We start from the raw sequence: 46,455 nt of genomic DNA, 5'->3' as shown, positions 1-46,455 counted from the left end.
CAAGTCGTCGTGGCGATGAACGATCGCGTCGAGGATCGCTTACCAAGCGGCGTTTACTAAGTTCCGCTGGTGCAGCCCTGCGCGATCACACCATAACCATGTGATGACAAATCAGCCATGTGTGTGGTGCGGCGGGCTTGTTCCGCTTGTGGCCGGCGCCTACCCACCCGGGTTCCCCAACCATGGCGTCGGCCATTTTCGTTCTCTCAGCGATTATAGGCCTTTGCTATCGGCCTATGTGTTGGCCTTGGATGGCGAGATCGCGGTTAGATCGCCTCGTTCGTTTGGATGTTTCGCTGGCGTTGGCAGGAGGCGCATATGTTCGCCAGCCGGCGGATACCACACCGCCCCACCGGTCAGGCCCAGCGCGTCCGCTGCAAAGTCCCGCAGACGGCTGCTGGGCCNGGCGCATATGTTCGCCAGCCGGCGGATACCACACCGCCCCACCGGTCAGGCCCAGCGCGTCCGCTGCAAAGTCCCCGCAGACCGCTGCTGGGCCGCTGGCGGGCAGCGGCTACTTGCTGACGATCCAATCCACCAAGCCAGTTTCGATCAGCTCGCACCCAGTGAAATCGCGCACCAGGGCCTTGGCTAAATCGCGCCATTGACACTCAGGCGTACCCGTTTCCCCTACTAGGGCTCGGAATGCAGAGCGGAGAACGTCGGCTTGAAATGCGGAGACGGCAACAGTAGACGGGTCGCCATCTTCCCAGCCTAGCGCCACGTCGTGACGACGTTGACCAAGGCGCTTCAGAAGCTCGCGTGAGGCTCGGATGGCCCTGCGCGATTGATCCATGTCCCGGCGAAATGTGGCGGGTTCCGCCATGGACTTCTGGCGCATCAGCAAGGTGGCCGTAGTGGCCGCTCGAGCGATATCTATGGACGTTGCAACCATCGCAGCCTCCCAGAAAAGGCAATGGCAAACGACACATTAATAAGCTCGCCGAAACTCTCTCCGCAATGAAAAGAGTTGTACGAATTTTACCAACCCGCACCCTTTCAGTGATGCCGGGCCGCTGCTGTCCTCGCTCTTGTTCTGTCATCGTAATGAAGGACGACATCTCCGAGCACCCGTAGCACACCTGTTGCATGGAAAAAGCTGTAGGCGTTTATAGGTGCCCGGGCACTCCGCCATTTGTTTGCGTTGTGGAGCGGGACAAAGCAGGCTTCCTCACTCAGGCCGCCTACCGTGAAGCGGGGCAAAAGCCCGACTTCGACGCATTGCCTTGGGAAGCTGAATACAGGGCCGCCAACTCAACCAAGCCGGCCGTATCCTAGCTGGCAACCAGGGGCACCGTGACGGTCGTGGCGTAATTTATCGGATACTGGTCGNCAAGCCGGCCGTATCCTAGCTGGCAACCAGGGGCACCGTGACGGTCGTGGCGTAATTTATCGGATACTGGTCGAAATACGGGAAAGCGATGACGAAGGCATAGCTCGCGGTCAGATGCGCCATCTTGAACCCGCCGCTGGCAGGGTCGGTCGCGATCGTCACAATGACGTTCTTCAGACCCAGGTTCACCAATTTCTGCGTGGCGATGGCCTGGATGTCGCTCTGCGAAAGCGTGTTGTTCAGCTGCAGCGCCCGAGAAGAGGTTTCCAGTGTATAGCGGACGGTCGACACGGCATTCATGGCCCAGCCGAAGGCGAAGATTCCGAACAAAAGCATCACCAGGAAAGGCGCGATCAAGGCGAATTCCAGCCCGGCTGCGCCGGAGCAGTCACGGCGCCACCTGGATCCGATCCTTTCAGCGGACACGGATCACCTGCTGATGACTGATCGCGCGCGGGTCCGGGAAGACACCGAAGTTAAACGGGGGCACCCAGGTGCCCGTCGCCGTTATCTGGACGAAGACGGTCGGCAGCTTCGTTCCGCCGCAAATGGTGGTCGCATCCACGACCGTGGCGCCGCACAAATAGGAGCGGACCAGTACGACCGCGGCGTCCTCGGGCTTGTCGTTCCAGCTCGAAAGCGCGACCGCCTGCGTTCCGGTGTCATTGGACGCGCCGGCCATTACGAGATTGGCCGCGGTTTTAACGCCCGCGCGCATCTGCAGGTAACTCGTTACGTAGGACCAGCCGTCGGCGATGCCGAGGCAGACGAGGCACAGGATGGGCAGCAACATGGAAAACTCGACGGCAGCTATCCCGGATTTGTCCAGGACAATGCGCAAGGTCCGCCCACCCATCCCGCTACTCGACGAGCTGAACGGATTGCGTCGCCGGAATGTTCTTCATCCCGAGGCTGGTGCAGTCCTGCTTGATGGTCGTACTGCCGGACCACTGGATGGTGTCGGCGACGACCTGAGTGCAGCCACCGTTCCCCGAGAAGTTGCCAAGGTAGTTGACCTGCTGCCTGGGAAAATAGATGGCGCCGGTCAAAAGCGAGTCCGCTGTGCCATTGAAGGTGCTCTGCGCCGCAGTCCCGGTCCTGTCGCCATAGAACAGCACGCCGGAATAGGCTCCGGAGGTAGGCGCGCTCAGCGTCACCTTGGCGTTGCCGTTCATGCTGACAGTGTTGCTGCCTGCCATGAAGATGGTTACCCCGCTGCCCGCGACGACCGCGTTGGCGTTGACCTTCATACCGCCCTGCACGACGTAGACGCCGGGCTGCAGGGTGACGTTGCCGCTGAGGCTCATGCCGCTACAGTAGGTGCCAGGCTGGAGTGTTTGCGACGTCTTGTTGCCGTTGACAGACTTGCACGGGTTCCCGGCCGTCGGCGCCGCCAAGCTGGAGAAAGGATCGGCTGCCGGCAAGGCTTGGGTGATGTTGGACTTGCAGACCGTGGTCGCCGGATTGTTCAGCACCATGCCGCCGACCGTGATCAGGCAGTCGGCCTTGAGCACCGCCGAGCCCTGCGTCTTTATGGCGTCNATTGTTCGAGGTCGCGGACTGCGTGGCGGCGGCGATGATGGTCGGGTTATCGGAACCCGCGACTTTCTCGAGCGCGCCGGCATAGGCCGCGGCATCGGCAACGGCCTGCAGCTTAAGGCTGCTGTAATACCAAAAGGATGTCTCCACACCGAGGCCGGCGCCGCCAACCACGACCGGCAAGGTGAAGGCAACGATGACGGCAACGTTACCGTTCGTGGCGCGCCTTAGGCGGCTCAAAGCAAACCAAATCCGGGTGAACGCGTTGGATGCCATATGTATTAGAAACCACGAATAGATAAACGAATGTCTAAAAACTCCATTCCGATTCGACGTAGTCGAACGGGCTAGCTAGGCGCAAGTTGCAGCGACCGCGCAACATCCTGTCGGAGGTTCCGCCCCAATCGACGAATGCGAAATATGCCGCTATCCCGAACTTTGTTGTCGACCAAGTGACATTTAAATGCCCCCTCTGCGAAGAAGCTATCGAGAAGACAGGGGACACCGCGCTGCCGGTAAGGGGAAAGATCGGCTCACGCCGCCTCAGGAACTTTGTGCAATCCGTCCGGGGCTGGCTCTGAGGGCCACACACGCCCGAAACCAACCACTCCAGCCACGATCAGTCCGTGAGGCGCCCACGAAACAACGTGGTGCCGTCGGTCAGCTGCGACCTGGAGATATCCCGGAACCCAGCCCCGGCCATCCACCCGCGATACTGACCTTCCGTGTACGATTCGCCCGCGCGGTAAAGGTTCAGGAAGGTGAGATTGAGAAAGACACCCTCAGGCGGGCCGAGACGGTCGTCATCGACGACACCCCACCCCGCAATTGCGATCTCGCCTCCTTGGGTGAGGCAACGCGCCGCGTTCAGGATCGAACTGCGCGCCTGGTCCGGCGGCAGGACCTGGACGACGGCCTTCAGGATTGCCAAGTCATGCCGGCCGGTCGATGGCGCGACCGTTATGTCGCCTTCTTCGACAACCACATCGCCGGCACCGTATTCCGACAGGATCGCTGGTGCGACCGCTGCGACCGTCGGGAGTTCCATCAAAGTCGCCGCAATATGCGGCCATCGCTCGCGAAGTCCGACCAGAATGGTCCCGGCGCCGCCGCCGATGTCGATCACCGAACGGACCGCCGAGAGGTCCAGCTCACGGGCCAGATTCCGGCCGAAAATCACCCCTCCCGGTGCGAGCATGCGGCTGAAGGCCGCTGCGGATTCTGGCCCCGCTTCAGAAAAGTCATGCAGCGCGGCCGGCCGGTTCTGCCGCAGCGACTCTGCGGTCAAAAGGTCGGCTCCCCAGAGTTCGCGCAGCAGCACATGATCGCCGCCGCGATAGGTCGGCTTGGACGTGTCGAGAAACTCCGACGATTCGGCTCCGTTGCGAAACTGACCATCCTCGACCTCGAGGAGACCGATGCTGGCGAGCGCGTAGAGGAGCCGCGACAGACGAGCGGGCTCGACTTTGAGCGCTGCCCCAAGGCTGTCGGCAGTCGCAGCATCGCCGCCGAGCCGGGTGAAGATGCCAAGGTCCAGCCCGGCACGAAGCGCCAAGGCAGGGGGCACCCCTGCGATCAGCTTGTCGATCCGATCGGAATCCACCATGTCATATCCCGTTGTGCGATCCAGGATCGACTTTGAACAGCTCGGCCAACCTCGTCAAATCAGTTCGCCAGCGCGCCGCTCTCCGCGTCGAGCAGGTTCAGCTTGGCGGTATCGGGTTCGACGTAAAGCGTATCTCCGGGGCCAGCGCTGATCCTACCAGCGCCCGCGACCGTTGTGCGCCGGCCCGGCATACCTCAAAAATCCGGCTGTGATAATGGCTGGTCGCGCCTTCGGACGCTACGCAGGTAAGGCCAGCAGCGCCAGTCCGGCCAGCGCCGAGCCGGCCAATGTCGGCAGCATGCCGATCCTCAGTTTCAGCATGGCGACCATGGCGGCCGCCGCCAGCAGCGCGGCGCGCCAATCCAGCGACGACAGCACCGGTAGCTCCATCCCAAGACCAAAACGGTGCACCGCGCCGAAGACGACATGCAGTGCGAACCACAGCGCAAGGTTCATCACCACGCCGACCACAGCCGCCGTGATCGCACTCAGCGCCGCCGACAGCGCCTTGTTGCCGCGCAGCGCCTCGATGTAGGGGGCACCCAGAAAGATCCAGAAGAAGCACGGCACGAACGTCACCCAGAGCGTCAGCAATGCGCCGAGCGATCCGGCCACAAGCGGTCCCATCGCACCGGCGTGACGATAGGCGGCGACGAAGCCGACGAACTGCAGCACCAGGATCAATGGTCCCGGCGTCGTCTCGGCCAGACCAAGCCCATCGACCATTTCACCCGGCGCCAGCCAGCCGAACGAGGTCACCGCTGCCTGCGCGACATAGGAGAGCGCAGCGTAGGCGCCGCCGAATGTGACCACCGCCATCAGGCTGAAGAAGCCGCCAAGCTGTGCCCAAACACTGGCAGGGCCGGTCAGCGCCAGGATCAGTACGACCGGCCCGAGCCAGATCGGCAGCCAGATCGCGATGGTGCGCGGCGCGTGCCATTTCGTCGGCTTGGTGTGAGCGAGGTCGCCGCGTTCGAACATGACGTCGACGGCGCCCCTGACATCGGGCAAATTGTCCTTGCCGCGTGCGGCTCCGGAAAAACGCGCCGGTGCCAAGCGGTTGCCGATCCAGCCGGTCAGCCCTGCAACCAGGATGATCAGCGGAAACGGCAGCCTGATGACATAAATGGCAAGGAACGCGGCCACCGCGATCGCCACCATCACCCGGTTCTTGAGCGCCCGTTTGCCGATGCGGAGGACCGCCTCGACGACGACGGCCAGCACCGCCGCCTTGATGCCGAAAAACAGCGCCTCGATGACAGGCGCATCATTGTAAAGCACGTAGAAGATGCTGAGGCCCAGCATGACAAACGCACCGGGCAGCACGAACAGGATGCCGGCGACGAGGCCGCCGGCGGTCCGGTGCAGCAGCCAGCCGATATAGATGGCGAGCTGCTGTGCCTCGGGGCCTGGCAGAAGCATGCAGTAGTTGAGCGCATGCAGGAACCGCTGCTCGCCGATCCAGCGGCGATCCTCGACCAATTCCTTGTGCATCAGCGCGATCTGTCCGGCCGGCCCGCCGAAGGAGAGCAGGCCGATCCTTGCCCACAGTTTCGCGGCTTGGCGGAAGGTCGGGACGACCGGAGCCTCGGTAGCCTGTGCATCGTCGTCCGCGGCGAGGGCGCTCATGGCGCTTTGCCCGCGCTGGGCCAATTGTGGGTTTCGTCAGTGGCATCGCGGCACCATCTGAAGAACGCATCGTAGAGCAGCATGCCGGCATCAAGCTGTTCGAGATCGTCGCGGAACATGCGCGACAGCCCGAGCGATGCAGCGAGGAACCCGGCCGCCTGCGGTACGAGATCGAGGCGCGCCGTATCGGCTGCACGCACGATCAGCGCAAGGCGATCGAGCGCTTCGGACCGCAACCCGAACTCTTCGATCATCGTGTCGAAGGTGCAGCGCTCGCCGCGATGGCTCCAGAACACGTCGTCGATGTCGAAGGCAACCGCCCCAAACCGATCGGCGGCCGCCAGCACTTCAGACGGCTCGACAAACAGGAACACCGCCGAGGGATCGACGAAGCGGCGGATCAGCCAGGGACAGGCGATGCGGTCGACCTTGGGGCGGGCACGCGTCACCCAGACCGTGCGGCCCTTGTCGTCGCGGGGCGGTATCTTGTCGGCCTTGACCAGAAGTCCCTTGGCCGCCTGCCACGCCTCGAAGCCGCCTTCAAGGGATTCGGCAGCAATGCCCTCATGGCGCAGCCATGCGGCAACGCCTTGCGAGAGCTTCAGCCCCTTCTGGCAGATGACGACAGCATGAGCCCCCGTGAACTCGGCCGCCCAGCTCGAAACAGACTTGAAGTCGCGCCGGCACGAGGCCGGAAGCAGCCGCGGATCGGCGTCGTAGTCTTCGTCGATGCGGACATCGACAAGAACAGGCGCGTCGGACAGACCGACAAGGCGGGAAAGCTGCGCTACGGTGATTGCGGTTGTTGACGGCATGGCGTCCACCTCCAGAGTGAGAGTTTGGACGCGATCATTGGGCTGACGCCTCACGGGGTCGTCGCGAAGGAACCCCTTGCCACAATGCTGGATTGATCCTTCGTCTTTGTCAAGGAAAGAGCGGCGCCGGGGGACCGCGCCTACTGCGCCGTCCAGCCGCCATCCATCGGCAAAGTCGTGCCGGTAATCTGCCTGGCCGAGTCCGAGCACAGAAACAGCGTCAGCGCGGCGAGCTCCTCGACGGTGACGAATTGCTTCGTCGGCTGTGCCGCCAGGAGCACGTCGCGCTTGACCTGTTCCTCGGTCATGCCGCGCGCCTTCATCGTGTCGGGGATCTGCTTTTCGACCAGTGACGTCCAGACATAGCCGGGCGCGATGGCGTTTACGGTGATGCCGTCCTGCGCGACTTCCAGCGCTACCGTCTTGGTCAGACCCGCTATGCCGTGCTTGGCCGAGACGTAAGCCGACTTGAACGGCGAGGCGACCAGTGCATGCGCCGACGCGGTGTTGATGATGCGGCCCCATTTGCGCGCCTTCATGCCGGGCACCACGGCCTTGATCGCGTAAAAGGCGGCAAGCAGATTGATGCGGATGATGGCTTCCCACTTGTCGTCGGGAAACTCCTCGATTGGCGCGACATGCTGTATCCCGGCATTGTTGACCAGAATGTCGAGGCTGCCCAAGGCCTGCTCGGCTTCGCGCACCATGGCGGTCACCGCTGCGCCGTCCATCATGTTGGCGCCGGAGTAGCGGCACTGGACGCCAAAATCCTTCTCGATGCCGGCGCGCTCCTGTTCGATCGCCGCGGCTTCGCCAAGGCCGTTGATCGTGACGTTGGCGCCCTCGGCGGCAAGGGCGCGGGCAATGGCCAGGCCAATGCCGCTGGTCGATCCGGTGACGAGCGCATTCTTCGAAGAAAGGGAACCCATGGAGATCTCGCGACTGTTAGGAGGACTACAAAGGCACATAGTTTGTGCGCCGCAACATGACAATGCCATAACCATATGTCGGCGCCATCACAGCCCTAAAACGCGCTTTGCCGGCCTCGCCGAGCGCCGTCTCAAGGCTGACACGTCAAGGCTGGCACGGCAGTGTTATGGTGCGGCGCAACATAGTCGGCCGCGCATTCGCGCAGTCATTCCTGAACCATCGATCCAACGAATCAGGGGGCTGTAGCTTGAAATCGCCGATGTCGTGATGCGTGCCTATGCCATGCCGCTCACCAACCGTCCTTTCCGCCCGGCCCGTATCGCTTCTTCGATCCGACGCCCTGAGCTATCCTGCAATCTCCAGCAGGGCCGATACCAGCAAGTGGCGTTCGTCGGCGGACAGCACGTCGGAATCGAAGAGGTTCATGCTGCGCAGCCCTTCGATGGCCAGAAAGCAGACCAGCAGCGTCTTGAGGTCCGGCGTCTCGCTCTTCAGCCGCTGCAGCAGCTGCGACTTGAAGGCTTTTATCGGCGTCAGGAAATCCGGATCCTCGGCGATCGCCGAGAATATCCACGAAGCCGTCGGCTTCGGCTCCTCGCAATCATCCGCCGAGAGCCGGATATAGGTGGCGAGCAGGCTCTCGCCGCTGGCGCCGGCGACACGGCCCGATTCCAGCGCCAGCTCGAACGCGCGCAGGTAATTCTCCACCAGGCCCTGCATCAGTTTGGCCTTGGTCGGAAAGTTATATAACAGGCCGCCTTTCGACACGCCGGCGCGGCTGGCGACGGCGTCAAGCGACAGGCTGCCGGGACCGGTCTCGCGTGCGACATCGGCGGCGGCGGCGAGTATCTTGTCGCGCGAATTTGCCCTTTGGGTCTTCATCGATCCCTTCCCCCGCACCAGCCTAGGCGGAATTGACAAGACCGTCCAGACGGTACAGTAAGTTCGCCGTCATTTGTAATCGGGACCTGGCGTCGATAAGTGTCCCGCTATTCGGCTATTTTGCCGGACACCGGCCGAGGGGACAGTTCGTGAAGCGCTTCATCTCTATCACCGCAATTCTGCTTCTGCTCGCTCTGGTGTGCGTCGGCGTTGTCGGCTTCAACCTGTTCCGCGACAACGCTATCAAACAGTATTTCGCCACCATGAAGCCGCCGGCGACGACCGTATCGACGGTTGTCGTCAAGCCTTCCGACTGGACGCCGGGGGTCGAGGCGATCGGCACGGTACGCGCCGTGCGCGGTGTCGACCTTACCGTCGAGACCAGCGGCATCGTCAAGGACATCCTTTTCCATGCCAACCAGAAGGTGCCGGTCGATTCGGTCCTGCTGCAGCTCGACGATGCCGTCGAACGCGCGGATCTGGTCGCGGCCAAGGCGCAGTCCGTGTCCGACAAGACGGCGCTCGAACGCGCGCTGGAGCTGCAGCGGCGCGGCGTCGGAACGGATGCCACGCTCGACACCGCTCAAGCCGCTGCATCGGCCTCCGCCGCGCAGGTCAACAAGCTGCAGGCCGTGCTCGATCAGAAGCAGCTGACGGCGCCGTTCGCCGGCACCGTGGGCATCCCCAAGATCGACCTCGGCCAATATCTCTCGCCCGGCAACGCAGTGGTGACCTTGCAGGATCTGGACACCATGCGGGTCGATTTCTCGGTACCCGAACAGCAGCTGCCGCTGCTCAAGATAGGCCAGGCGGTGCGGCTCGGCCTCGGCGGCACCGGCGGCGGCGCCGACATGCCGTTTGCCGGCTCCATTCGCGGCATCGATCCCAAGATCGACGCTTCAAGCCGCCTGGTGTCCGTCCGCGGCGAGGTCGCCAACCCTGACGGCAAGCTGACGCCCGGCCAGTTCGTCCAGGTTCGCGTCGAGCTGCCGCAGGAGAAAAACATTCTGTCCTTGCCGCAGACGGCATTGACGTCGAGCCTCTATGGCGACTTCGTCTTCGTCGTCGTTCCGGCGAAGCCGGCGGAAGGCGCCCCAGCCGCGAAACCCGAGGAAAAGCCTGCCGCGGGGGCCGACGCAGCAAAGCCGGCGGCAGATGCAAAGCCGGCAGACGCGAAACCGGCTGCCGAAGACGCCGCGGCGAAGCCCGCGGACAAGCCGGCTGTCGACCCCGCGAAGCCCGCGGCAGAACCGGAAAAGCCGGCGCTCGTGCTGTCGCAGGTGTTCGTGAAGCCCGGCCGCCGCAACGACGGCATGGTCGAGATCATCGAGGGCATCAAGGCCGGTGACGAGGTCGTCACCGCCGGTCAGAACCGTCTCTTCAACGGCATGTCCGTCGCTGTCGACAACACCATTGACCCCAGCAAGTCGGCTAACCAGCAGGCTCAGCAATGAACTTTTCCGACATCTTCATTCGCCGGCCGGTCCTCTCCACCGTCCTCGCCTGCATGATCCTGCTCCTGGGTTTCCAGGGCATCTTCAACCTGTCGATCCGGCAGTATCCCAAGGTTGACGAGACGGCGATCACCATCACCACCGCCTATCCCGGCGCCAGCGCCGACCTGATCCAGGGCTTCATCTCCGCCCCGATCGCGCGGGCCGTCGCCTCGACCGAGAACATCGACTACGTCACCTCGTCCAGCCGGCCGTCTTCGAGCACCGTGGTCGTCCAGATGAAGCTCGGCTCCAATCCGGATGTCGCGCTGACCGAGGTCCTGTCGAAGGTGCAGGGCGTACGCGGCACCTTGCCGGATGCATCCAAGGACCCGGTCATCGTCAAGGGTACCGGCCAAGAGTTCGCGATGATGTACATCTCGATGCAGAATCCGAACATGAGCAAGGAGCAGCTCACCGAATATATCGAGCGGGTGGTGCGGCCGCGCATGTCGACGGTCGAAGGTGTCGCCGACGTGCAGATCTTCGGCGCCGAGGAATATTCGATGCGGGTCTGGATCGACCCGGTCAAGCTTGCTGCGCGTGGCGTCACCGCCGCCGAAGTGCTGGCGGCGATCAACAACTCCAACTTCCTGTCGGCGCCCGGCAACACCGAGAACGAATATGTCGTCTCCTCGATCACGGTTCGCTCGACGCTGCAGACGCCTGAGGCCTTTGCCGAGCTTCCGCTGCGCTCGACGGACGGCCAGGTGGTGCGCTTGCGCGACGTGGCGCGAGTCGAGCTTGCCGCCGAGAGCACCGACACGAGGGTGAGCTTCAATGGCAAGCCCGGCACCTTCCTCGCCATCTTCCCGACGCCGGCCGCCAACCCGCTGACAACGGCGGAGGCGATCCACAAGATCGTGCCTTTGATTCAAGAGACGCTGCCGAAAGGCATGACCATCGAAATCGTCTACGATTCCACCGAACAGATCAGCGCCTCGATCGATGAAGTGTTCAAGACCATCGCCGAAGCCGTCGCCATCGTCGTCGTGGTCATCCTGTTGTTCCTCGGCTCATTCCGCTCGGTGATGATGCCGATCGTGACCATCCCGCTGTCGCTGGTTGGCGTCTGCTTCCTTTTGTTTGCGGTCGGCTATTCGATCAACCTTCTGTCGCTGCTGGCCATGGTGCTGGCCATCGGCCTTGTCGTCGACGACGCTATCGTGGTGGTGGAGAACATCCATCGCCACATGGAGGAGGACCACATGTCGCCGATGCAGGCGGCCTTCAACGGCATGCGCGAGATTTTCTCCGCCATCGTGGCCATGACCATCACGCTCGCCGCCGTGTTCGCGCCGCTGGCCTTCACCGGCGGCCTGACCGGTGCGCTGTTCCGCGAGTTCGCGGTGACGCTCGCCGGTTCGGTGGTGCTGTCCGGCCTCATAGCCGTCACCATCACGCCGATGATGGCGGCGCGTCTGCTCAAGGCGGGATCGCACAGTCGCTTCCAGCGCGTCGTCGACGGAACCTTCAGCCGTGTCGAGCATGTCTATGAGCGGGCGGTAACCGCCTCCTTGAGAAATCGACCGGTGACGCTGCTGATGGTCGTGGCGCTGGTTGCGCTCACCGGCTTCATGTTCACCAAGACCTCGAGCGAACTGGCGCCGGAAGAGGACCAGGGCTTCCTGTTGTCGATCGTGACGGCACCGCGCTACGCGACCTCGGACTACACCGAGACCTACGTCAACCAGATCCTCGGCCTGGTGAAGGACATTCCCGAAACCAGGGCGCAATTCTCCGCCGTTGCCTTTGGCGGCGCCACCAACGGCGCCTTTGTCGGCTTCGCCTTCAAGGATTGGGCCGAGCGCCAGCGCAACTCAAAGGAGCTTCAAGCCGATATCCAGGGACGCCTCGGCAAGGTGGCCGGCGTCGAGGCCTTCGTCTTCGCGCCGCCGACGCTGCCGGGCTCCGGCGGCGGCCTGCCGATCTCCATGGTGGTGCGCTCGACCGGTGGTTCCGCCGAGGTCTACGAGGCGGCCGAGCAGATTAAGAACAAGGCGCAGGCCTCCGGCCGCTTCATCGTCGTGCAAAACTCGATGTCCTTTGACGCTCCGCAGGTGACGGTGACCATCGACCGCGACCGCGCGGCGGCTCTCAACCTGCCGATCGCCGACATCGGCCAGACGCTGACGCTGCTGGTCGGCGGCGCCGAAGTGGCTCAGTTCGACCGCGATTCCAACAGCTACGACATCATCCCGCAGGTGCCGAAGGAATTCCGCGACAATCCCGAGAAGCTCGGCGAATATTTCGTGCGTAGCGTGACCGGCGAAATGGTGCCGCTTTCAGCGGTAGTGAAGATTTCGACCAACGCCGCGCCGGCCGCGATCGAGCAGTTCAACCAGCTGAACTCGGCGACGATATCAGCGCTGCCGCTTCCCGGCGTCACCACGGGCGACGGGCTGCAGACCCTGGAGAACCTTGCCAAGGAGAGCCTGCCCGATACCTTCTTCATCGATTATTCCGGCCAGTCCCGGCAGGAGAAGGAGCAGGGCAACACGATCCTTATCGCGTTCGCAGCCGCCGTAATCGTCATCTATCTGGTGCTGGCGGCGCAGTTCGAAAGCTTCCGCGACCCGCTGATCATCATGATGGCGGTGCCACTGTCGATCTTTGGCGCCATCGTGCCGCTCAATCTGGGGCTTGGAACGCTCAATATCTACACGCAGGTCGGCCTGATCACACTGATAGGTCTGATCACCAAGCACGGCATTCTTCTGGTCGAGTTCGCCAACCAGCAGCGCGAGTTGCATGGCATGAGGCGGCGCGATGCGATCGTCGCCTCGGCCAAGGTGCGCTTGCGGCCGATCCTGATGACGACAGCGGCGATGGCGCTCGGCGTCGTGCCGCTGATCGTGTCCAGTGGTGCTGGTGCGGCGGCGCGCTATTCGATGGGCCTCGTGATCTTCACCGGCATCCTGGTCGGAACCATGTTCACCCTGTTCGTGGTGCCGATGTTCTACACCTTCATCGCCAGCAAGGACCTGCCGCACCACGCCGAAAAGCCAGACCCGAAGCTGATGCCGGTGCACGCGGACTGAGCTGCGAACGGCGTTAGCGAACAAACGAAAAGAGGCCGGAAATTTCCGGCCTCTTTTTTGACTGGATTGATTTACCGCGAAGCTCTGATGGAGCTTCAGGCGGGAACTTGCGGTGCGGCATGACCTGGCCGGCTGCGCTGCACCATCGCTCCAAACGCAGTCTGCTACTTGACGATGACGATGCTGGTGTTGGTCGGGCCGAAGGTTTCGACCAACTGGTAGAAGTCGGCGGCATTGTCGGGATGCAGCCGCACGCAGCCATGCGACGCCGGCCGTCCCAGCCGCTTGATGGCGTTGGTCGCATGCACGGCGTAGCCGCCGCTGAAGAAGACCGAATGCGGCATCGGCGCGTTGTCGTATTTCTTCGAATGCCACATCTCGTGCATGCGGGTCGGCTTGAACGAGCCGGTCGGCGTGACATGCGCACTGTCGCCGGTCGAGACCTTCCAGGCGAAAGTCGGCCGGCCATCGACCAGCACTTCCATGGTCTGCTGCGACAGCGAAACACGCGCCACGATCTGGTTTGCCGCGGCATGGGCGGTGCTGTTGGCGGTGCCAAGCAGAAGCGCGGCGCCGCCGGCTGCGGCGGTGACGTTGATGAGTTTGGCGGAAATGGCTTTGTACATGATGGCTCCTCTTTGCCGGTCCTGCCGGCGTCAATTCGGTGGCCGCCTTATCCCCGCGCCATGTTTCAGACTGACTTCGCTGAGGCTCGTTTGTGTTTCGAATCTGTTTCCTCTGGTTAACAAGCAAGGTGGACAAGGGAAGCGTGCTCCGCCTTCGCTGCGCACTCCCGATCACGCACCGCGCCCCCAAACGAAAGTGCTGATGTCCTTATATGAAAGAAGATTGGCTTCGCTCGAAACCGACTTGCAACAAAGCGCGGCCTGGGCGGCATGATCTGGTTACAGGCTCGCGGCACAGTCATCCCAACGAGAACAGCCGGCGCCAACGAAAATGAGCATCAAATCGACCACCCTGTCCTGGCTCTTCAGGATAAGCATCGCCGCATTTGTCGTCGGCGGCATCGGCACAGTAGCCGGCACCCCGATGACGAAACTGGCGGTGATGAATTCGGGTGAGATTTCGACGCTGCATGCCGCGCTGTTCATAGCCTTGGTCTGGATTGTCTCCAGTCTGCGCATCAACCGTCTCAGGGCCCTCTGGCGGGTCGGCCTCGGGTTGAAGTGGATGCGCGGCCCCTCCGGCAACTTGCTGCCGAGAGGACCGAAGGCCCGCGTCGCAACGGGGGGCTCCGTGGGCGACGCGGGCACTTCGGGTTTATCCTGAAGCACCCGCGGTTCTGATTTTTGGGGACAACCGATGAAGACGAAATCTGCAGCCTCCGTGCTTTCGGTACTGCTCTATGCACAAGGCCTGCTCGGCTTTGCCGGTCTCGCCACGGTTCTCCTGAAGGACCGCGCGCATGCCGCCAGCGAAATCGTAGTCGCCAGCGAATTGCCGTCGGGACCATCGCTTCTGGTGGTGCGCTGACGCCTATGCATGGCGCCCGAGATTGCGCAGCTTTTTTGGGCGAGCCGAGGAACAATCCAGCCTCCCGACCCTCAGTCGGCGCGCTGCGTCGGCGGGTCGAACCGGTAGCCTGCGCCGCGTATAGTTGTGATGGTTTCGGTGTCGAGCTTGCGGCGCAGCCGCACGATGCGCGAATCGATCGAGCGGTCGAAGGCATCGGCATTTTCGGCGGGCGCCGCCGCAATGATGTCGTCGCGCGTCAGCACCTTGCGCGGGCTGGCCAGAAACAGCCTGAGCAGCGCCACCTGGCCCGGCGACAGCTGTTCTTCCGTACCCGAACGGTGCATGACGATGGCCGACCGCAAATCGACGGTGGCATTTTCCAGCACGATCAGTTCCTGGGCGGACCTGCCGCGCCGCGTCAGCAGGCCGCCGATGCGCGCGGCAAGCTCCCTGACATTGAGCGGACTTTCGACGACATCTGCGGCGCCAAGCTCGAGCGCCAGCACCTTGTCGACCAGATCGGCCGGCCGGCAGATCAGGATGAAATCCGGCCCCGCCTTCCCGTCCGCGCTCTGGCCGCCGCCATAACGCCTGAGCAGGTCCCGCCCTTCCGCCTGGCTGAGGCTGTCGCCGACGATGACGATATCGATGCCTCCGGCCGAAAGCAGGGATTCAGCTTCCCAGGGCTGCCGCGCCTCGCGCACGTCATGGCCGCGCCGGTCGAGATGATCGGCAAGATCGCCGGCCACCACATCGGCGACGGAAACCAGCGCGATGACGGATCGTGCAGCCATGTTTTTCTTCCCGTTCCCCCGCAACCGGATATGAGTGCTGGACATCATGTTTATACCCAATCTACTTTCCGCTGAAAGCGGGAGCGAGGCCATAGTGCGGGCACGGATTGTCATCGTCGAGGACGAGCCCGATCTCCGGGACGCGGTAGCCGAGTATCTCGGCGCCAACGGCTACGATGTGACCCAGGCCGGAAGCGCGGCCGAGGCGCGCGCCTTGCTGGAGACGGAATCGTTTCATTTGGCCATTCTCGACATCGCCATGCCGGGCGAGGACGGACTGTCGCTCGGCCGCTGGCTGCGCTCGAAAATACCGGTCGGCATCATCTATGCCACGGCTGCCGGCACCGCACTCGACCGCATTGTCGGGCTGGAGCTTGGCGCCGACGACTACATCGTCAAGCCCTACGAGTTGCGTGAGGTGCTGGCTCGTGTGCGCAGCGTGCTGCGCCGCGTTCCGCAGCCGAGCCCGCCCCAGGCGGCGAAGACACAAGCCGATGGCGGCCGCCGCCTGACCTTCGGCCCGTTCCAGGCCGACCTCGACGGCAGGCTTGTCACCGGCGCCAACGGCGCCGTCATCGACATGGCCAAGAGCGAGTTCGATGTGCTGGAGGTTTTCCTGACCCGCGCCAACCGGCTGTTGACGCGATCGGCGATCTCCGAGGCGATTGGTTTTGTTGAGGATCCTGAATCGTCGCGCGCCGTCGACATTCGCATCATGCGGCTGCGCAAGAAGATCGAAACCGATCCGGCCAATCCGAAATTTTTGCGCACAGTGCGCGGCGAAGGCTATATCTTCTCGCTGCCGACCGGTGACGGGCACTAGAGCAATTACAGGAAAAGTGTACGCGGTTTTCCGCCCGGAATTGCGTAAAAACAAAGAGATAGAGGCTTCTCCGTTTCCGTGAAACGGTGAAACGGTGAAACGCTCTAGCAATTCCAGGAACAGTGCGTAGCGATTTCCGTTCGGGATTGCATTGAAACATGGAGCGTTTCACCTTTTTCGTGAAATGCTCCATAGCTGCCTAATTCGACGGCCCTTTACTGATGGCTGACATGACCGCTGAACCAGCACCACGTATGGACCCGCAAGGCGCTCGCCAGAGCGCCGCGATGGCGGCTGTGCGCGTCGTCCGCCGGTTGCGCGATGCCGGCGACTGGCAGCGCGAGATGGAAACCATCCTCGAAACGCTCTGCAGCGCCATGAATTGCCAGCGCGGCATCCTGTTCAGGCTGCGCGAATTGCCCGGCCAGGGCTTCGCCCAATCGGTCGCCGCCTACTGGATCGATCCTCGCTTCGGCGGCGAACTGGCTTCGCCGACGGTGATCATGCAGTCGATCGTCGATACCGATCCGCTGCTGGAGCGGATTGGAGAGGACGAGCGGCAAGGCAAGATCTTCGCCGGCCATACGCGCGATCTCGACGGGTTCCTCAGGGCCGATTTCGAAAAGCAGCACATCAAGTCGTTCCTGTCGGTATCGGTGTTCGCGCACGGTCATCTGTGGGGCACGTTCGCGGTCAATGACTGCCTAAACGAGCGCGAATGGACCGAAGAGGAAGAGGCGACGATGCACATCATCGCGCTCGCCATCGGCGACGCCATCGAGCACTCGCCGTCCGACGCCCATGCCAGCGAAGTCATCCGCCGCACCATGCTGCAGGCGTCGCTCGACGCCATCATCGTCATCGACGAGACCGGCTCGATCATCGAATTCAATCCGGCCGCCGAAAAGATGTTCGGCTATCAGCGCAGCGACATCCTCGGCAAGGACCTGCTCGATACCGTGGTGCCGGAATATTACCGCAAGGGCTATGTCTCGGGCGCCGAATACATGTCTGGCCGCGGCGCGCCGATGGTTGGCCAACGGCTTGAGACCGTGACACAGAATGCGGCCGGCGAGGTGTTTCCCATCGAATTGACGGCGACCGAGATGCGGGTGGCTGACCGTCAGCTCATCTTCGGTTCGATCCGCGATCTGCGCGATAAGCTGCGCGCCGAAGAAGAGATCAACCGCCAGCGCGAAAAACTGCACCAGAACGAGAAGATGGCGGCGATGGGTTCATTGCTGGCCGGTGTTTCGCACGAGCTCAACAACCCGCTCGCCGTGGTCGTTGCGCAGTCGACGCTGCTGCATGAATTCGCCACCGACCCGCAGACCAAGGTTCGCGCCGAGAAAGTGCGCGCCGCTGCCGAGCGCTGCGGCCGCATCGTCAAAAGCTTCCTGTCGATGGTGCGCCTGCATCCGGCGGCGCAGGCCGAGACCGATCTCAACCAGGTGATCCGCGCCGCACTCGAAGTAACCGCCTATGGCGCACGCTCGAGCGGCATCATCATCGACACCGATTTCGCGCCCGGCCCGCTGCTGGCGATGGCCGATGCCGACCACGTCACGCAGGTGGCCGCCAATTTCCTGATCAACAGCCAACACGCTCTGGCCGGTATCGGCGGCGACCGCCTGATCAAGGTGCGGACATTCCGCAGCGATCGCGGCAACCCCGGGTTTTCGGTCGAGGACAACGGACCGGGCATTCCCGAGGCGATCCGCAGCCGCATCTTCGAATCCTATTTCACCACCAAGCCGGTCGGCGTCGGCACCGGCATCGGCCTGTCGATCTCGAAATCGATCGTCGAGCGCCACAACGGCAATATCTGGTTCGAGGAGGTGCTGCCGCGTGGCGCGCGCTTCGTCGTCCAGCTGCCGGTAATCACCGGCGGCGCGGCAGCAGCCGGCGACAGCCCGGCTCGTTCCAGCGGCTTGCGCCATGCGCTGATCATCGACGACGAACCCGACGTCGCCGGCTCCCTCTCCGACATCCTGGAACTGATGGGTATCAAGTCGCGGGTCGTGCCGGCCTGGACGTCGGCGGCGGCGACCTTGACCGGCCACATGCCGCCAGACATCGTCTTTTCCGACTTGCGCATGCCCGGCACCAGCGGCATTGCCATCTACCGCGAATTGCTCGCCGACAACCTGGCGCTGGCCAAACGCTTCGTGCTGGTCACCGGCGACCTGATCGGCGCCAAGGCCGAGATCGAAGCCTTGCCGGCGCCGCAGCGCCCGCAAATCCTGGAAAAGCCGTTCTCGACGCTGGACGTCCGCGGCGTACTCTCGGCAATAGCCGACCAGGTCGCCGCCGCCGGCTAAGTTTTCGGAAGCACCCATGTAGGGTCTATCGAGATTCGGGTCAGGCCGAGTCGAGAATGGTGGTTCCCGAGAACCGGAGCGGAGCGTACTTGAAGTACGCGAGCACCGGAAGCGCAGGGAACCTCCATGCGCAGGCCGGCCTCACCCGAATATCGATAGGCCCTAAAAAAGAGGCTCCCGACCGAGGGAAGCGGCGGGAGCCAAGAACGAGCGCGGGAGGAAGCGCTCGGGAGGTTCAGAAAACGTTGGGTGTCGTGGTCAGCGGCGCTGCGTTGGCGATCATGCGGACGGAACGCGCCTTGTGCACGCCGGACTGGGCGGCGATGACGCGCAGGCACTCCGCGCTCTCGGCGCCCCAGGCCTGACCCTGGCAGGCAAAATCGATTTCCGGCTCCGGCAGCCGGGCGGTCTTGATGGTGGTCGGCGCGCCCTGGACAACATTGGCCGGCGGGTTGAGCGAAGCAAAAGCCGGACCGGAAGCCGGTGTCAGGAACATGACGGCCAGAGCGCAGGCGCCCAGCATGGAGAACATCGCAACCGGATGGTCGCTGGCGCGCTGACGCAGTGCCAGTTTGGCGCGTCGTTCGTTGCTAGTGATCTCGACTTTCGTATGCATTGCTGCTCCCCTTCGTTTTCTTATGAAACGAACCTAAGCGCGCCTGGTAACGGGCGAATGATGCGCTTGGCTTGCCCGCGTAACAGGTTTGAAACAAGAAATTCGGGCATATCCGGACAGATCCGGTCATGTGCCGACGGCAAGATGCGTTTGCGAAGCTGTTTCATCCGGGCAATCAAATGTTGACGACAGGCGGGCCGCGAACGCACCAAGCCCGCTTCCTGTCGGCCGCACTATGAACAAGCTCACACTGCGGATCGAATTTGCGGACGCCAGGTATTTTCGTCTCGGAGCGGGCCGTGTTTGCAAGCTCGGCACGGCCAAATCCGCATGCCGGACAGCTATTTCACGCCCCCGGTTAACGCCCGGATATTCCGGGATTTTCTGGCTTTCAGCTGGTCCTGTTGTGCCGACTTGAAAAGTTGTGATTTCTACAAGCCATTGCATTTCAATGTAAAATATGGTTTTATTGAATGAGTATTCAATAAAAGAAGAGCTTTTTTATGAACCCGCATCTCCGTGACGTGGCGATCCCCAATGATTGGGACCGGCGGGGTCTGCCGGGCTGGAGTTATCACTCCGACGCGCTTCTCGAACTTGAGAAGGAATACGTCTTCCGCAACCATTGGCAGATCGCCGGCCATGTCTGCGACGTGCCGAATGCCGGCGACTATCTGACTATGGACGTGGTCGGCGAGCGGGCGCTCATCGTGCGCGGCAAGGACGGCGTCGTGCGCGCCTTCAACAACATGTGCCGGCATCGCGGCAGCCGCGTCGTCGCCGACAGCCAGGGCACCTGCAAGAACGCGCTGGTCTGCCCGTTCCATGGCTGGGTCTACAATCTCGACGGCACGCTGCGCGGCGCCGCCCGGCCGCGCTCCTTCCCCGAGCTCGACAAGACCGAATTCGGCCTGATGCCGCTCGACCTTGAGATATGGATGGGCTTCATCTTTGTCCGCTTTCGCAAGGGCGGCCCGCAGCCTTCGGTGGCCGAACTGTTGAAGCCGATCGAGGCCGAGATGGCACACTACAACGTGGCCGAGATGGTGCCGTCCTGGGGCATCTGGACACAGAAAACGCCGGTCAACTGGAAGTCGGTGCGCGACGTCGACAATGAAGGCTACCACGTCGCCATGGCGCATCCGGCGCTGCAGGATCTCTACGGCTCGACCTATTTCGACGAGCCGTTCATCAACGGCGTGTCGCGCTCGTTTGCCACCTACAATCCGCATGCCGGCCGGCGCTGGAGCGTGCGCGAATACATCAAGCTCACGCCCGATGCCTCACACCTGCCGGAGCATCTGCGCAGGGCCTGGATCTATTACGGCATCTTCCCCAACAACGCGCTGTCGATCATGCCGGAATCGGTGCAGTTCTATCAGGAGTTCCCGCTGTCGACCGGCGAGACGCTGCTGCGCGGCGCCATCTACCGCTACCCCGACGAGACCCGGGAACAGGCGGCCGCCCGCTATCTCGCCTACCGCATCGACCGCGATACCATGAACGAGGACGTGCAGCTTTCCGTCTGGTCAAACGAGTCCATGATCTCGGAGGCCTTCGAGGGTTTTTATCTCTCCGACCTCGAATACGGTGTGCGCACCCACCACGACCATCTGCGCAAGCAGATCCCGGTGCTGGGCCTGGAGACGGCGCCGGAGGAGAAGGACATGTGGAACCTCAATGAGGCTATGCGCTCGCAGGTGTAGGGGCGGAACTGCCAGTCACCCCTGCCACACGCCCTCTTTGCGCAGATCGTCCATGGTCCGCGAAATGCCTTCGCGCAGGATCGCCACCATGTCGTCGATCTGCTCTCGCGTGATGATCAGCGGCGGCGACATCACGCACATGTTGATCAGCGGCCGGACCAGGAGGCCGAGTTCGTGGCAATGCGCGTCGATGCGCTTGCCGACATCCTTGTCGAGCTGCAGCGGATCCTTGCTTTCGCGGTCGGCTACGCACTCGACGCAGCCCATCAGGCCCATGCCGCGGACTTCGCCAACCAGCGGCAGTTCCTCCAGCGTCTTCAACTGCGCCTGGAAATAGGGCGCGACATCGCGCGTGTGGGCCAGCACGCTGTCTTCCAGGATATCGAGGTTCTTCAGCGCCACCGCGCAGCCGATGGGATGACTGGTATAGGTCAGGCCATGGCCGAACATCGCATCGGGATGGTTGGAACGGCGCATTTCCTGAAGCAGCCGCTCCGAGATGATGACGCCGCCAAGCGGGAAATAGCCTGATGTAACGCCCTTGGCGAAGGTGATCATGTCGGGGTCGATGCCGAAGCCATCGCCGGAGGCAAAGACATGGCCGAGCCGCCCGAAGCCGGTCACCACCTCATCGGAGATATAGAGGATATCGTTGTCCCTGCAGATTTCGCGAATGCGCTTGAGATAGCCATCCGGCGGCACGACGACGCCGCCGGATGCCTGCACCGGTTCGCCGACGAAAGCACCGATCTTCTCTGCGCCGACGCGGGCGACCGCATCGCGAAACTGATCGACCAGGAAATCGCAGAAGGCGGCGATGTCAATGCCTTTCGGCCGCCGGAACGGGTCTGGCGAGGACAGTTTGACGACCAGATCGTCGGCGCCGTCCATCCAGTCGCGGTCGCGCGGCCGGCCGTTGAGCGAGGCCGACAGATAGGTCGAGCCGTGATAGGCGCCGCCGCGGCTGAGGATCAGCTTCTTTTCCGGCCGCCCGCGCACATTGTTGTAGAACTGCATGAAGCGCAGTGCCGTCTCGACAGCCGACGATCCGCCGGTGGTGAAGAAGGTATGGCTGAGATCGCCCGGCGCATGATCGGCGAGGCGCTTGGCGAGCTCGGCCGACGGCGCATTCATCGTATACCAGGGCGTGTTGTAGGACAGCATCATCGCCTGGTCGTACATCACCCTGGCCAGCTCCTCGCGGCGGTGGCCGACATTGATGCACCACATGCCGGCCGGCCCGTCGATCAGTCGCTTGCCTGTTACATCGGTGATGTAGATGCCATCGCCCTCGCCGATCAGCGCACGCGCTTCATTGCCGACCGAGCCGGCATAAGGCCAGGGCTGGATGAGATGGCGCTTGGCCAGCTCGACCGCATCGCCACCGTCAGCCATTTCCATCGCTCTTAGGTCTCTTGCAGCCGCCATCATTGCCTCGCATCGTCTGAGCGTAATTTCACCGGATAGAAAGCGAAGCGCCAAGGGCAGGAAAGCCGGCTTTCTTCACTTCATTTTGAATGTCCGTTCAATCAATATTACAGAAATAGCGCTTGATTTCAATGCACGGATGCGCTCATGATGAAAGAAAGCCGGCAAGCTTGAGCGCAACCAGCAAAGCGCGCTCCGCAAAAATTGGGAACAGGCAGCCGGCCCGGTCGATGGGAGCATCATGGCGGAACAGTTCGAGCCAGCAACCGAGATCACGCCCGGGTCGCTGCAATGACGGTAGCTGCCGAAGGGGTGCCCACGCGGCGCATGACGCGAGCAAGGCGAAACGCCCTTCTGCAGTCCGAGTCCGTCCAGGGCCTTGCCCTGATCAGCCCGACCTTGGTCTACGCTTTGATCCTGCTGCTGGTGCCGATCCTGGTGGTCTTCGCCCACTCCTTCTGGACGCAGAACTACCTCACCATCGACCATACATTCACGCTGGAGAATTATCGCATCGCGCTGACCGAGCCGATCTACCGCGATCTGCTCTGGCGCTCGCTCTACATTTCGCTGACGGTGAGCTTTTTCACCGTCATCCTCGCCTATCCGATCGCCTATTTCATCTCATTCCATGGCGGTCGCCACAAGAGCCTGTGGCTGTTCCTGATCACCATCCCGTTCTGGACCAGCTATCTCCTGCGCGTGATGTCATGGAAAGTCATCCTCGGCTATAATGGCGTGCTGAATTCCGGCCTGATGGGCCTCGGCATCATCGACGAACCATCGACCGCGCTACTCTACAATTCCAGCGCCGTCATCATCACGCTCACACACGCCTGGGCGGCCTTTGCCATCCTGCCGATCTTCGTTTCGCTCGAGAAGGTCGACCGCACCTTGGTCGAGGCTGCCACCGATCTTGGCGACGGCCCGCTGCGCTCCTTCCTGCGCGTGACGCTGCCGCTGTCGGCGCCGGGCGTCATCTCGGCCGCTCTCATCGTCATGATCCCCACCGTCGGCGACTACGTCACCGCAAGGCTGGTCGGCGGCAAGGATGGCGTGATGATCGCCAATGCCATCGAGTCGCAGTTTCACAAGGCCTCCAACTGGCCACTCGGCGCGGCACTGTCCGTGACCACCATGCTGGTCGTGACGCTAATGGCGGGCGCCACCGTGCTCATCATCCGCGCGCTGCAGAGGCTGGCGCGATGACGGCGAGGCGGCGCCTTTTCCCCGGCGGCTGGCTGTCCGCCTACGCCCTCCTCTACGTCGTCTTTCTCTATCTGCCGGTGATCTTCCTGCCGATCTTCTCGATCAACACCGCGCCGACGCCAAAATTTCCTCTCACCGGCTATACGCTGAAATGGTACCAAGACCTGCCGAAGACGCCGGCGCTGCTTGACGCCGCCTGGAACAGCCTGATCGTCGGTATCTCGGCATCGGTGCTGGCGACGCTGCTCGGCATCCTCGCCGCCCGCTCGATCACCCGCTACCGCTATCCCGGCCGCCGCACAATCAATGGCCTGATCATGGCGCCGCTGGTGCTGCCGGAAATCATCCTCGCCATCTCCATGCTGCTGGTCATGCTGCAACTGGGCTTAAGCCTTTCGCTGTTCACCGTCGTACTCGGCCATGTCCTGATCTGCATTCCCTATTCGATGACGGTGCTGACCGCCGGTTTCGAGGGCTTCGACCGCAGCCTCGAAGAAGCCTCCGCCGATCTCGGCGAGAGTGCCTTCGGCACCTTCCGGCGGGTGACGCTGCCGATGGTGGCGCCGGCGATCATTTCCAGCCTCCTGGTCTGCTTCACCATCTCGCTCGACGAGTTCGTCATCGCTTTCTTCCTGACCGGCACCGAGACGACGCTGCCGATCTATATCTGGGGCCAGTTGCGCTTTGCCGCCAAGCTGCCGGGTGTGTTGGCGCTGGGCACGCTGCTGCTGGTTGCCTCTTTCGTTTTGATGACCGTTGCCGAGATCCTGCGCCGCCATGCGGCCAGACGCACCCAGAGCGAGGGAGGCCTCTATGCCTGAGCAGTCCCGGGCCGAACGGCCTCAGGATGAGCCATCCAAGCAAGATAAGTCCGAGCGGGCCCAATCTGATCGACCCCAAACCGACCGAGCAATGATCGAAATCCGCAGCATTACCCGCAGCTATGGGGCGTTCAAGGCGCTCGACGACGCCTCGCTGACCATCAAGGAGGGCGAGTTCTTTTCGCTGCTCGGCCCTTCCGGCTGCGGCAAGACCACGCTGCTGCGCATGATTGCCGGTTTCGACAACCCGACCAGCGGCTCGATCTCGGTCGGCGGCCAGTCGATGGAAGGCATCCCCGCCAACCGCCGGCCGACCAACATGGTATTCCAGAGTTATGCCATCTTCCCGCATCTCAATGTCGAGCAGAATGTCGCCTATGGGCTGAAACGGCTCAGGCTGGGAGGAACGGAAGAAAAGCGCCGCGTCGAGGAAGCGCTGGCGCAGGTGTCGCTCACCGGCCTCGGCAAACGCCTCGCCACCGAGCTTTCCGGCGGCCAGCGCCAGCGCGTGGCGCTCGCCCGCGCCTTGGTGATGCGGCCCAAGGTGCTGCTGCTCGACGAGCCGCTGTCGGCTCTCGACAAGAAATTGCGCGAGCAGATGCAGGTCGAACTGCGCCGCCTGCAGCAGGCGGTCGGCATCACCTTCGTGCTGGTCACCCATGACCAGTATGAGGCGCTCGCTATGTCCGACCGCATCGCCGTAATGTTCGGCGGCAAGATCGCCCAGGTCGCCTCGCCCAAGGAAATCTACCAGCGGCCGGTCAACCGCCAGGTCGCCGATTTCCTCGGCGGCATGAATTTCGTAAAAGCGCAGATCATAGAGGAGAATGCCGCCTCGCTGGTCGTCGACACGCTGGGCTTCGGCCGGGTCAGGACCGACAAGCCGAAGGCCTTCATGCGCAATGGCGGCGGCGCCACTCTGGGCATCAGGCCGGAGCGATTGCGCGTGCTGTGGGACAATGCGACGGCGAAATTCGAAGTGGCCGGCAAGGTGGTCGAACGCCACTATTTTGGCGAGATCACCCACCTGATCGTCGAGATACCCGGATTGGAAAAGCCACTGTCGGTCACAGAGACCAACGACTTCGGCGCCGACGATATCCCCGTCGGCACGTCGGTCCGCCTCGGCTACGATCCCGAGGCCCTGGTGGCGATGGCGGACTGAGCATGATCCCGAAAAGTGGGAACCGATTTTCGGAATAAGATCATGCTCCACTAAGAATTTTAAGTTCCGTCGCGATCTGTTTGGCTGCGATCCGCCCCATCACGATGGCGCCTTCGACATAGCCCGGGAATGACGGCGACAGTTCCGAAGATGCGAAATGAACAGGATCTGCGCCGGCACGGATCGTGCGCTCGGCATCCCGTGCCGTCACATCGACAATAAGGTCGCTGTAGGCGCCGCCGCTCCAGCGGTCATCGATCCAGTCGCGCTGGCTGAAATCGACAATGTCGGCTGCCTCCGGCCCAAGGGCATCAACGAGCCTTGCCGTGACCTCCGCACGCAACGCCGCGCCCGCGAGCGGACGCCAATGCAAGCCCAGCGGTCCGCCGACGAAGACGACCAGCGCGGCATGTTGCGCATCCTTGCTGGCGTCACAAGCGAACAGGCCCGGCAGGTCGCGCCACATCACCATGCCGCACAGGTCGCGCTTGCGCCAGAACGGCGTGGGATAGCGCACCAGGATCTTGATCACCGCACCGCTTTCCCAGACGCCGAGCGCCTTTGCGAGAGCTGGCGGCAGAGCGGGCGCGAAATCCAGCTTCGCGGCCCTCGCCGGCGGCAGCGCGACCAGCACTCTTCGCGCTTCGATGGCGCTGCCTGCCGAGACGGCACGAACCCCTTGCGGCCCGTGCTCGATGCGCGTAACCGCCTCGTTCAGCCAAACCCTGTCGCCGAGATCTCCGGCCATATCCTCGGCCAGCGACTGCATGGTTTCGAGCAGCGAATATTGCAGCTCAGGCACCTCGTTGGTGATGCGGCGGTCATTGTCGATGAGGTACCACAGCGGCACCTTGTCCATCGCCAGGCACCACAGGCCTTCGATCATCGAGCGGAAAGCCGTCTTGGCGTCAGTGGGATCATGCTGGCGTTCGAGCCAGGCGGCAGCGCTCATGCCGGCGATCGAGGGATCGTCCGGCTCGATCGCATTCATCCGCTCGCGGATTGCCATCGCGCCATGATAGGTCCGTTCGGCCTCTTCGACCGACAGCGATGGATGGGTGATGAAATCGCCATTCACATAGGTTTCGACGAAGGCCTTGCCACGGGACGCGGCCAGCGCCGTCACCTCCGGCATGTCTTCGCAGAAAAACTGGCCGCCGCTGTCGATGCGCTCGCCAAGCCCGTTGCGAATAGCCTCGACCCTGCCGCCGACGCGGTCGCGTGCTTCGAGCAGCACGACATCGATGCCGGCCTTTCTCAGCTCAAGCGCAGCCGACAGGCCCGTGAAACCGGCGCCGACGATGACGACATCGGTTCTTTCAGTCCTGTCGCTCAATAGCCGGCCTTGATCTTCTCGAATTCCGTGACCATGCGCTGCTTGAGCTCAGGCGGCACCGGCTGCTGGAACAGCGTCCTGTCCAAGAACTTGTCGAGATTGTCGAAGCCACGGTCGCTCAGCACCTGATGGTCGATCGCGGCCATCCCGGCGCTGTTGCCGTGGCCGTAACCGAAGGTCTTGACCAAGTAATCGGACACGGCATGCGCGTTGACCGCACTGAGGAAATCATAGGCCTGATCGAGCTTGCCCGGCGCATCCTTCATCAGCACATAGCCGCACACCCAGGTGGATATGCCTTCCCTGGTGTCGCGGTTCATGGCGATCGGCATGCCTTGGCCCTTGAGCGTCACGAAGGTCTCATTCCAGCCCCAGACGAGGTCGACCTCATTGCCGGTAAAGGCCTGGTTGAGGTCGGTGTCGTCGGTCCAGTAAAAGCGGATGTTCTTGTGGACGTCACGCAGGAAGGCGGACGCCTCCTGGAACTGCGCGTCGGTCATCTTGGTCCAGTCCTTGAGGCCGATGACCAGGCTGGCCAGCGCATAGGCGTCATCGACATTGTCGCCGATGGTGACGCGGCCCTTGAATTTGGGATCGGCGAAAATCTTCAGCGACTGCGCTTCCTCCGCGGTGACCTTGTCGGTGCGGTAGAGCAGCGAAGTGTTGCCCCAGTCGAACGGCATGAACCAGGCCTTGCCGTCGGCGGTGACGGCGAGATCCTTCATCGCCATGATGCCGGGATTGAGATCCTTCCAGCCGGCGATCCGCGAGGTGTCGAGCGGTTGCAGAATGCCGGCCGCGCGCCACTTGGTCACGCTTTGCGAGCAGGGGTGGGCGATGTCGGCCTTGAAGCCGGCGCGCATCTTCTGGAACGCTTCCTCCTCGTCGCCGAAGAAAGCAAAGGTCGGCTCGGCGCCGTATTTGGCGGTGTAGTCGGGGTGCAGCAACGGATCTTCATAGCCTGACCAGTCGAACACGACGAGGTCGCCGCCGCCTTCGGCATAAGCAAGCACGGCGCCAGCGCCGACTGTAAGAGCAGCGGCAAGGGCGAGGCGGCGAAGCATGGAATTCATGGCGCGAAACTCCTCATCGCGAAAAGCGGCCGGGCGACGTTACGGAATTTCAGCGGCCTTGGCGAGACCGTCTGCCCGGCGCACTGACAGGCAGACGGAGGAGGCCGGACAGAGCTTTAGTAGCCTGCCTTGATCTTCTCGAATTCGGCGATCATCTTGAGCTTGAGCGACGACGGCACGGGCGATTGGAACAGGGTCTTGTCGACGAATTTCTGCACGTCGTCATAGCCCTTTTCTTTCAGGATCGCCGGGTCGACGCCGGCCATGCCCTTGGCGTTGGCCTGGCCATAACCCCAGTCCTTGACCAGCACCTTGGCGGTCTCGGGATCGTTGATCGCGTTGAGGTAGTCATAGGCCTTGTCGACATTGCCGGGTGCGTCCTTGAACAGCACGTAGCCGCAGACCCAGGTCGAGATGCCTTCGTCCGTATCCTTCTTGGACTTGATCGGCACACCGGCAGCGACGGATTGTACCGTGGCATCGTTCCATGCCCAGGCGAGATCGACCTCGCCGCCGCTCAGCAACTGCACGACGTCGGTGGTATCGGTCCAGTAGGAGCGGACATTTTTGTGCACCTGACGCAGGAAGTCGGAAGCCTGCTTGAACTGGTTGTCCGTCATCTTGGTCCAGTCCTTAAGCCCGATGGCAAGGCTGGCCAGCGCATAGGCGTCGTCGACATTGTCGCCGATTGAGACCCGCCCCTTGAACTTGGGATCGGCGAAGGCCTTCAGCGACTGCACATCCTTCGCGTCGATCTTGTCGGAGTTGTAGGTGAGCTGGGTGTTGCCCCAGTCCCACGGCATGAACCAGGCCTTGCCGTCCGAAGTGGTGGCCAGATCCTTCATCGCCATGATGCCGGGATTGAGATCCTTCCAGCCGGTGATCTTCGAGGTGTCGAGCGGCTGCAGCAGCCCCGCCTCACGCCACTTTGTCACGCTCTGCGAGCAGGGATGGCCAAGATCGGCCTTGAAACCGGAGCGCACTTTCTCGAAGGCTTCGTCCTCGTCGCCGAAGAAGGCGAAGGTCGGCGAGTCGCCGTTCTTCTCGACATATTTGGGGTGGAAGCTCGGGTCCTCATAGCCGGACCAGTCGAACACGATCAGGTCCTTGTCGGCGGCGACCGCAATCGCCGCAGCCGAACCAGCCAGCGTCGCCGTCAGCGCCAATGTCAGTGTCAGGCGTCGGGTTATTCTTTTCATGCTGTTCCATCCTCTTTGTCATTGCATTGCCGACTCGACTGGCCGGCTTCTGGTTATCCGTAGTGCTTGGGAAAGGCGGCTGCGAGGAACGCGTTGGCCGCTTGCAGCGCGGTTTCGCGCGTGGTGTCTTCGGTTCCCATCATCAACCGCAGCCACAGGCCTTCCAACATGGCTGACAGCGCCAGCGCCATCACCTGCGGCTCATAGGCATAGCCGCCGCTCTGCTTGAGCGTCGCGCAGAGGTCGATGAAGACCTGCTGGTAATATGCGTCGCGGGAACTGCTCAGCGCCTGATAGACCGGCCGCGACTTGGCCTCGCCCCAGAAAGCGAGCCAAGCGGCGAGCTTGCGCTTGTTGCAGATCGAGCGGTCGAAGTCGGCCCAAACCAGAATCTGCAATTGGCGGGCTGGGTCATCACCGGCTTTCCGCAGGGCAGCACGCCAATGTGCCGAATACTCGTCATACATATACTGCAGGGTGGCGATCAGCAGCTTCTCTTTGCTCTCGAAATGAAAGTTGACGATGCCGCGCGACAGGCCGGCGCCATCGGCGACATCGGCCATCGTCGTCTCCGCGTAGCCGCGCTTGGCCAGCGAATCGATGGTCGCTTCGATCAGCTGCTGTTGCCTGACCTCCTTCGACGCCTTGCGGCCGCGTTTTTCCGGTTCGGTTTCTCCAGACGTGTCGGAGGATCGCTCTTCGCGCGCAGCTTTCATCGGTGCCGTCATGCTCCACATTGCCGGCTATCCCACGACAGCCGGCTTCCACCCGCGAAGATGAGTGGGACGGTGCTCGCCACTGTCAAGCACCTTCTTCATGGCCTCCCAGGTCTTGATGTTCTTGTCGATATAGGCCGCTCCGACCGCGGCTGCCGCCGTCTCGTAGAGCGGGCCTTTCAGCCTTTCCAGCTCGCCGCGCGCGACCTTGCGATACCAAGAATTGCGGTCTCTGACGGCGATCGGCAAAGCCGGCGCTGCGCATCGCTTGCGCATAGCGTGCCGGCGAGGCCATGGCGAAGGACAGGCCTTCGGCCGCGACATAGGCCTTCATCTCAGATGACGGCTCGCCGTCATGGCCGATCAGCCAGTCGGAGGCGGCAAAGACGCCGCCCGGTTTCAGCACGCGGAAGATTTCGGCAAACAGCGCGTCCTTGTCGGGCACATGCAAAAGCGCGTCCTTGGAGAACACAACATCGAAGGCGCCATCGGTGAAAGGCAGCGCTCCGGGCGGCGCCTGGACGAAGCTGGCGCGGTCTGAAAGCCCTCGTACAGCAGCCCGCTTTCTGGCCGCCTCGATCACCGGCCGCTCGATGTCGAAGCCGGTGGCATGAGCAGCACCGTGGCGCTCCACCAGATGCAGCGCGATGCCGCCGGAGCCGCAGCCGATGTCGAGGATCGTCTTGCCCCTGAGCGACAGCCCTTCGACCACCCGGTCGACCTCGTCTGGTCCGCCCGGCGACAGATAGCCCTCGCCCCACAGCGCCTCGAGGAAGCGGATCGCGGCGTCGTCATATTCCGGCTCGCCATCTGCCGTTTCGATCATCAGACCTTAAGTCCCGTCAGCCGAATTGCGCAGGTTCGAATGCCGGCAAAGCGTAGCGTATTAACAGGAAAACGCAATATCATTTGTTGAACATTCATTCAGAATGGCTGGACAGAATAGCCGCTGCCGTGCCAAATTCCGCGCATTCGGCGACAAATCACGCGAAAATGAAGGGTCGAGCACCATGAAGGCTGGGCGCGAATGAAAGCTTGGGATGCGATCGTCATCGGCGGCGGACACAACGGCCTGGTCAACGCCTGCTATTTGCAACGCGCCGGGCTCGACGTGCTGGTGGTGGAAAAGAACGACTGGGTCGGCGGCGCCGCCACCAGCCGCGAGCTGACGCCGGGCTTCCTCTACTCCAACTGCTCCTATGTCTGCTCGCTGTTTCGCCCCGAGATCATGCGCGACCTCGAACTGCCGCGTTTCGGCTTGCAGGTTATTTCCTATGAGGGCGGCGCCGTGTTCACCCGCGACGGCGACTACCTCGCCAACTACCGTGACCACGATGCGCACCGGCGCGAATTCGCCCGCTTCTCCAGGCGCGACGCGGAGGCCTATGACCGCTATTCGCGCGACGTGACGCGGCAGTGCCGTTTCATCCAGCCGCTGCTGATGCGCACCGCACCGGACCCGGCCAGTCTCAAGCCGCGCGACCTCGGAGAGCTTCTCTATCTCGGCAAGAAATTCGTCGGCCTGTCATCAGAAGAAATGGCGCTGACGCTGCGCTTCTGGACCATGTCGATCTCGGAATTCCTCGACGAATATTTTGAGACCGATGTCATCAAGGCGAACTTCGCTTTGTCCGGCATTATCGGTACCGCGCTCGGGCCGATGTCGCCCGGCACAGCCTACGTGCTGCTGCACCATTATATGGGTGAGGTCGACGGCTCGGTCGGCGCCTGGGGCTATGCGCGCGGCGGCATGGGCGCCGTCACCAAGGCGCTCGCCGCTTCCTTCAAGGCGTCCGGCGGCGCTATCCGCACCGGCGCCGAGGTCGACCATGTGCTGGTGAGCCGAGGCAAGGCCAAGGGCGTGGTGCTGGCCGGCGGCGAGGAGGTCTACGGCAAGCTCGTCGTCTCCAACGCCGACGTCAAACGCACATTCCTGAAACTGGTCGAGGAGAAGGAACTGCCCGACATTTTCCTGCGGCGGGTCAGGAACTTCAAGATCCGCGGCTCCTCCGGCAAGGTCAACATCGCGCTGGATTCTCTGCCGGAATTCCCGGCACTGCCGAAGGATTCACCCGTTTATCGCGGCGACATGCATTTCACCGATTCCATGGAGCGCATGGAGCGCGCCTATGACGACTGGAAGGTCGGTCGCTGGTCGGCCGACCCATTCCTCGACATGGTCATCCCAACGACGCTCGACCCGACCATGGCGCCGCCGGGCAAGCATTTCATGAGCTGCTTCGTGCAGTACGCACCGCCCAAGGTGAAGGGCCGGGACTGGACCGATGCCGACCGCGACGGTTTCGCTGAAAGCGTGGTTGCGCAGATCGCGGAATACTCGCCAGGCTTCCGCGACCGCATCGTCCATATGGAGGTGCGCACGCCGCGCGAGATCGAAGCCGAGGTCGGCCTCACCGAAGGCAACATCTTTCAGGGCGAGCTGACCTTCGACCAGTTGCTGTTCAACCGGCCGGTGCCGGGCTACGCACAATACCGCTCGCCGGTCGGCGGGCTCTATATGTGCGGCTCCTCGACACATCCCGGCGGCGGCGTCATGGGCGCACCCGGCCGCAATGCGGCAGCCGAGATCCTGCGCGACCTCGCCAAATCGACCTCCCATATGAGCCCGGCCCATGACGTCATTTGATGCCATTATCATTGGCGGTGGCCACAACGGCCTTGTCGCTGCCGCCACTCTAGCGAAAGCCGGCCGCAAGGTGCTGGTGCTGGAAGCGGCCGGCGATGTCGGCGGCGCGGCGCGCACCGAAGAGTTTGCGCCGGGTTTTCGGGTCTCCTCGATCGCGCATGTGCTGAACCGCCTGCACCCCGACGTGGTGAAGACATTGGAGCTGGAGAAACACGGGCTGCAGGTCACCCGTACAGACTTCATGCCGTCAGTCGCCTTGGCGAAGGACGGCCCGCCGCTTGTCCTGCATGGCGCCTATGGCGAAGTGCTGACCGGCTCCACTCCGTCCGAGCAGTCCGCCTGGAAGGAATTGCGCGCGCAACTCATGCGCTATGCCGGCATCCTGAAACCGTTCCTGTCGCGGCGCCCGCCCGATCTCGGTGGCATGTCGCTGCTTGAAACCGCAGCGCTCGGCCAGACGGCCGTGGCGCTGAAAAAGCTCGGCAAGGAAGACATGCGCGACTTCCTGCGCGTTCTCCTGATGAACGTCGCCGACCTGCTCGACGAGCAGCTTGCCGATATCAGGCTGAAGGGCCTGCTTGCCTTCGACGCCACGCTTGGTAGCCACCTCGGCCCGCGTTCGCCGACCTCCCTGCTCGGCCTCTACTATCGGCTGGCCGGCGAGACCGGCGGCAAAACCGGCGCGCAGATGCTGCCGAAAGGTGGGATGGGTGCAGTCGTCGCCACGATCCGCGCGGCGGCGGAGAAAGCCGGCGTCACCGTCCGCACGGCAGCGCCCGCGGCCAGGATAGTCGTCGAGAAAGGGCGCGCCCTCGGCGTGACCCTCGACGGCGGCGAGGTGCTGCACGCCAGAACGATCGTTTCCGCCATCAACCCGGCGACCACAATGCTCGATCTCGTCGGCCCGCGCGAGATCGACACGGGTTTCGTGCGCAAGGTAAAGAACATCCGCATGAGGGGCGACGCGGCGAAGCTCCATCTGGCGCTCGATCGGCCACCGCAATTTTCCGGCGTCGACGCCGATAATCACAAGGGCCGTCTGGTTATCGCGCCCTCGCCCGACCATGTCGAGCGCGCCTTCAACCCGTCGAAATATGGCGAGTTCTCAGCCGAACCGGTGATGGAGATCACACTGCCGTCGCTCTCCGACCCGTCGCTCGCGCCAAGCGGCGCCTGTGTACTGTCGGCTGTCGTGCAATACGCGCCTTATGCGCTGAAAGAGGGTTGGGACGCCGGCAAGCCGAAATTCCTCAGAGCTGTTATGGCGCAGCTCGAAGCCTACGCCCCCGGTATCGGCAAGTCCGTGCTGCATGCCGAGCTTTTGACGCCAGCCGATATCGAAGCCAACTACCGCATGCCGGGGGGCCATTGGCACCACGGCGAATTGCAGGCCGACCAGATGTTGATGTCGCGGCCGGTCTCCGGCTGGTCGGGCTACGACACGCCGATCGAGGGGCTGTTCCTGGCCGGCGCCGGTTCGCATCCAGGCGGCGGCGTTTCGGGTGCTCCCGGTTTGAATGCGGCGCGGCGCATCATCGCGATGAAGGGATGATCGGATGTTTCAGCCAGTCAACGCCGCACTTTACGGCGAAGGAATGCCGTCATGACGAGTCCGATCAACAACGCCGCCCGCACCACAGCGCAGTCGCATTTCCGCACACTGCGTCTCGGCACGCCGTTCCAGCCGCGCATCGATGCGCTGGCCAGAACTCAGGACTGGTACAATTGGGCCGGCTATCGCGCGCCGCATTCGCTGTGGGACGAGGAACTCGAATATTTCGCCATCCGCAGCCAGGCGGCTTTGTTCGACATCTCGCCGATGACCAAATACCGCATCGAGGGGCCGGATGCCGAAGCCTTCCTCGATCGCGTCACGCTGCGCGATGTCACCAAGCTGAAACCGGGCCGCGTCCACTACACCGCATGGTGCGACGACGAAGGTTTTGTCCTCGATGACGGCACGCTGTTCCGGCTGTCACCGACCCGCTTCCGCCTGTGTTCGCAGGAGCGGCACCTGCCTTGGCTGCTCGACAGCGCCATCGGTTTCGAAGTGACCGTCGAAGAAGAGACTGAAAGCGTCGCTGGTCTCGCTCTGCAAGGCCCAACCTCCTTCGCCGTGCTGCGCGAGGCCGGCTTTGCCGGCGTTGAAAAACTCAAAGTGTTCGATCTCGCCGAGTTCCCGCACGATGGCGGCACTATCACCATCTCGCGCACCGGCTTCACCGGCGATCTCGGCTACGAACTGTTCGTGCCGGCCGAAAAAGCGCTCAGCCTCTGGGACCGCCTGATGACGGCAGGCGAACTGCGCGGCATCCGCGCCATCGGCTACGCCGCCCTCAACCGCGCCCGGCTGGAAGCCGGCCTCATCGTCGCCAATGCCGACTTCACCACCGCAGACCATGCCATTCGCGCCGACCGTCTGCGCATGCCGGACGAGATCGGTCTCGGCTTTATGGTCGCCCTGGGAAAAGGCCATTTCAATGGCCGCCGCGCCATCCTCGAAGCCCGTGCCAAACGCAAGCTGCTTTACGTGCTGGTCGGGTTGGAGATCGAAGGCAACATCCCGGCCGAACACGCCATCGTCTATCACAAGAAGCATCAGGAGGTCGGCCTGGTCAGCGCCGCCATGTGGTCGCCGATGGCCAAGCGCAACATTGCCATCGCCTCGCTGACGCGTCCCTATGGTGATACGATGGTGGAAGACCTCTGGGTCGAGATCTACGCCATGCGCGAGTTGCAGTACCAGAAGCTGATGAAGCGGGCCAAGGTGGTGGCCCGTCCTTTCATCAAGCTCGACCGCCGCACCGCCAATCCGCCGGCGGATTTCTGATCATGGCCGACGAACCGGATGATGAGACGGAAGCCGCCGAACAGTGGCAGCTGGTCAACACGCCGCTCGGCGAAAAATGGTCGGGTCGTACCCGCTATGCCGCCGCCATGTACTTCTACAAGCGCGGCGAAATGAGCGCCGAGACGCTGGAAGTCTACCGCATCTGCGCGCGGCTGGACTGGGAGAACCCGCTGCCGATGATCAGGGATCGCGGCGGCCAGGATTGGCTGAAGCGCATGGGCGCTTAAGCCTCAGCCTATGGTTCTTTCGAGAACGCTCAGCCAGTTGCGATAGGCTATCTTCTCGATCAACGCGCGTCCGAAACCGCGCGCGGCCAGCGCATCTATCAGCTTCGGCAGACCGGCAACGTCGCCGATGACGGCCGGAATCATCGCCCCGTCGAAATCGGAGCCGAGACCGACGCCGTCCTCGCCCAGCGCCTGCAGCAGCGAGTCGACATGGCGCACCATGATGTCGAGGCTGGTGTCCGAATTCATCCGTCCGTCTTCACGCAGGAAGCCGGTGGCGAAGTTGAGCCCGACCATGCCGCCGGTCTCGCGGATAGCGCCGAGCTGCCAGTCCGTCAGGTTGCGCGAATGGGTGCACAGCGCATGCACGTTCGAATGGGTGGCGACCAGCGGCGCATCGCTGAGTGCGGCGACATCGCGAAAGCCCTTTTCGTTGAGATGCGACAGGTCGATCATGATCTTGAGCTGATTGCAGGCCTTGACCAGCGCCTTGCCGGCATCGGTCAGCCCCGGTCCGGTATCGGGCGACGACGGGAAGCGGAACGGGACGCCATGGCCGAAGGCGTTGGGGCGGCTCCAGACAATGCCGAGCGAGCGCAGGCCGGCTTCGTAGAGCACGTCGAGCAAGGTAAGTTCGGGATCGATCGCCTCGACGCCTTCAATATGAAACACCGCCGCGATCGAACCTTTCGCCATCGCCTCGCGAATGTCACCGGCACTGCGGCAGACTGTCAGCGCGCCCGCGCGCTCCAGCCGAAACAGGATCGAGGCCATGCCGATGGTGGAATTGAGCGCATCAGCGCGCGGCAGTTCCGGCGGCAATGGCTCATTGTCGCTCGGCGCCGGCGGCACCGCAGCACGTTTGCTCTTCTCGACCGGCGGTGGAAAGATCGCGAACATGCCGCCGGCAAAGCCGCCCTTCTTGGCGCGCGGCAGGTCTATATGACCGCCCTGCGTCCCCTCGATGAACAGCTTTTCGACGTCTGTGTCTTTCGACTGGTACAGTCGCAGCAGCGTGTCGTTGTGGCCGTCGAAGACGGGGACGAGATCGGGTTCGGTCATTAGGAAGCCATTCGGTCAATTGGCAGGAGCGGACGAACCGCGGCGAACTGTGTACTTAGGCAAGAAGGCCGAACTGCGCAAATGCCAGAGAGGCGTTCGCTCTTGTGGCTGAGCGACTCCGACCACCTGCCGGGTCCCCGCTGCTTCGCAGCGTCCCGGCGTTCGCCGGCCTTTCATCGTGCCACTGGCACGATGAATTCGCCTTCGGCGACCGGCAACTCACCCCACAAGGGGAGAAGGGAAAAAGGTCTATTGCTTCAGCACATCCGCCCATTCCGGATGGCGGCGGAACTGGGCGTTGGCGAAGGGGCAGAGCGGGATGATCTTCTTGCCCACTGCCCGCGCGTCCTCGACGGCGCGTGTGACAAGCCGAAGGCCGGCGCCCTGGCCGCGAAACACGTCCGGCACTTCGGTGTGATCGATGATGATCTGGTGCTCGCCGACCTTGGTGAAGGTCATTTCCGCCTCGGCGCCGCCGGGTCCGCGCAGCACATAACGTCCCTTCGAGCCGCGGTCCTCGAGTTCGATCTCAGGCAATTCGTCAGGCATCGCTTGCTCCTTCAACCGGCGCATCGGCAAAAAGCCGCCTCGCCGCTTCGATCTCGTTTGGTCGAATTTCGTGGCCGCCATCGTGCCACTCCACTGTGACATCGGCGCCATTGGCGCGCAAATAGGCCTCCAGCCGGGATGTCAGGTTGGGCGGGCAGATCGGGTCGCGCTTGCCGGCGGTGACCAGGATGCGGCGTCCGGCAAGGCTGCCCTGCACCTGCGGTTCGAACGGGATCAGCGGGTGCATCAGCACCGCCGCATCGAACAGCTCGGGCGCGGCGAACATTACGGACGCCAGGATGTTGGCGCCGTTGGAATAGCCGAGACCCAAGACCGAAGATGGCCTTGCCGCTGCCACCTGCGCCTTGATGAAACCGGCCATCTTGGCGGTCGCCCGCGCGAGGTCGTCCATGTCGTAGACGCCCTCGCCGGTGCGGCGGAAGAAACGCGCCGCACCATGCTCGGAAACATCGCCGCGCGGCGATACGATCGTCGCCTGTGGCGCGAGGTCGCGCCCGAGCGACAGCAGCTGGCTCTCGTCCGCGCCGGTGCCGTGAAAGACGAAGAGCAGCGGGCCGCCGGGCGAACCCGGCAGCGCCTTATGGATGTAAGCTTCCTTGCTCATCGTCTCAGCCTTCCAGCTTCTGCAGATGCTCTTCAAGATAGGGCCGCAGATGCTGGTGCTGCGTCGGCAGTTTCAGGGCTTCGCCGAGATGGGCGGTGTCCTCGTCGCGGTCGAAGCCCGGCTCATTGGTGGCGACTTCGAACAGCACGCCGCCCGGCGTTCGGAAGTAGATCGCCCAGAAATAGTCGCGGTCGATCACCGGCGTCACGCCATAACCCGTATCGATCAGCGCCTTGCGCACTTCGAGCTGCTGGGCGCGGTTCTCCACCGCGAAGGCGACATGGTGGACCGAGCCGGCGCCGAGATTGGCAAAGCCCGCGGTAGGAAGCGATTCGATATCGACGACATCAGCGCCGTTGCCGTTCTTGATGGCGAGCCGGCTGACACTGCCGGACTTGTCCACTTGCTCATAGCCCATGAACTTCAACAGCTCTTCCGTGGCGCCACCATCCTTCAATCTGAGCGAGACCGAGTGGAAGCCGCGTATCGCCTCATCAGCGGGAATGCCGCCTTTCAACCATGGCGCGCGGCTGTCCGCCTTGTCTTCGACCAGCGCGAAACCGTCGCCGTCGGGACCGGCGAAGGCCAGCCGCTTCTCGCCGAACGTCTCTTCGCGGGAGACACCCGCAACGCCTTCATCGGCGAAGCGCTTTTCCCAATAGCCGAGCGTGCCGGCCGGCACCGAATAGGCCGTGGTACCGACTTCCCCGACGCCATGGCGGCCCCTGGCAATGTCCGGGAACGGAAAATAGGTCATCACCGAGCCGGGCGTACCGTGCTCGTCACCATAATAGAGGTGATAGACATCTGGCGCGTCGAAGTTGACGGTCTTCTTGACCCGGCGCAGGCCGAGCTTGTGCGTGAAGAAATCATTGTTCTGGCGCGCATCGCCGGCCATCGACGTCACGTGATGCAGGCCCTTGATCTGGTCGAGCATTGTCTTGCTCCTTCCCTTCGGTTTGCGGCTCTTGCCGCTGTCCGCGCTTATATGAGTGGCCGCCTGGCAATGGCAAAGGCGGCAAACTCAGAATGGACTGTATCCCAATAATGAACAGCAGGAAATTTTCGTTCACCATTTAAGCAAGACTGACAGGCTTGCGCTGCCGCCAAATTCCGGTTCATTGAACGTCTTCCCGTGACAGGATAGAGCATTGGCCGCGAAAAGCAGACGCCCGAACATCCTATTGATCTCCTGCGACCAATGGCGGGGCGATTGCCTGTCGGCTGCCGGCCATGCCGTGGTGAAGACGCCGAATGCCGATGCGCTCGCCGCCGAAGGCGTCCTTTTCATGCGGCATTACGGCGGCGCGGCGCCCTGCTCGCCGGCCCGCGCGTGCCTCTACACCGGCCTCTACCAGATGAACAATCGCGTCTGCCGCAACGGCACGCCGCTCGACGCCCGCCACGGCAACATGGCGCTTTCGGCCCGCGCCCTCGGCTATGATCCGACTTTGTTCGGCTACACCGACGTCTCGCCCGATCCGCGCACGATGGCGCCGGGCGATCCCCGGCTGAAAAGCTATGAGGGCGTGCTGCCCGGCTTCAGCGTTCGCCAGTTCCTGCCTGAGCATCAGAAACCATGGCTGTCATGGCTGAAGGCACGTGGCGTCGACACCAGCGCGGGCTCTCCCGGCATTCACCGCCCCGTGGGCGGGGAAGCGGGCGACGCCGTGACCAGCGCGCCGCCTGTCTATTCCAGGGACGAGACGCCGACCGCTTTTCTTGCCGGCGAATTCATTCGCTGGCTGGACGAACAGGATTCGCCATGGTTCGCGCATGTCTCCTTCATCAGCCCGCATCCGCCCTTTGTCGTACCGCGGCCCTACAACACGCTGTATGATCCGGCGGACGGACCGCCCTTCCGCCATGTCGAGACTTGGCAGGCAGAGGCGCAAAGGCATCCCTATCTGGCTTACGACCTTGGTCGCCAGAAGCGGAGAAGCTTCCGCCCCGGCACCGACGGCCACGTGCGCGACTGGGGCGAGGACAACATCCGGGCCATCCGCGCGATCTATTACGGCATGATCTCGGAGGTCGACGCGCAGCTTGGCCGCATCTCGCAAGCGATCAAGACGGCGAATGCATGGGATGACACCATCATCGTGCTGACTTCGGACCACGCCGAGATGATGGGCGACCATTTCATGCTGGGCAAAGGCGGCTTCTTCGACGGCAGCTATCACATCCCATTGATCGTGCGCGACCCACGACGCGGCAATGCAGCCGGCTCGATCGTCAACCACTTCACCGAGGCCGTCGACATCTTCCCGACCTTGCTCGATCTGCTGGACGCCGACGCCCAGCTGCATCTCGACGGCCGCTCCCTAAAACCGTTCCTGCAATATGAACCGCCTAAGGATTGGCGCGACGCGGCGCATTGGGAGTTCGACTTCCGCTCGATTGCCGATGGTGAGGCCGAACGGCATTTCGGCATCGGCTCGCGCCAGTGCAACCTCGCCGTCATCCGTACGGAAAAATTCAAATACGTGCATTTCGGCGGCGGCCTGCCGCCGCTGCTCTTCGACATGGAGAAGGATCCGGGCGAACTGGCCAACGTTGCCGCCGACCCGGCCTATCTCAGCGTGCGGCTTGAATTTGCCGAGCGGCTGCTTGCCTGGCGCGCCGAGCATCTTGACCAGTCGTTGGCGCTTGCAGAGCTGACGGACGAAGGGGTGGTGGGTATGTGGTAGGCAGTAGGCAGTAGGCAGTAGAATGTTCTGGCGGCCTGATGCCTCGTCACTCGGTTTCGCCTACTGCCCAATCCCTACTGCCTATTCCCTTACTGTACCATCATCCGCTGCTGGTCGCGCTTCTCGGCATAGCTGCCCTTGTCATACGCGGCCTGCGCCTGCAGCTGCTCCTTGGTGAAGTTGGTGTAGAGATATTTGTTGCCGTCCTTGTCGGTCATGAATTTGAGCTTGTCCATGCCGACCGCGACCTCCTTGGCGCCGATGCCTAGAAAGCCGCCGACATCGATGATGACGGCATCCGGCTTGCTGTCGGGCGTGAGCACGACGTCGCCGATCTCGCCGACCTTGGCGTCGTTGGCGCCATAGACGGTGGTGCCCTTCAGGTCGTCGCCTCTGATGTTACCGACCGGCATTTCGGTCAGTGTCGACTTGTCGATCGCTGCCGTTTGCGTCGGATCGGTGGCCTTTGTCCCGGCCGGAGCTTCCGCGGTCTTGTCCGCTGGCTGAGCATTGTCAGCCGGTGCAACGGCCGTCGGGGCAGCGGGAGCAGTCGGCTGCGTCGCGTCGGAGGTTGTCGTCACGGGCGCCGGATCATAGGGCTTCCGGTCGAAATCAGGCTGCGCCTGCAGTTCCTCCTTGGTCGTCTGCGCCACCAGCCAGCGATCGCCGTTCTTTTCGGCCCACCGCGCCTTGGCGAAATCATAGGTCACGTTCTTTTCACCCATGCCGAGGAAGCCGCCGACGCCGATCACCAGCGACTGCGCCTTGCCATCCTTGGTCAGCACGATGTCGTTGACGTCGCCGATATTCTGGGCATCGTCGCCAGTGCCATTGTAGACATTCTCGCCGATGATGTTGGTTGCGAGATTGCCGTCAGCGCGTTTCACCGCCGGTTCTGACGGCGCGGCGTTGAGATCAACCGGCTTCTGCGGGTCGTTCTGCGCCGTGGAAGCAGGCGCCGAGGCCGGATCGTAGGGCTTACGGTCGAAGTCGGGCAGCGCCGTCAGCGCTTCTTTCGTCGTCTCGGCGACGAGCCAGCGGTCACCATTCCTCTCGACCCATTGCAACTTGCCGTAGTCGAAGGCGACGTTCTTGCTGCCTATGCCGAGGAAGCCGCCAACGCCGATAATGGCGGATTTCGCCTGGCCGTTTTCATCGAGGACGACGTCGCTGACGTCACCGATCTTCTGCGCATCGTCGCCAGTGCCATTGTACACCGACTCGCCGATGATATTGGTCATCAGCGCGCCGTCGGCCTGTTGCGGCGCCGGCGCGATGGTGGCAGGGGCTTCAGCCGGCGCTGGGGTCGTCGCCGGGGTCGTCGTTGACTGCGCAAACGCACCGGTAGCGATCAGCGTTGCGAGTGCAGTCGTCGCGAACAGTGTGCGGATCATGATTAAGTCTCCTCTTGCGTGATCTCATGCGCGCCGCAATCGGCAAACCACTTGCCGGGAGACCGAAGGCGGCGCCTCCAATGGGATCACAACGTTGTGACAAGGCGCTTGTTCCGAAAAAACGGGAGCATCGAAATACCCTGGGCAAGTCCGCGGAATCGCCCGACATTCCCGCCCGGCCGATGGAACCTTTGCCAAGCTTGCCCGTTTCAGCCTGCGGCTGGCATTCCGGCCGCTAAAAAGAATACGGAGTGGGGCATGCGATTTGCAGCGGTGCTGAACCGGGACGGCGGCACCTTGCGGACCACCGATCTTTCAGCGCTAACCGACCGGATGCGCCAGACGCTCGAGGCGGCTGGTCACTCCATCGAGATCGACATCGTCGCCGGCAAGGAGATTGTCGCGGCGCTCGACAAGGTCGCCGCGCGGCGCGACATCGACGTCGTGCTGGCCGGTGGCGGCGACGGCACCATTTCGGCCGCCGCGGGGCGGCTGATGAATGGCAAGAAGGCGCTGGCCGTCCTGCCTGCGGGAACAATGAACCTGTTCGCCCGCGGCCTTGGAATTCCGCAGACCATCGATGGCGCGCTGAAGTCCTTTGCCGACGGCGAGATCATGGCGGTCGATATCGCGAGCGCGAATGGCCGGCCGTTCGTGCATCAGTTCTCGATCGGCCTGCACGCCAGGATGGTGAAGCTGCGCGACAATATGGAATTCGCCTCGCGCTTGGGAAAGATTCGCGCTTCGGCCAAGGCCGCTTGGACGACGATCAACAATCCTCCCGCCATGAAGGTGACATTGACGGTCGGCGAAGCCGAGATCGTGACCCGCATCAGCGGCATCGGCATTTCCAACAATCTGTTTGGCGAAGGCCATCTGCCTTATGCCGACAATCCTGCCGGCGGCGTGCTCGGCATCTATGTCACCGTGGCGCGGCAGCGTGGCGAGCTGGTCAGGGCGCTCTTCGACATGGCTCGAGGCAGGTGGCGCGACAGCGATCATGTCGAAACTCATCAGGCCGACAAGGCAATCGTGAAGATCCATACCGGGAGCAAGAAATTCGGCGCCGTCATCGACGGCGAACTGGTCAAGCTGGAGCGCGAAACGACAATCCAGATCCACCCTGGCGCACTGAACGTCCTGGTTCCGGCGCAAGCCGCCCAGGCGAAGGCCGCCTGATGCGATTACGAATGACGCGGAAAACCCTAGCCGCCCGACTGCCCCTCGCCGGCTGGCGAGCTCTGGTTGGCCGGCGCGGTCTGGCCGGTGGGCTGCCCTTGGCTTTCAGGGGTATCTGGATCTATCTTTTGGCCATAAATCTCGGCCGCTCCCCAAGCAATAAAAGCCAGGAGCAACGCGGCGACCAGTATGCGCAGGCCGTGCCAACCCCAGCGCCCCTGACGGGCTTTGTTTTCAGGGGCGATCTTGGTCATTGGCGGCGTTCCTGTCGTGCAACCGGCATGGTCGATGAAACCATCGCCGGCGAAACATGGTGGGGTAACGATTGCTTGCTACAAAAGTTCCGGCGCGCGACGGCCGCGCAAGATGCGCGCCACCGCGGGTGGGGCCTGCAAGCGAGGGGGCTTGGTGGATAGCAAGGTGGCGAAGCAGGCTGGTTTGCCGGTTGAGGTCCGCCGCGCCGTGGCGGCGCCGGAGCGGCTTGCCGTACTGCACGGGCTTGACGCGATCGACACCGACTCCGATCCCGACTTCGATCGCATCACCGGCCTTGCCGCCGCCGTGATGCGGGCGCCGATCGCGCTCGTCACGCTGCTCGACACCGAACGACAGTGGTTCAAATCCTGTGTCGGCTTCAACGAGACCGAAACCGCGACCGACATATCGTTCTGCGCCCATACCATTGCCGCCGGCGACGAGCCCATGGTGGTGCCGGATGCCAGCATCGACCCTCGCTTCTCCCGCAACCCGCTGGTCACCGGCGAACACCATGTCCGCTTTTATGTCGGCGCGCCGATGGTGGTCGCCGGCGCGCGCGTCGGTACGGTGTGCGTGCTCGACCGGGAGCCGCATGAACTTCCGTCCGCTGCCGCGCTCGATCATTTGAAATCGCTGGCCAGCCTCGCCGCCAGCCTGTTTACCCTCAAGGACGCCACCCGCAGCGGCGCCATTGCCACGGCTGCTTTGGCGCAGGAGGAAAAGCGCCGAGCCATAGCGCTCGATGCCGCCTCGCTCGCCAGTTGGGCCTGGGATATCCGCACCGACATGATCGAATGCGACGTGCGTTTGTCGGAGCTGTTCAACCTGCCGCGTTCGAACCGGCTGCGGGCGCGCGACATTTTGGCCGCCATCGACCCGCGCGACGTCTACCAGACCGAGACGCGCTTTCGCGATGCCCTGACCGGCAGCGACGACTATTTCGGCGAATACCGGGTCAAAGGCTTCGATCCGCCGCGCTGGATAGTCACCCGCGGCCGCGTCATCGAGCGCGACGGCGAAGGCAAGCCGACGCTGATCTTTGGCGTCAACTACGACATCTCGGAACGCAAGCTCGGCGAGGACCGGCAAAGGCTGCTGCTGCGCGAGCTCAACCATCGGGTCAAGAACACGCTGGCGACGGTGCAGGCGCTGGCGACGCAGACCGTTCGCCACGCTCGCCGCCCAAGCGAATTCCTGGAAGCCTTCGGCGCCAGGCTGCAGGCGCTGGGCGCTGCCCATAACCTGCTGTCGGATCGCGAATGGCGCGGCATCGGTATTCGCGAACTGATGCAGATCGAGGTCAAGCCGTTCGATTCGGCAGAACGGCCGCGCATCGTGATCTCCGGTCCGGATCTGCTGCTTTCGCCCGACCAGGCGGTGGGGCTCGGTTTGATCATGCACGAACTGGCCAGCAACGCGCTGCAATACGGATCGCTGTCGGTTGGCTCGGGGAAGGTCGATGTCGACTGGAAGGCGGCGGGCAAGAAAGGCGCGCGCCGCCTTGTGCTGACCTGGAGCGAAAGCGGCGGGCCGAAAGTCGACCCGCCGGAACGCCAGGGCTTCGGCTCTATCCTGATCCGCCGCAGCCTCGCCAAGGTTTTGTCGAGCGAAGTGACCCACGAATTCCGCAGCGAAGGCGTGTTCGCCGAAATATCGATGCCGCTTGAAGATCTGCCGGCCTAAAGCGCGTCACGCTGAAACGGATTCATACGACGCGCTTTAAGTCTTTGTTTTGATGCATGTCGTTGTCCCAGAACCGCGGCACACTTCTGGGCGACATGCATTAAAAGCGATTCCAGAAGTGCGAAGCGGTTTTCCCGGGAACAGCGTATCAGCGCGACGCGCTTTAGTCGGCTTCGCTGTCTGGATCGCCCGGATCCGGCTTGACGTTCTCGCGGTAGATGGCATAGGCCGCGAGCGCGATCATCGGGCCGAGAATGACGCCCTTCCCGCCTTTCCCCTTGAGCAAGGCCGGCAGCACGGCAAGCGCCGCGGTGATACCGAGCGCCTTCAGGTCGGCATTGCGCCTTCGCGCACGTCGGCGTGCATGCGTTCCAGCCGCAAGTTGATGAATGAGCACGATAAGCCCGGCCAGTACCAGGAAACCAGCGGCGAAGCCAAGACAGGCGGCCATCGAGCCATAACGGTCAGCCGCCCAGATGTAGGCCGCCCCCAGGAGAAACCCGAGGCCGCACAGGGCAGCCACGGCGGCGAGCCCGTAGACGATTGCCGCCGTGCGCGCGCGGCGCATGGCGGCAATGGCTTCACCCGAGGCCAAGGCCGAGATAAGCGGTGCCAGCATGCCCATCTCTGTCGAAACTAGCGCCGGGCAAGAAGCGCAAACAGGAAGCCGACGCCGGCCGCGATCGCCAGTGAAGTGACCGGCTTCTCGCGCACATTGGCCGTGATCTGGGCCTCAAGATCCTTGGCGTTGCCACGCAGGCTGTCGAAGACGGCTTCGCCCTGCGCGCGCAACTGGTCGACGCCTTCGGCAGCAGCGCGCCGCGCCGTGCCGTAACCATGTTCGCCGGTCTTGGCCAATTGCTTGGTCAACTTTTCGATATCCGCCTTCAACTGCCGAATGTCGGCTTCCAGGTCGGCGTTCGTCTGACTTTCGTTGGCGGTTTTTCCTGCGGCAGTTGCCATTCTAAACTCCTTGCGTTTGCTTGGCTTCAAACGCCCGACACACGTCATGGTTCCGAAATCGGAGACCGTATCCATGAAAGGGTGTTTGCAAGTGCGAGTCCAGCCCCAGATGGAGGCCTGCCTGTCAGATCAGTGGCCGACGGCCTTCGCTTAGGCCCTCCCAGCGCGCGAGATCCTTCAGCCCCTCCCCGTCGATCACTTCGCAACCGCCGTCGCGCCAGGCGATCAGCTTGCGATCGATGAGCTTGCGGATCGTCTTGTTGGTGTGGACCAGCGACAGGCCGAGCGTATCGGCGACATGCTGCTGGGTAATCGGGATTTGCACCGGCGCCTTGCCGTTGAGCCCGACTGCCGCCGCGCGGCTGGCGATGAAGGC

At 63.0% G+C, this 46,455-nt stretch carries 44 protein-coding genes and 1 pseudogene (1 of these 45 running past the window's edge); 17 read left to right on the top strand and 28 right to left on the bottom strand.

Going from position 1 to position 46,455, the window contains the following annotated elements:
* Positions 1–514 precede the first annotated feature (514 nt).
* The 10 genes and pseudogenes from X727_RS140195 to X727_RS140230 form a co-directional block, all read right to left on the bottom strand.
* A complete protein-coding gene (locus X727_RS140195; protein ID WP_023835010.1) occupies positions 515–895 on the bottom strand; it encodes a hypothetical protein in 381 nt (126 codons plus the stop codon).
* Between the two features lie 453 nt (positions 896–1,348).
* Positions 1,349–1,759, bottom strand: coding sequence for a TadE/TadG family type IV pilus assembly protein (locus X727_RS140200; protein WP_023708223.1), 411 nt, complete (start codon positions 1,757–1,759; stop codon positions 1,349–1,351).
* A complete protein-coding gene (locus X727_RS140205) occupies positions 1,749–2,174 on the bottom strand; it encodes a TadE/TadG family type IV pilus assembly protein (RefSeq protein WP_245260130.1) in 426 nt (141 codons plus the stop codon). Before X727_RS140205 ends, X727_RS140200 begins: the two co-directional genes overlap by 11 nt.
* 19 nt (positions 2,175–2,193) lie before the next feature.
* Positions 2,194–2,847: a hypothetical protein gene (locus tag X727_RS01000000165015; RefSeq protein WP_245260891.1), complete on the bottom strand. Its 654-nt coding sequence runs from the start codon at positions 2,845–2,847 to the stop codon at positions 2,194–2,196.
* Between the two features lie 160 nt (positions 2,848–3,007).
* Positions 3,008–3,148 (bottom strand): annotated as a pseudogene (locus X727_RS1000000169165) (hypothetical protein); the annotation flags it as partial.
* A 343-nt stretch (positions 3,149–3,491) separates the two neighbouring features.
* The gene (locus X727_RS140210; protein WP_023835009.1) at positions 3,492–4,478 is read right to left on the bottom strand and encodes a methyltransferase; all 987 of its coding nucleotides are present in this window, start codon (positions 4,476–4,478) and stop codon (positions 3,492–3,494) included.
* Between the two features lie 237 nt (positions 4,479–4,715).
* Positions 4,716–6,107, bottom strand: coding sequence for a chromate efflux transporter (chrA, locus tag X727_RS140215; RefSeq protein WP_023835008.1), 1,392 nt, complete (start codon positions 6,105–6,107; stop codon positions 4,716–4,718).
* Complete coding sequence (locus X727_RS140220) at positions 6,104–6,922, bottom strand: sulfurtransferase/chromate resistance protein (RefSeq protein WP_023670055.1); 819 nt, start codon at positions 6,920–6,922, stop codon at positions 6,104–6,106. The genes chrA and X727_RS140220 overlap by 4 nt, the downstream gene beginning before the upstream one ends.
* Positions 6,923–7,062: 140 nt before the next feature.
* Positions 7,063–7,851, bottom strand: coding sequence for a 3-hydroxybutyrate dehydrogenase (locus X727_RS140225; protein ID WP_023683942.1), 789 nt, complete (start codon positions 7,849–7,851; stop codon positions 7,063–7,065).
* A gap of 346 nt (positions 7,852–8,197) precedes the next feature.
* Positions 8,198–8,734 carry a TetR/AcrR family transcriptional regulator gene (locus tag X727_RS140230; protein WP_023670057.1) on the bottom strand — a complete coding sequence of 179 codons (537 nt, stop codon included), beginning with the start codon at positions 8,732–8,734 and terminating at the stop codon, positions 8,198–8,200.
* A 149-nt stretch (positions 8,735–8,883) separates the two neighbouring features.
* Between X727_RS140230 and X727_RS140235 the strand changes: the two genes are divergently transcribed.
* Positions 8,884–10,188 carry an efflux RND transporter periplasmic adaptor subunit gene (locus X727_RS140235; protein WP_023670058.1) on the top strand — a complete coding sequence of 435 codons (1,305 nt, stop codon included), beginning with the start codon at positions 8,884–8,886 and terminating at the stop codon, positions 10,186–10,188.
* Complete coding sequence (locus X727_RS140240) at positions 10,185–13,268, top strand: efflux RND transporter permease subunit (RefSeq protein WP_023696405.1); 3,084 nt, start codon at positions 10,185–10,187, stop codon at positions 13,266–13,268. The genes X727_RS140235 and X727_RS140240 overlap by 4 nt, the downstream gene beginning before the upstream one ends.
* A gap of 164 nt (positions 13,269–13,432) precedes the next feature.
* Here X727_RS140240 and X727_RS140245 read toward each other — a convergent pair whose 3' ends face one another.
* The gene (locus X727_RS140245) at positions 13,433–13,894 is read right to left on the bottom strand and encodes a L,D-transpeptidase (RefSeq protein ID WP_023683946.1); all 462 of its coding nucleotides are present in this window, start codon (positions 13,892–13,894) and stop codon (positions 13,433–13,435) included.
* Between the two features lie 331 nt (positions 13,895–14,225).
* Here X727_RS140245 and X727_RS140250 point away from each other — a divergent pair, with 331 nt between their 5' ends.
* Together X727_RS140250 and X727_RS1000000167015 are read left to right on the top strand one after the other, a co-directional pair.
* On the top strand, positions 14,226–14,558 hold the full coding sequence (locus X727_RS140250) for a hypothetical protein (RefSeq protein ID WP_023670061.1): 333 nt from the start codon (positions 14,226–14,228) through the stop codon (positions 14,556–14,558).
* Between the two features lie 33 nt (positions 14,559–14,591).
* The gene (locus X727_RS1000000167015; RefSeq protein ID WP_023670062.1) at positions 14,592–14,762 is read left to right on the top strand and encodes a hypothetical protein; all 171 of its coding nucleotides are present in this window, start codon (positions 14,592–14,594) and stop codon (positions 14,760–14,762) included.
* A gap of 71 nt (positions 14,763–14,833) precedes the next feature.
* Here X727_RS1000000167015 and X727_RS140255 read toward each other — a convergent pair whose 3' ends face one another.
* Positions 14,834–15,538 (bottom strand): response regulator transcription factor, encoded by a 705-nt coding sequence (locus X727_RS140255; protein ID WP_023670063.1) that lies wholly within the window; start codon positions 15,536–15,538, stop codon positions 14,834–14,836.
* A gap of 94 nt (positions 15,539–15,632) precedes the next feature.
* On the opposite strand from X727_RS140255, the gene X727_RS140260 reads away from it, so the two are divergent.
* Both X727_RS140260 and X727_RS140265 read left to right on the top strand, forming a co-directional pair.
* Positions 15,633–16,361 carry a response regulator transcription factor gene (locus tag X727_RS140260; protein WP_023670064.1) on the top strand — a complete coding sequence of 243 codons (729 nt, stop codon included), beginning with the start codon at positions 15,633–15,635 and terminating at the stop codon, positions 16,359–16,361.
* 230 nt (positions 16,362–16,591) lie between these two features.
* Entirely contained in the window at positions 16,592–18,682 is a 2,091-nt protein-coding gene (locus X727_RS140265; RefSeq protein ID WP_023670065.1) for a hybrid sensor histidine kinase/response regulator, read from the top strand.
* Positions 18,683–18,917: 235 nt separating this feature from the next.
* On the opposite strand, the gene X727_RS140270 is transcribed toward X727_RS140265, so the two are convergent.
* The gene (locus tag X727_RS140270) at positions 18,918–19,298 is read right to left on the bottom strand and encodes a hypothetical protein (RefSeq protein ID WP_023670066.1); all 381 of its coding nucleotides are present in this window, start codon (positions 19,296–19,298) and stop codon (positions 18,918–18,920) included.
* A 503-nt stretch (positions 19,299–19,801) separates the two neighbouring features.
* Here X727_RS140270 and X727_RS140275 point away from each other — a divergent pair.
* The gene (locus X727_RS140275) at positions 19,802–21,004 is read left to right on the top strand and encodes an aromatic ring-hydroxylating dioxygenase subunit alpha (RefSeq protein WP_023696407.1); all 1,203 of its coding nucleotides are present in this window, start codon (positions 19,802–19,804) and stop codon (positions 21,002–21,004) included.
* A 15-nt stretch (positions 21,005–21,019) separates the two neighbouring features.
* On the opposite strand, the gene X727_RS140280 is transcribed toward X727_RS140275, so the two are convergent.
* Positions 21,020–22,432 carry an aminotransferase gene (locus tag X727_RS140280; RefSeq protein ID WP_023701365.1) on the bottom strand — a complete coding sequence of 471 codons (1,413 nt, stop codon included), beginning with the start codon at positions 22,430–22,432 and terminating at the stop codon, positions 21,020–21,022.
* A gap of 291 nt (positions 22,433–22,723) precedes the next feature.
* On the opposite strand from X727_RS140280, the gene X727_RS140285 reads away from it, so the two are divergent.
* From X727_RS140285 to X727_RS140295, 3 genes are all read left to right on the top strand, one after another.
* Positions 22,724–23,641, top strand: a complete 918-nt coding sequence (locus X727_RS140285; RefSeq protein WP_023806551.1) for an ABC transporter permease — start codon at positions 22,724–22,726, stop codon at positions 23,639–23,641.
* On the top strand, positions 23,638–24,462 hold the full coding sequence (locus X727_RS140290) for an ABC transporter permease (RefSeq protein ID WP_023693704.1): 825 nt from the start codon (positions 23,638–23,640) through the stop codon (positions 24,460–24,462). The genes X727_RS140285 and X727_RS140290 overlap by 4 nt, the downstream gene beginning before the upstream one ends.
* A 91-nt stretch (positions 24,463–24,553) precedes the next feature.
* A complete protein-coding gene (locus X727_RS140295; protein WP_023835007.1) occupies positions 24,554–25,627 on the top strand; it encodes an ABC transporter ATP-binding protein in 1,074 nt (357 codons plus the stop codon).
* Positions 25,628–25,667: 40 nt separating this feature from the next.
* Here X727_RS140295 and X727_RS140300 read toward each other — a convergent pair whose 3' ends face one another.
* The 5 genes from X727_RS140300 to X727_RS01000000165010 all read right to left on the bottom strand — a co-directional run bounded on the left by X727_RS140300 (position 25,668) and on the right by X727_RS01000000165010 (position 30,777).
* A complete protein-coding gene (locus X727_RS140300) occupies positions 25,668–26,963 on the bottom strand; it encodes a flavin monoamine oxidase family protein (RefSeq protein WP_023835006.1) in 1,296 nt (431 codons plus the stop codon).
* Positions 26,960–28,036 carry an extracellular solute-binding protein gene (locus tag X727_RS140305; protein WP_023835005.1) on the bottom strand — a complete coding sequence of 359 codons (1,077 nt, stop codon included), beginning with the start codon at positions 28,034–28,036 and terminating at the stop codon, positions 26,960–26,962. Before X727_RS140305 ends, X727_RS140300 begins: the two co-directional genes overlap by 4 nt.
* A 116-nt stretch (positions 28,037–28,152) precedes the next feature.
* Complete coding sequence (locus tag X727_RS140310) at positions 28,153–29,235, bottom strand: ABC transporter substrate-binding protein (protein WP_023748364.1); 1,083 nt, start codon at positions 29,233–29,235, stop codon at positions 28,153–28,155.
* Positions 29,236–29,288: 53 nt separating this feature from the next.
* The gene (betI, locus tag X727_RS140315) at positions 29,289–29,951 is read right to left on the bottom strand and encodes a transcriptional regulator BetI (protein ID WP_023711681.1); all 663 of its coding nucleotides are present in this window, start codon (positions 29,949–29,951) and stop codon (positions 29,289–29,291) included.
* A gap of 85 nt (positions 29,952–30,036) precedes the next feature.
* Positions 30,037–30,777 carry a class I SAM-dependent methyltransferase gene (locus X727_RS01000000165010; protein ID WP_245274204.1) on the bottom strand — a complete coding sequence of 247 codons (741 nt, stop codon included), beginning with the start codon at positions 30,775–30,777 and terminating at the stop codon, positions 30,037–30,039.
* A 201-nt stretch (positions 30,778–30,978) separates the two neighbouring features.
* Here X727_RS01000000165010 and X727_RS140320 point away from each other — a divergent pair, with 201 nt between their 5' ends.
* Genes X727_RS140320 through X727_RS140335 form a run of 4 tightly spaced genes read left to right on the top strand, consistent with a single transcriptional unit; the run spans position 30,979 to position 35,676 of the window.
* Positions 30,979–32,598 (top strand): NAD(P)/FAD-dependent oxidoreductase, encoded by a 1,620-nt coding sequence (locus X727_RS140320; protein WP_023835004.1) that lies wholly within the window; start codon positions 30,979–30,981, stop codon positions 32,596–32,598.
* Complete coding sequence (locus tag X727_RS140325; RefSeq protein WP_023835003.1) at positions 32,585–34,150, top strand: NAD(P)/FAD-dependent oxidoreductase; 1,566 nt, start codon at positions 32,585–32,587, stop codon at positions 34,148–34,150. Before X727_RS140320 ends, X727_RS140325 begins: the two co-directional genes overlap by 14 nt.
* Before the next feature lie 51 nt (positions 34,151–34,201).
* Positions 34,202–35,428, top strand: coding sequence for an aminomethyltransferase family protein (locus tag X727_RS140330; RefSeq protein ID WP_023835002.1), 1,227 nt, complete (start codon positions 34,202–34,204; stop codon positions 35,426–35,428).
* Between the two features lie 2 nt (positions 35,429–35,430).
* Entirely contained in the window at positions 35,431–35,676 is a 246-nt protein-coding gene (locus X727_RS140335) for a hypothetical protein (RefSeq protein WP_023690115.1), read from the top strand.
* A 3-nt stretch (positions 35,677–35,679) separates the two neighbouring features.
* Here X727_RS140335 and X727_RS140340 read toward each other — a convergent pair whose 3' ends face one another.
* The 4 genes from X727_RS140340 to X727_RS140355 form a co-directional block, all read right to left on the bottom strand.
* Complete coding sequence (locus tag X727_RS140340; protein WP_023690114.1) at positions 35,680–36,738, bottom strand: dipeptidase; 1,059 nt, start codon at positions 36,736–36,738, stop codon at positions 35,680–35,682.
* A 249-nt stretch (positions 36,739–36,987) separates the two neighbouring features.
* The gene (locus X727_RS140345; protein ID WP_023683956.1) at positions 36,988–37,287 is read right to left on the bottom strand and encodes a GNAT family N-acetyltransferase; all 300 of its coding nucleotides are present in this window, start codon (positions 37,285–37,287) and stop codon (positions 36,988–36,990) included.
* A complete protein-coding gene (locus X727_RS140350) occupies positions 37,280–37,912 on the bottom strand; it encodes an alpha/beta hydrolase (protein WP_023683957.1) in 633 nt (210 codons plus the stop codon). The genes X727_RS140345 and X727_RS140350 overlap by 8 nt, the downstream gene beginning before the upstream one ends.
* A gap of 4 nt (positions 37,913–37,916) precedes the next feature.
* Positions 37,917–38,849, bottom strand: a complete 933-nt coding sequence (locus X727_RS140355; protein WP_023670085.1) for a VOC family protein — start codon at positions 38,847–38,849, stop codon at positions 37,917–37,919.
* Positions 38,850–39,063: 214 nt separating this feature from the next.
* Here X727_RS140355 and X727_RS0134495 point away from each other — a divergent pair, with 214 nt between their 5' ends.
* Positions 39,064–40,602 (top strand): alkaline phosphatase family protein, encoded by a 1,539-nt coding sequence (locus X727_RS0134495; protein ID WP_031204646.1) that lies wholly within the window; start codon positions 39,064–39,066, stop codon positions 40,600–40,602.
* Between the two features lie 89 nt (positions 40,603–40,691).
* Here the strand turns inward: X727_RS0134495 and X727_RS140360 are convergent, their stop codons facing one another.
* Positions 40,692–41,996, bottom strand: a complete 1,305-nt coding sequence (locus X727_RS140360; protein WP_023670087.1) for a PRC-barrel domain-containing protein — start codon at positions 41,994–41,996, stop codon at positions 40,692–40,694.
* 258 nt (positions 41,997–42,254) lie between these two features.
* On the opposite strand from X727_RS140360, the gene X727_RS140365 reads away from it, so the two are divergent.
* Complete coding sequence (locus X727_RS140365; RefSeq protein WP_023670088.1) at positions 42,255–43,175, top strand: diacylglycerol kinase family protein; 921 nt, start codon at positions 42,255–42,257, stop codon at positions 43,173–43,175.
* A 26-nt stretch (positions 43,176–43,201) separates the two neighbouring features.
* Here X727_RS140365 and X727_RS05215 read toward each other — a convergent pair whose 3' ends face one another.
* Complete coding sequence (locus X727_RS05215) at positions 43,202–43,429, bottom strand: hypothetical protein (protein ID WP_023670089.1); 228 nt, start codon at positions 43,427–43,429, stop codon at positions 43,202–43,204.
* Positions 43,430–43,583: 154 nt separating this feature from the next.
* Between X727_RS05215 and X727_RS140370 the strand changes: the two genes are divergently transcribed.
* A complete protein-coding gene (locus X727_RS140370) occupies positions 43,584–45,116 on the top strand; it encodes an HWE histidine kinase domain-containing protein (protein WP_023670090.1) in 1,533 nt (510 codons plus the stop codon).
* 163 nt (positions 45,117–45,279) lie between these two features.
* On the opposite strand, the gene X727_RS140375 is transcribed toward X727_RS140370, so the two are convergent.
* The 3 genes from X727_RS140375 to X727_RS140385 all read right to left on the bottom strand — a co-directional run.
* On the bottom strand, positions 45,280–45,741 hold the full coding sequence (locus tag X727_RS140375) for a hypothetical protein (protein ID WP_023670091.1): 462 nt from the start codon (positions 45,739–45,741) through the stop codon (positions 45,280–45,282).
* 11 nt (positions 45,742–45,752) lie between these two features.
* Complete coding sequence (locus X727_RS140380) at positions 45,753–46,079, bottom strand: DUF883 family protein (protein WP_023670092.1); 327 nt, start codon at positions 46,077–46,079, stop codon at positions 45,753–45,755.
* Between the two features lie 124 nt (positions 46,080–46,203).
* On the bottom strand, positions 46,204–46,455 hold the 3' end of the coding sequence (locus tag X727_RS140385; protein ID WP_023670093.1) for a Crp/Fnr family transcriptional regulator. 510 nt of this gene lie beyond the right edge of the window; the window shows 252 of its 762 coding nt (coding positions 511–762); its start codon lies beyond the right edge, outside the window; its stop codon occupies positions 46,204–46,206.

The organism is Mesorhizobium sp. L103C105A0, from assembly GCF_000502215.1.
Lineage (GTDB): Bacteria > Pseudomonadota > Alphaproteobacteria > Rhizobiales > Rhizobiaceae > Mesorhizobium.
Note: the sequence above shows the minus strand (reverse complement) of the source record. Positions and strands in the feature narration are given on the sequence as shown.

Excerpts from the sequence above, each read along its gene's own strand:
- X727_RS140225 (WP_023683942.1), bottom strand. The coding sequence starts at position 7,851 with ATGGGTTCCCTTTCTTCGAAGAATGCGCTCGTCACCGGATCGACCAGC.
- X727_RS140380 (WP_023670092.1), bottom strand. The coding sequence starts at position 46,079 with ATGGCAACTGCCGCAGGAAAAACCGCCAACGAAAGTCAGACGAACGCC.
- X727_RS140355 (WP_023670085.1), bottom strand. The coding sequence starts at position 38,849 with ATGCTCGACCAGATCAAGGGCCTGCATCACGTGACGTCGATGGCCGGC.
- X727_RS140275 (WP_023696407.1), top strand. The coding sequence starts at position 19,802 with ATGAACCCGCATCTCCGTGACGTGGCGATCCCCAATGATTGGGACCGG.
- X727_RS140250 (WP_023670061.1), top strand. The coding sequence starts at position 14,226 with ATGAGCATCAAATCGACCACCCTGTCCTGGCTCTTCAGGATAAGCATC.
- X727_RS140245 (WP_023683946.1), bottom strand. The coding sequence starts at position 13,894 with ATGTACAAAGCCATTTCCGCCAAACTCATCAACGTCACCGCCGCAGCC.
- X727_RS140365 (WP_023670088.1), top strand. The coding sequence starts at position 42,255 with ATGCGATTTGCAGCGGTGCTGAACCGGGACGGCGGCACCTTGCGGACC.
- X727_RS140290 (WP_023693704.1), top strand. The coding sequence starts at position 23,638 with ATGACGGCGAGGCGGCGCCTTTTCCCCGGCGGCTGGCTGTCCGCCTAC.
- X727_RS140330 (WP_023835002.1), top strand. The coding sequence starts at position 34,202 with ATGACGAGTCCGATCAACAACGCCGCCCGCACCACAGCGCAGTCGCAT.
- X727_RS140270 (WP_023670066.1), bottom strand. The coding sequence starts at position 19,298 with ATGCATACGAAAGTCGAGATCACTAGCAACGAACGACGCGCCAAACTG.
- X727_RS140220 (WP_023670055.1), bottom strand. The coding sequence starts at position 6,922 with ATGCCGTCAACAACCGCAATCACCGTAGCGCAGCTTTCCCGCCTTGTC.
- chrA (WP_023835008.1), bottom strand. The coding sequence starts at position 6,107 with ATGAGCGCCCTCGCCGCGGACGACGATGCACAGGCTACCGAGGCTCCG.
- X727_RS140310 (WP_023748364.1), bottom strand. The coding sequence starts at position 29,235 with ATGAAAAGAATAACCCGACGCCTGACACTGACATTGGCGCTGACGGCG.
- X727_RS140325 (WP_023835003.1), top strand. The coding sequence starts at position 32,585 with ATGACGTCATTTGATGCCATTATCATTGGCGGTGGCCACAACGGCCTT.
- X727_RS140210 (WP_023835009.1), bottom strand. The coding sequence starts at position 4,478 with ATGGTGGATTCCGATCGGATCGACAAGCTGATCGCAGGGGTGCCCCCT.
- X727_RS140320 (WP_023835004.1), top strand. The coding sequence starts at position 30,979 with ATGAAAGCTTGGGATGCGATCGTCATCGGCGGCGGACACAACGGCCTG.
- X727_RS05215 (WP_023670089.1), bottom strand. The coding sequence starts at position 43,429 with ATGACCAAGATCGCCCCTGAAAACAAAGCCCGTCAGGGGCGCTGGGGT.
- X727_RS140280 (WP_023701365.1), bottom strand. The coding sequence starts at position 22,432 with ATGGCGGCTGCAAGAGACCTAAGAGCGATGGAAATGGCTGACGGTGGC.
- X727_RS140335 (WP_023690115.1), top strand. The coding sequence starts at position 35,431 with ATGGCCGACGAACCGGATGATGAGACGGAAGCCGCCGAACAGTGGCAG.
- X727_RS140295 (WP_023835007.1), top strand. The coding sequence starts at position 24,554 with ATGATCGAAATCCGCAGCATTACCCGCAGCTATGGGGCGTTCAAGGCG.
- X727_RS140230 (WP_023670057.1), bottom strand. The coding sequence starts at position 8,734 with ATGAAGACCCAAAGGGCAAATTCGCGCGACAAGATACTCGCCGCCGCC.
- X727_RS01000000165010 (WP_245274204.1), bottom strand. The coding sequence starts at position 30,777 with ATGATCGAAACGGCAGATGGCGAGCCGGAATATGACGACGCCGCGATC.
- X727_RS140255 (WP_023670063.1), bottom strand. The coding sequence starts at position 15,538 with ATGGCTGCACGATCCGTCATCGCGCTGGTTTCCGTCGCCGATGTGGTG.
- X727_RS140285 (WP_023806551.1), top strand. The coding sequence starts at position 22,724 with ATGACGGTAGCTGCCGAAGGGGTGCCCACGCGGCGCATGACGCGAGCA.
- betI (WP_023711681.1), bottom strand. The coding sequence starts at position 29,951 with ATGAAAGCTGCGCGCGAAGAGCGATCCTCCGACACGTCTGGAGAAACC.
- X727_RS140360 (WP_023670087.1), bottom strand. The coding sequence starts at position 41,996 with ATGATCCGCACACTGTTCGCGACGACTGCACTCGCAACGCTGATCGCT.
- X727_RS140375 (WP_023670091.1), bottom strand. The coding sequence starts at position 45,741 with ATGGGCATGCTGGCACCGCTTATCTCGGCCTTGGCCTCGGGTGAAGCC.
- X727_RS140240 (WP_023696405.1), top strand. The coding sequence starts at position 10,185 with ATGAACTTTTCCGACATCTTCATTCGCCGGCCGGTCCTCTCCACCGTC.
- X727_RS1000000167015 (WP_023670062.1), top strand. The coding sequence starts at position 14,592 with ATGAAGACGAAATCTGCAGCCTCCGTGCTTTCGGTACTGCTCTATGCA.
- X727_RS140340 (WP_023690114.1), bottom strand. The coding sequence starts at position 36,738 with ATGACCGAACCCGATCTCGTCCCCGTCTTCGACGGCCACAACGACACG.
- X727_RS140345 (WP_023683956.1), bottom strand. The coding sequence starts at position 37,287 with ATGCCTGACGAATTGCCTGAGATCGAACTCGAGGACCGCGGCTCGAAG.
- X727_RS140195 (WP_023835010.1), bottom strand. The coding sequence starts at position 895 with ATGGTTGCAACGTCCATAGATATCGCTCGAGCGGCCACTACGGCCACC.
- X727_RS140305 (WP_023835005.1), bottom strand. The coding sequence starts at position 28,036 with ATGAATTCCATGCTTCGCCGCCTCGCCCTTGCCGCTGCTCTTACAGTC.
- X727_RS140350 (WP_023683957.1), bottom strand. The coding sequence starts at position 37,912 with ATGAGCAAGGAAGCTTACATCCATAAGGCGCTGCCGGGTTCGCCCGGC.
- X727_RS140265 (WP_023670065.1), top strand. The coding sequence starts at position 16,592 with ATGACCGCTGAACCAGCACCACGTATGGACCCGCAAGGCGCTCGCCAG.